Annotated in this window: 25 protein-coding genes and 2 tRNA genes (2 of these 27 cut by a window edge); 17 read left to right on the top strand and 10 right to left on the bottom strand. The window is 60.8% G+C overall.

All coding sequences use genetic code 11. From position 1 onward, the window contains the following. Positions 1 to 789, top strand: the 3' portion of a protein-coding gene (locus B9Z33_RS08405) for an acetyl/propionyl/methylcrotonyl-CoA carboxylase subunit alpha (protein WP_108286565.1). It extends 1,260 nt beyond the left edge of the window; the window shows 789 of its 2,049 coding nt (coding positions 1,261-2,049); its start codon lies off the left edge, out of view; it ends in the stop codon at positions 787 to 789. Beyond that, entirely contained in the window at positions 790 to 1,278 is a 489-nt protein-coding gene (locus B9Z33_RS08410) for a VOC family protein (RefSeq protein WP_108286566.1), read from the top strand. It begins immediately after the preceding gene. A 46-nt stretch (positions 1,279 to 1,324) separates the two neighbouring features. Here B9Z33_RS08410 and rsxB read toward each other — a convergent pair whose 3' ends face one another. The 3 genes from rsxB to B9Z33_RS08425 form a co-directional block, all read right to left on the bottom strand. Beyond that, positions 1,325 to 2,014, bottom strand: a complete 690-nt coding sequence (gene rsxB, locus B9Z33_RS08415; protein ID WP_108286567.1) for an electron transport complex subunit RsxB — start codon at positions 2,012 to 2,014, stop codon at positions 1,325 to 1,327. Between the two features lie 5 nt (positions 2,015 to 2,019). Further along, entirely contained in the window at positions 2,020 to 3,507 is a 1,488-nt protein-coding gene (locus B9Z33_RS08420; protein ID WP_108286568.1) for a polyhydroxyalkanoate depolymerase, read from the bottom strand. Positions 3,508 to 3,669: 162 nt separating this feature from the next. Further along, positions 3,670 to 4,866: an amino acid aminotransferase gene (locus tag B9Z33_RS08425; protein WP_108286569.1), complete on the bottom strand. Its 1,197-nt coding sequence runs from the start codon at positions 4,864 to 4,866 to the stop codon at positions 3,670 to 3,672. 120 nt (positions 4,867 to 4,986) lie between these two features. On the opposite strand from B9Z33_RS08425, the gene uvrB reads away from it, so the two are divergent. The 14 genes from uvrB to B9Z33_RS08495 all read left to right on the top strand — a co-directional run bounded on the left by uvrB (position 4,987) and on the right by B9Z33_RS08495 (position 16,934). Continuing rightward, positions 4,987 to 7,113, top strand: coding sequence for an excinuclease ABC subunit UvrB (gene uvrB, locus B9Z33_RS08430; protein WP_108286570.1), 2,127 nt, complete (start codon positions 4,987 to 4,989; stop codon positions 7,111 to 7,113). Positions 7,114 to 7,237: 124 nt separating this feature from the next. Continuing rightward, positions 7,238 to 7,774 (top strand): Fe-S cluster assembly transcriptional regulator IscR, encoded by a 537-nt coding sequence (gene iscR / locus B9Z33_RS08435; protein ID WP_108286571.1) that lies wholly within the window; start codon positions 7,238 to 7,240, stop codon positions 7,772 to 7,774. 22 nt (positions 7,775 to 7,796) lie between these two features. Beyond that, positions 7,797 to 9,014, top strand: a complete 1,218-nt coding sequence (locus B9Z33_RS08440; protein WP_108287061.1) for an IscS subfamily cysteine desulfurase — start codon at positions 7,797 to 7,799, stop codon at positions 9,012 to 9,014. A gap of 46 nt (positions 9,015 to 9,060) precedes the next feature. Further along, positions 9,061 to 9,447, top strand: coding sequence for a Fe-S cluster assembly scaffold IscU (gene iscU / locus B9Z33_RS08445; protein WP_062405706.1), 387 nt, complete (start codon positions 9,061 to 9,063; stop codon positions 9,445 to 9,447). 1 nt (position 9,448) lies between these two features. Further along, a complete protein-coding gene (gene iscA / locus B9Z33_RS08450) occupies positions 9,449 to 9,772 on the top strand; it encodes an iron-sulfur cluster assembly protein IscA (protein ID WP_019425275.1) in 324 nt (107 codons plus the stop codon). A gap of 85 nt (positions 9,773 to 9,857) precedes the next feature. Beyond that, on the top strand, positions 9,858 to 10,373 hold the full coding sequence (gene hscB, locus B9Z33_RS08455) for a Fe-S protein assembly co-chaperone HscB (protein ID WP_199220331.1): 516 nt from the start codon (positions 9,858 to 9,860) through the stop codon (positions 10,371 to 10,373). Between the two features lie 58 nt (positions 10,374 to 10,431). Further along, complete coding sequence (hscA, locus tag B9Z33_RS08460) at positions 10,432 to 12,309, top strand: Fe-S protein assembly chaperone HscA (protein WP_108286573.1); 1,878 nt, start codon at positions 10,432 to 10,434, stop codon at positions 12,307 to 12,309. Positions 12,310 to 12,340: 31 nt separating this feature from the next. Then, positions 12,341 to 12,679, top strand: coding sequence for an ISC system 2Fe-2S type ferredoxin (gene fdx, locus B9Z33_RS08465; protein WP_108286574.1), 339 nt, complete (start codon positions 12,341 to 12,343; stop codon positions 12,677 to 12,679). 8 nt (positions 12,680 to 12,687) lie between these two features. Further along, on the top strand, positions 12,688 to 13,398 hold the full coding sequence (gene dnaQ, locus B9Z33_RS08470; RefSeq protein ID WP_108286575.1) for a DNA polymerase III subunit epsilon: 711 nt from the start codon (positions 12,688 to 12,690) through the stop codon (positions 13,396 to 13,398). 96 nt (positions 13,399 to 13,494) lie between these two features. After that, positions 13,495 to 13,569: transfer RNA gene (locus B9Z33_RS08475), tRNA-Val, on the top strand. Positions 13,570 to 13,725: 156 nt separating this feature from the next. Further along, positions 13,726 to 14,175, top strand: a complete 450-nt coding sequence (locus B9Z33_RS08480) for a MerR family transcriptional regulator (protein ID WP_108286576.1) — start codon at positions 13,726 to 13,728, stop codon at positions 14,173 to 14,175. A gap of 33 nt (positions 14,176 to 14,208) precedes the next feature. Beyond that, a tRNA-Pro gene (locus B9Z33_RS08485) sits at positions 14,209 to 14,285 on the top strand. 550 nt (positions 14,286 to 14,835) lie between these two features. Further along, on the top strand, positions 14,836 to 15,141 hold the full coding sequence (locus B9Z33_RS08490) for a hypothetical protein (RefSeq protein ID WP_108286577.1): 306 nt from the start codon (positions 14,836 to 14,838) through the stop codon (positions 15,139 to 15,141). Between the two features lie 92 nt (positions 15,142 to 15,233). Further along, positions 15,234 to 16,934: a ShlB/FhaC/HecB family hemolysin secretion/activation protein gene (locus tag B9Z33_RS08495; protein ID WP_108286578.1), complete on the top strand. Its 1,701-nt coding sequence runs from the start codon at positions 15,234 to 15,236 to the stop codon at positions 16,932 to 16,934. A 127-nt stretch (positions 16,935 to 17,061) separates the two neighbouring features. On the opposite strand, the gene B9Z33_RS15530 is transcribed toward B9Z33_RS08495, so the two are convergent. The 4 genes from B9Z33_RS15530 to B9Z33_RS15430 all read right to left on the bottom strand — a co-directional run bounded on the left by B9Z33_RS15530 (position 17,062) and on the right by B9Z33_RS15430 (position 21,578). Continuing rightward, positions 17,062 to 17,376: a hypothetical protein gene (locus B9Z33_RS15530; protein ID WP_108286579.1), complete on the bottom strand. Its 315-nt coding sequence runs from the start codon at positions 17,374 to 17,376 to the stop codon at positions 17,062 to 17,064. Between the two features lie 93 nt (positions 17,377 to 17,469). Next, a complete protein-coding gene (locus B9Z33_RS15425) occupies positions 17,470 to 18,426 on the bottom strand; it encodes a hypothetical protein (protein ID WP_146183842.1) in 957 nt (318 codons plus the stop codon). A gap of 227 nt (positions 18,427 to 18,653) precedes the next feature. After that, a complete protein-coding gene (locus tag B9Z33_RS08515) occupies positions 18,654 to 18,890 on the bottom strand; it encodes a hypothetical protein (protein WP_158270195.1) in 237 nt (78 codons plus the stop codon). 2,253 nt (positions 18,891 to 21,143) lie between these two features. Next, positions 21,144 to 21,578, bottom strand: a complete 435-nt coding sequence (locus B9Z33_RS15430) for a hypothetical protein (RefSeq protein WP_146183843.1) — start codon at positions 21,576 to 21,578, stop codon at positions 21,144 to 21,146. A gap of 100 nt (positions 21,579 to 21,678) precedes the next feature. On the opposite strand from B9Z33_RS15430, the gene B9Z33_RS08520 reads away from it, so the two are divergent. Next, positions 21,679 to 27,591, top strand: a complete 5,913-nt coding sequence (locus B9Z33_RS08520) for a YDG domain-containing protein (RefSeq protein ID WP_146183844.1) — start codon at positions 21,679 to 21,681, stop codon at positions 27,589 to 27,591. Between the two features lie 22 nt (positions 27,592 to 27,613). Here the strand turns inward: B9Z33_RS08520 and B9Z33_RS08525 are convergent, their stop codons facing one another. The 3 genes in view from B9Z33_RS08525 to B9Z33_RS08535 are tightly spaced (at most 1 nt apart) and all read right to left on the bottom strand, a layout consistent with a single transcriptional unit that may run on beyond the window. Next, a complete protein-coding gene (locus B9Z33_RS08525; protein WP_108286584.1) occupies positions 27,614 to 29,716 on the bottom strand; it encodes an HlyD family secretion protein in 2,103 nt (700 codons plus the stop codon). Between the two features lies 1 nt (position 29,717). Next, the gene (locus B9Z33_RS08530; RefSeq protein WP_108286585.1) at positions 29,718 to 31,118 is read right to left on the bottom strand and encodes an efflux RND transporter periplasmic adaptor subunit; all 1,401 of its coding nucleotides are present in this window, start codon (positions 31,116 to 31,118) and stop codon (positions 29,718 to 29,720) included. Continuing rightward, on the bottom strand, positions 31,111 to 57,671 hold the 3' portion of the coding sequence (locus B9Z33_RS08535; RefSeq protein ID WP_158270196.1) for an Ig-like domain-containing protein. Its footprint extends 21,673 nt past the window's final position; the window shows 26,561 of its 48,234 coding nt (coding positions 21,674-48,234); its start codon lies beyond the right edge, outside the window — the gene reads right to left on this strand; it ends in the stop codon at positions 31,111 to 31,113. Before B9Z33_RS08535 ends, B9Z33_RS08530 begins: the two co-directional genes overlap by 8 nt.

Below are 57,671 nucleotides of genomic sequence, written 5' to 3' on the forward strand. Positions count from 1 at the left end.
GTCATTCGCGGCATCAGCTCAAACATCCCTTTCCAGGCCGCTTTGTTGGCGCACCCCCGCTTTGTGTCGGGTGACTTCAACACGGGCTTCATTGCCGAGCAGTACAGCAAGGGCTTCCGCGCCGAAGACGTGCCGCACGACGACCACGACTTTTTGGCCGCATTGGCCGCCTTTGTGCGCCGCAAGTCTCGCGAACGCGCAGCCAACCTGAGCGGTCAGCTGCCCGGTTACGACGTCAAAATTGGCCAGGACTATGCCGTGGTCGAGTTGGGGCAGGGCGGCAACAACCGCTATGTGTCCGTGCATGTGGCTGAGTTCGCAGGCAAGCATGGCGTGGCGCAAATCACGGTGGAAGGCAAAACCTACGCCATCGAAAGCAACTCGCGCCTGAACGACATCCGCATCGAAGGCACTTGCAATGGCAAGCCCTTCACAGCGCAAATCGAACGTGGCACCCTGAAGAACCCGCTGGCCCTGCAAGTGCAACACAACGGCACCCGCATTGAGGCTTTGGTCATGTCGCCCCGCATGGCCGAGCTGCACAAGCTGATGCCTTACAAGGCACCGCCAGACCTGAGCCGCTTTGTGCTGTCGCCCATGCCCGGTTTGTTGGTCGAAGTTTCGGTCACGCCCGGTCAGAAGGTACAAGCCGGTGAACGCGTCGCTGTGATCGAAGCCATGAAGATGGAAAACGTGCTGTTTGCTTCGCAAGACGGCGTGGTCAAGCAAGTGGTGGCTGCCAAAGGCGAATCGCTGACGGTGGACCAGATGATTGTGGAGTTCGAATAAATGAGCATCCAACGCCCCTTCAAGGTGCTGGGCGTCCAGCAGATCGCCATTGGTGGGCCTGACAAAGGCCGCCTGCAAAAGCTCTGGGTCGACATGTTCGGCCTGGAGGTGACCGGCACCTTCAAAAGCGAACGCGAGAACGTGGACGAAGACATCTGCGCCATCGGCACCGGCCCCTTCAAGGTCGAGGTCGATCTGATGCAGCCGCTGGACCCCGAGAAAAAACCAGCGGTGCACACCACGCCGTTGAACCACATCGGTCTGTGGATCGACGACCTGCCGGTGGCCGTCGACTGGCTCACATCACAAGGCGTACGCTTTGCCCCGGGCGGTATCCGCAAGGGCGCGGCCGGTTTCGACATCACGTTTTTGCACCCCAAGGCGAACGAAGAGTTCCCGATTGGCGGCGAGGGCGTGTTGATCGAGCTGGTGCAAGCCCCTTTCGAGGTGGTTAACGCGTTTGCGGCTTTGGCAGCCAACAGCCATTGATTTGTTGTCGGTGCTTTCAGCCCCGACATCACCTTTAAAAAGCCCGTCAGGCTCCAGCTTGGCGGGCTTTTGCTTTGGCGAGTGCCGCTTCAATGATGGCGCGCTTGCGGTCCACTTCAGGGGCGTTTTCCGTGCCTTTGGTGTGCGCAGCCAGATCGGCCAGCTTGTGCTCGGCCTTGGCTTGCAATTGCTTTTGGTGCTCGGCTTCTTCGCGCACCAGGCGTTGCTGGCGCGAAGCATAGCGTTCGCGTGCGGTGTGGGCTTGGTCAACAGACCAGGCGGCCCAGCCGGTTTGCTCGCCGGTCACGTTCTCCAGCGCAATGCAGTCCACCGGGCACACCGGGATGCACAGTTCACACCCCGTGCACCAGGGCTCGATCACGGTGTGCATCAGCTTGTTGGCACCCAAAATCGCATCGGTCGGGCAAGCCTTGATGCACAGCGTGCAGCCGATGCACCAAGCCTCGTCAATGATGGCCACATGGCGTGGGCCTTCTGTGCCGTGCTCGGGGTTGAGTGGCACCACCGGCTGGCCCGTCAGGGTGGCCAAGCGCTCGATGCCTGCTTGGCCGCCGGGTGGGCATTGGTTGATGGGGGCTTGCCCCTCGGCCATGGCGCGTGCGTAACTGGCGCAATCCGGAAAGCCGCAGCGGGTGCACTGCGTCTGTGGCAGGGCATCGTTCAGCCATAGAAAAAGCGCCTGGGTCTCAGGCGCTGTTTTGGACGAAGCGGGCATGGGCCTCAGGCTTTTTGCTTCGGTTGGACCCAGCTGGTCTTCACCGCTGCGCCAGTTTTGCTGGCCGCTGCAGATTTGCGGGGCGCTTTGGCGACCACCTTGGCTGCGGGCTTGGCGACGGCTTTCACAGCCGCTTTGGCGGGTGCTTTCTCTGCAGACTTGACCACTGCCAGCTTGACTGCCGCAGGTGCAGCTTTCGGCGCAGCAGCAGATGCCGTTTTGGTCGCAGTTTTTGCATGGCTCAAAATGAACTTGACCACTTGCGGGTAAACCACCGAGCGCCAGCGGCTGCCGCTGAAAATGCCGTAGTGACCAGCACCAGGCACTTCCAGGTGCAAGCGGTCATGGGACGCAACACCGGTGCACATGTCTTGGGCGGCACGGGTCTGGCCCGAGCCCGAGATGTCGTCCAACTCGCCTTCAACAGTCATCAAGGCGGTGCCTTTGATGTCTTGCGGGCGCACGCGTTCCACCTTGCCATCCACGCCCTTGACGTCCCAAGTGCCGTTGACCAGTTTGAAGTCTTGGAAAACTGTGGCGATGGTTTCCAGGTAGTAGTCGGCGTCCATGTCGAGCACGGCGTTGTACTCGTCGTAGAACTTGCGGTGGGCTTCGGCGCTGGCGTCGTCACCCTTGATCAGGTCCTTGAAGTAGTCGTAATGGCTGGTGGCGTGACGGTCGGGGTTCATGGCCACGAAGCCGGTGTATTGCAAAAAGCCAGGGTATACGCGACGGCCTGCACCCGGGAAGTTGGCCGGGACGCGGTAGATCACATTGTTCTCGAACCACTCAAAGCTCTTGTTGGTGGCCAGGTTGTTCACCGATGTGGGCGACTTGCGGGCATCGATCGGGCCGCCCATCATGGTCATGGTCAGCGGAGTCTTCTCGCCACGGCTGGCCATGAGCGACACGGCGGCCAAGACCGGCACGGTGGGTTGGCAAACGCTCACCACATGGCAGTTGCCATAGATGGATTGCAGGTGGCGGATGAATTCCTGCACGTAGTTGATGTAGTCGTCGAGGTGGAATTCACCTTCGGACAGGGGCACCAAGCGGGCGTTTTTCCAGTCGGTGATGTAGACCTTGTGGTCTTGCAGCATGGTGCGCACGGTGTCGCGCAGCAAGGTGGCGTAGTGGCCCGACAAGGGCGCCACGATCAGCACAACGGGCTGCGTTTTCAATTGCGTCAAAGTGGCAGGATCGTCCGAAAAACGCTTGAAACGGCGCAATTCGCAAAAAGGCTTGTCAATCTCGATGCGCTCATGGATGGCCACATCGGTCTTGTTGACCTTGACGGTCTTGATGCCGAACTCTGGCTTTTCGTAGTCCTTGCCCAGGCGGTGCATCAGGGCATAGCCTGCAGACGTGCGCTGGGCCAGAGGTGTTTGAGACATGGGGTTCAGCGGGTTGCTGTACAGCTTGGCTGCCGCCTGTGCCAGATCGGAAAAGGGTTCCATGATCGAGCGTTGTGTTTCGAAGATCTGGTAGAGCATGTGACAGTTTCCCTGGGGGTGCAACAAATGGTGCGGTGCAGCAATACTACAGGACGCTGCCGGGTATTTTTGGAGTAATGACCCTAATCGACAGTCACATTCCGGACCGTCCAAAAAGAAACCGCCCCGTCAGGGGCGGTTGAAAGCTTGACGTCAGCCGATTTAAATCACTTTGGCGATCGCTGCGCAAACGTAGTCGATGTTTTTGCTGTTCAGCGCAGCCACGCACATGCGGCCAGTGTCGGTGCCGTACACACCAAACTCGTTGCGCAGGCGGACCATTTGGTCTTTGGTCAGGCCCGAGTAGCTGAACATGCCGATCTGGCTGGTGATGAAGCTCATGTCTTGCTTCACGCCAGCCGCTTTGAGGCTGTCCACCAGTTTTTGGCGCATGGCTTTGATGCGCACACGCATTTCGGCCAATTCGCTTTCCCACTGTGCACGCAGCTCGGGGTTGTTCAACACAGCCGCCACCACCGCGCCACCGTGGATGGGCGGGTTGGAGTAATTGGTGCGGATCGCGATTTTCAGTTGCGACAGCACGCGAGACGCTTCTTCTTTGTCCGAAGCGACGACCGACAGGGCACCCACGCGCTCACCGTAGAGGCTAAAGCTCTTGGAGAACGAGGTGGACACGAAGATGTTCAGGCCAGCGGCCACGAACTTGCCGATCACCGCGCCGTCTTCGGCGATGCCGTGGCCAAAGCCCTGGTAAGCCATGTCCAGGAATGCGGTCAGGCCCTTGGCTTTGACCACCGCAATGACTTGGTCCCACTGGGCGTTGGTGATGTCGTAGCCGGTCGGGTTGTGGCAGCAAGCGTGCAACACCACGATGGTGCCCGCGGCCGCAGCGTTCAGGCTGGCCAACATGCCTTCGAAGTTGACGCCGCGCTTTTCGGCGTCGTAATAAGCGTAAGAGCCCACTTCAAAACCAGCGTTCACAAAAATGGCGCGGTGGTTTTCCCAGCTGGGGTCTGAAATCAGGACTTTGGCGTTGGGGCTGACTTTCTTCAAGAAGTCGGCACCGATTTTCAGGCCGCCCGTGCCGCCAATGGCCTGCACGGTGGACACGCGGCCGGACTTGACCACGTCGGAGTCGGCACCAAACACCAGCGCCTTGACTGCGTTGTCGTAGGCCACGATGCCGTCAATCGGCAGGTAGCCACGGGCGGTGGGGGTGGCCATCATGGTTTTTTCAGCGGCCTGCACGCACTGCAGCAGTGGCAGTTTGCCGTTGTCGTCGAAGTACACGCCCACGCCCAGGTTCACTTTGTTGGGGTTGGTGTCGGCATTGAATTGCTCGTTCAGACCCAGGATCGGGTCGCGGGGGGCCATTTCGACGGCGGAAAACAGAGACATGGAAAGTCCTTGGATTGTGTTCAGTGGTGGCAGGAAACCCGTTCCTCGGTTAGGCTTTCGGGTTGTCCCTGATTTTAACGGCCCTGGCCGCCTGGTTTTGCCAGAGCCTGTTTCCCAAAGATGTCCACCTTGACCGAAGTCTCCGTTGTTGAAGCTGTCCCCGGTGCTGATAAACCTGCCGAAGGCCAGTTTGTCAGCTACCCCGGCTCGCCCTTTGAGTTGTTCCAGCCTTACCCGCCAGCAGGCGACCAGCCTGTGGCCATTGAGCAGCTGGTCGAGGGTGTGCACGACGGCGAGGTGTTCCAGACCCTGTTGGGCGTGACGGGTTCGGGCAAGACCTTCACCATGGCCAATGTGATCGCCCAGCTGGGGCGGCCGGCCATTGTGTTTGCGCCCAACAAGACGCTGGCGGCGCAGCTGTACAGCGAGTTTCGCGAGTTTTTCCCCAAGAACGCGGTGGAGTATTTCGTCAGCTACTACGACTATTACCAGCCCGAGGCCTATGTGCCGCAGCGCGACTTGTTCATCGAAAAAGACTCGGCGATCAACGAGCACATCGAGCAGATGCGCCTGTCGTGTACCAAAAGCATCATGGAGCGGCGCGATGTGGTGATCGTGGCGACCGTCTCAGCCATCTATGGCATTGGTGAGCCCGAGAGCTACCACCGCATGATCATGACGCTGCGCACCGGCGACAAGCTGGGCCAGCGCGATGTGATCGCCCAGCTGATCCGCATGCAGTACCAGCGCAACGACATGGAGTTCAGCCGGGGCAAGTTCCGCGTTCGGGGCGACACGATTGACGTGTTTCCGGCCGAGCACTCCGAGCTGGCCATCCGCATTGAGTTGTTCGACGACGAGATCGAGAGCCTGCAGCTGTTTGACCCACTGACAGGGCGCATTCGGCAAAAGATCCCGCGTTTCACGGTTTATCCGTCCAGCCACTATGTGACGCCGCGCGACAAAGTGTTGGCCGCGGTGGAGACCATCAAGGTGGAGCTGGCTCAGCGCCTCAAAGAATTGGTCGGCATGGGCAAGCTTGTCGAAGCTCAGCGGCTGGAGCAGCGCACCCGGTTCGATCTGGAAATGCTGTCCGAAGTCGGTCATTGCAAGGGCATTGAAAACTACACCCGGCATCTGTCAGGCGCGGCCCCTGGCGATCCGCCCAGCACGCTGACCGACTACATGCCTGCCGACGCCATCATGTTTTTGGACGAGAGCCACCAGATGATCGGCCAGCTGAACGCCATGTACAACGGCGACAAGGCGCGCAAGACCACGCTGGTGGAGTACGGCTTTCGCCTGCTCAGCGCGCTGGACAACCGGCCGCTCAAGTTCGAAGAATTTGAAAAACGCATGCGCCAGTGCATTTTTGTGTCGGCCACACCGGCTGACTATGAAAAGACGCACTCGGGCAAAGTGGTCGAGCAGGTGGTGCGGCCCACCGGATTGGTCGACCCGCAGGTTGAAGTGCGTCCCGCCACCCACCAAGTCGACGATGTGCTGCAAGAAATCCGCATCCGTGTCGACAAGCACGAGCGCGTGCTGATCACCACGCTGACCAAGCGCATGGCCGAGCAACTGACCGATTATTTGAGTGACAACGGTGTGAAAGTGCGCTACCTGCACAGCGATGTGGACACCGTGGAGCGGGTGGAAATCCTGCGCGATCTGCGTCTGGGTGCATTCGATGTGCTGGTGGGCATCAACTTGCTGCGCGAGGGGCTGGACATTCCCGAGGTGTCGCTGGTGGCCATTCTGGACGCCGACAAAGAGGGCTTTTTGCGTGCCGAGCGAAGCTTGATCCAGACCATTGGCCGTGCGGCGCGTAACCTGAATGGTCGGGCCATTTTGTACGCCGATCGCATCACCGAGTCGATGAAAAAAGCCATGGGTGAGACCGAGCGGCGGCGCATCAAGCAGCTCGCACACAACGAGGCCATGGGCATCACGCCCAAGAGCATTGTCAAAAAGGTCAAGGACCTGATCGATGGCGTTTACAGCGAAAAGTCGGGCAAAGAGGCCGATCGCCTGGAGCAGGCCGCGCTGCAAAAAGCCAAGGTCGAGGACATGAGCGAGAAAGACATCGCTCGGGCGATCAAGCAGCTCGAAAAGCAGATGATGGAACACGCCCGCAACTTGGAGTTTGAAAAAGCGGCGCAGGTGCGTGACCAGCTGACGATTCTGAAAGAGCAGGCCTTCGGTGCCACGGGTGGCGACAACATCGTGCCCCTGATCCGGGCTTAAGAAGTCAGTGAATGACCCTATAACCCGAGCGATTTGATCGGGATTGCGTTATACTTGACTCGTTTAGTCGGGAACCCGTTTCAGCGGGTCAAGACTGAGTTTCCACCCACTTCAGGAGCCTGCCATGCGTTTAACCACCAAAGGCCGTTTTGCCGTCACCGCCATGATCGATCTGGCTTTGCGTCAAGACGCAGGCCCCGTCACTTTGGCCGCGATCAGCCAGCGCCAACAAATTTCACTGTCTTATTTAGAGCAGTTGTTTGGCAAGTTGCGCCGCCACAACCTGGTCGAGTCCACCCGTGGCCCCGGCGGCGGCTACACCCTGGGCCGCAAATCCACCGACATCACTGTGGCCGACATCATTTTGTCGGTCGACGAGCCCATCGACGCCACCCACTGCGGCGGCAAGGAAAACTGCAATGGCGGCGATGGCCGCTGCATGACGCACGACTTGTGGGCCTCGCTGAACTCCAAAATGGTCGAATTCCTCGACTCTGTTTCGCTGCAAAAACTGGTGGATGACCAATTGGCCAAGGGTCTGGTGGTCGAGTCCAAGCCCAACATCAAACGGGCTATTTCACCCATGCCGGTGGTCAAGCCCATCCGCGTGACGGGCCCTAACTCGGTTTTTGAGTTGGGCACTGTGTTTGCCAAATCCTGATCATTTCAAAGAAGTCTTCACCATGACCACGCCACATTTCCCCATTTACCTTGACTACGGTGCAACCAACCCCTGCGACCCCCGCGTGGTGGACGCCATCATTCCCTGGTTGCGTGAGCACTTTGGCAACCCCGCATCGCGCACCCACGCCTGGGGCTGGGAAGCCGAAGCTGCCGTCGAAAAAGCCCGCGAGCAAGTGGCCGATCTGATCGGTGCCGACTCGCGCGAAATCGTCTGGACCAGCGGTGCCACCGAGTCCAACAACCTGGCCATCAAAGGCGCAGCGCACTTTTACAAGTCTCGCGGCAAGCACTTAATCACCGTCAAGACCGAACACAAGGCCGTGCTCGACACCATGCGCGAGTTGGAGCGTCAGGGCTTTGAAGTGACTTACCTCGATGTGCAGGACGATGGTTTGCTGAGCATGGACGCGCTCAAGGCCGCGATTCGCCCCGACACCATTTTGATCAGCGTGATGTTCGTGAACAACGAAATCGGCGTGATCCAGGACGTGACCGCCATTGGTAATCTGAGCCGCGAAAAAGGCATCATCTTCCACGTCGATGCGGCCCAGGCCACCGGCAAGGTCGAGATCGACATGACCCAGTTGCCCATCGACCTGATGAGCCTGGCCTCGCATAAGACCTATGGCCCCAAGGGCATTGGCGCTTTGTATGTGCGCCGCAAGCCCCGCATTCGCCTGGAAGCGCAAATGCACGGCGGTGGCCACGAGCGCGGCATGCGCTCGGGCACTCTGCCCACTCACCAGTGCGTGGGCATGGGCGAGGCGTTCCGCATCGCCAAGCTGGAGATGGCCCAGGACAACGCCAAAGCGCGTGCCCTGCACGACCGCCTGATTAATGGCCTGAGTGACATGGAACAGGTGTTTTTGAACGGCCACGCCACCCAGCGCGTGCCGCACAACATCAATATGAGCTTCAACTTCGTCGAAGGCGAGTCGCTGATCATGGGCATCAAGGGTCTGGCGGTGTCGTCCGGTTCGGCCTGCACCTCGGCCAGCTTGGAGCCCAGCTATGTGTTGCGTGCCTTGGGCCGCAGCGACGAGTTGGCGCACAGCAGCCTTCGCTTGACGATTGGCCGCTGGACCACCGAAGAAGACATCGACTACGCGATCAAAACCATCCGCGAGAACGTGGCCAAGTTGCGCGAACTCAGCCCACTTTGGGAAATGCACCAAGACGGCATCGACTTGAGCACCATCCAATGGGCCGCTCACTGAGTCGAACACCTTCAATCGCACATTGCCTGAATACGGAGAAAACACCATGGCTTATTCTGAAAAAGTGGTTGACCACTACGAAAACCCCCGCAACGTGGGCTCTTTTGACAAGGGCGACGACAGCGTGGGCACCGGCATGGTCGGCGCGCCCGCTTGCGGCGACGTGATGAAGCTGCAGATCAAGGTCAACCCCACAACGGGCGTGATCGAAGACGCACGCTTCAAGACCTACGGTTGCGGCTCGGCCATTGCGTCCAGCTCACTCGTCACCGAGTGGGTCAAGGGCAAGACGCTTGACGAAGCAGCGGCTCTGAAGAACAGCCAGATCGCCGAAGAGCTGGCGCTGCCGCCCGTCAAGATTCACTGCTCCATCCTGGCCGAAGACGCCATCAAGGCCGCCGTGGACGACTACAAAAAGAAACACCTGAACTGACATGGCCATCTCACTGTCTGCTGCCGCAGCTCGGCATGTGACCCGGTATCTCGCCAAACGCGGCTCGGGTGTTGGTGTGCGCCTGGGGGTCAAGACCACAGGCTGTTCCGGCTTGGCCTACAAGCTCGAATACGTGGACGAGATCGCCCCGGAAGACGTGGTCTTTGAAGGCCACGGCGTCAAGGTGTTGGTGGACCCGAAAAGCCTGGCCTACATCGACGGCACCGAGTTGGACTTTGTGCGCGAAGGCCTGAACGAAGGTTTCCGCTTCAACAACCCCAACGAGCGTGACCGCTGCGGTTGCGGCGAGTCGTTCCGCGTATGAGCGTTTCGTCATCGCGAGGAGCGAAGCGACGCGGCGATCCATGCCGGGATGACCACGCCTTGCTCGCCATGACAGTGACTTCATGATCAACCTTCAAGCCAACGACTTCGAGCTGTTTGACGTGCCTGCGCAGTTTGCGCAAGACCGCGCACAACTCGACGCCCGCTGGAAGGCCTTGCAGCGCGAAGCCCACCCCGACCGTTTTGCCGCCGAAGGCGCTGCAGCCCAGCGCGTGGCCATGCAGTGGTCGGTGCGCATCAATGAGGCGTATCAGCGCCTGAAAGACCCGCTCAAACGCGCCGCCTATTTGTGCGAGATGCAAGGCGCGCCCGTGCAGGCCGAGAACAACACGGCCATGCCCGCCGCATTCCTCATGCAGCAAATGGAATGGCGCGAAAACCTCGAAGACACTGACAGCACGCAAGGCCTAGAAGCCCTGGCCGATGAGGTGGCTGCAGAGCAGCGCCGAGTGCAGCAAGAGTTGGCCCGCCTGTTGGACGAGGTCAAAGACCCGGCGCAGGCCGTGGGGCAGGTGAGGGCGCTCATGTTCATTGAGCGCTTCACGCAAGAAGTGAACGCTAAACTCGACCGATTGACCTGACCCTCGGGTCGCAGCGCCTCATGCAGGTGGGCGACTTGAACACCACCCTTGATTGACCATGGCGTTACTGCAGATTTCTGAACCGGGCCAGTCGCCCGACCCCCACCAGCGACGCATTGCCGTGGGCATTGACCTGGGCACCACCCATTCGCTGGTGGCTTCTGTGCGCAATGGCGTGGCCGAGTGCTTGCCCGACGACGATGGCCGGGTGATCTTGCCCTCGGTCGTGCGCTTCATGCCTGGCCAAGGCCGACAGATTGGTTTTGACGCAGTGCAGTCTGCGGCCACCGACCCGGTCAACACCATCGCCTCGGTCAAGCGTTTCATGGGCCGCGGCCTGCAAGACATTGCCGACCGCAGCAAGTTGCCTTACGAGTTCATTGCCAGCGAAGGCACAGCCAAGGGTGGCATGCTCAGCATCCAGACGGTGCAAGGCCCCAAGTCCCCCGTCGAGGTGAGCGCCGAGATTTTGGCCACCCTGCGTTACCGCGCCGAAGACACCTTCAATGACGACTTGTATGGCGCGGTCATCACCGTGCCCGCCTACTTTGACGACGCCCAGCGCCAGGCCACCAAAGACGCCGCGCAACTGGCTGGCCTGAATGTGCTGCGCCTGATCAACGAACCCACCGCAGCGGCCATTGCTTATGGCCTGGACAACGCCAGCGAAGGTGTTTATGCCGTGTTCGATTTGGGCGGCGGCACCTTCGATATTTCCATCTTGCGCCTGACGCAAGGCGTGTTCGAAGTGCTGTCCACCGGCGGCGACTCTGCACTGGGGGGCGACGATTACGACCAGGCTCTGGCCGATGCCGCCATGGCGCGCCAACCCGCCTTGCAGGCCACCACGGCCGAGGACAAAACCGTGCTCAAGGCCTCTGCCCGTGCTGCCAAAGAGGCGCTCACGGCTGCCGATGCAGTCACTTTGAATGCCGCTTTGTCTACCGGCAGCTTGTCAGCGCCCATTAGCCGAGCAGATTTCGAGCAAGCCACCCAAGCCCTGACAGCCCGTTGCATCACCGCCGTCCGCAAAGCCCTGCGCGATGCCCAGCTGGCCAAAGATGACGTGCAAGGCGTGGTCATGGTGGGCGGCTCCACCCGCATGCCGCAAATCCAGCACGCCGTGGCCGAGTTTTTTGGCCAAGCCCCGCTCAACAACCTCAACCCCGACGAAGTCGTCGCTTTAGGTGCGGCCATTCAGGCCAACCAGCTGGCGGGCAACAACGCCGCAGGCGAGTTGCTGCTGCTTGACGTGATTCCGCTGTCGCTGGGCATCGAGACCATGGGCGGCCTGGTCGAGCGCATCATCCCGCGCAACCAGACCATCCCCACCGCCATGGCGCAAGACTTCACCACCTACCAAGATGGTCAGACCGCGCTGGCCTTGCATGTGGTGCAGGGCGAACGCGATCTGGTGCAAGACTGCCGCAGCCTGGCCCGTTTTGAACTGCGCGGCATCCCGCCCATGGCCGCGGGTGCCGCCCGCATCCGCGTCACCTTCACGGTGGACGCCGATGGCTTGCTCAGCGTCGGGGCTAAAGAACAAATCAGCGGCGTGGAGGCACGCATTGACGTCAAGCCTTCTTATGGCCTGAGCGACGATCAGATCGCCACCATGCTGCAAGAAAGCTTCACCACCGCCCAGGCCGACATGAAAGCCCGTGCGCTGGTGGAAGCCCGCGTGGACGCCGACCGCATGCTGCTGGCCACGCGCAGTGCCCTGGCAGCCGATGGCCAATTGCTGAGCGATGCTGAGCGTGACAGCATCGACGCCCAGATGGCCACTTTGCAAGCGGCCATCCAGACCGAGCAAGACGCCAAGGCGCTGGAAGACTGCACCCAGGCGCTGGCCAAAGGCACCGAAGCCTTTGCGGCCGAGCGCATGAACCACAGCATCCAGAAGGCCTTGTCTGGCCAAAACATCCAGTCCTTGTAAAGTCCGATCTGCACCGAATTCAAAGACACCTATGCCCGTCATCAAAATCCTGCCCCACCCCGAGTACTGCCCCAACGGCGCAGAAATCACCGCGCCTGCGGGCACCAGCATCTGCGAAGCGCTGCTCGACAACAAAATCAACATCGAACACGCCTGCGACATGAGCGCGGCCTGCACCACCTGCCATGTGGTGGTGCGCGAAGGCTTCAAAAGCCTCAATGAGATGGAAGAAACCGAGGAAGACCTGCTGGACCGCGCTTGGGGCCTGGAGCCCAACTCGCGCCTGAGCTGCCAGGCCTTTGTGGCCAAAAGTGATTTGGTGATCGAGATCCCCCGCTACACCATCAACCACGCCAAAGAAAACCACTGAGGCAAGACATGCGCCAAATCGTTCTGGACACCGAAACCACCGGCCTCTCGGCCGAAGGTGGCGACCGCATCATTGAACTGGGTTGCGTGGAGCTGTATGCCCGCAAGCTCACAGGTAAGAACCTGCATTTTTATTTCAACCCGGAGCGCGACAGTCACGAAGACGCGCTCAAGGTGCACGGCATCAGCAACGAGTTTTTGCGCGACAAGCCCAAGTTTGCCCAGCTGGCCGATGAAATTCTGGCGTATCTGAGCGATGCAGAACTGATCATCCACAACGCTGCATTCGACATCGGTTTCCTGAACAAAGAGCTTGAGCGTGTGGGCAAGAAACCGCTCAAAACCTATGTCAGTGGTGTGATTGACACCTTGGCCATGGCCAAGGAGATGTTCCCGGGCAAGCGCAACAGCTTGGACTCCCTGTGTGACCGTTTGGAAGTCGATAACTCCGGACGCACCCTGCACGGCGCTTTGCTGGACGCCGAGCTGTTGGCTGACGTTTACATCAACATGACACGTGGCCAGGAGGCCTTGTTGATCGACGCGGGCGATGCGCCTACCGATACCCAAACGGTTGTGGTGCAGGTGGACCTGAGCACCTATGTGCTGCCGGTCTTGCCTGCCAATGCGCAAGAGTTGGCCGCGCACGAAGATGTTTTGATGCAACTCGACAAGTCCAGCGGCGGCAAAACCGTTTGGCGGCAAGCCCCCCCCGCGTGATCTTGGGCAGTCTGAAGCAACAACGTTGATTTTGCACAAGCGCTTCAAAAACCACCATTTTTTGTGCGATAATTTAAGTCTTCGCTGCAAAGCGTAGGGCGGTTAGCTCAGGGGTAGAGCACTGCATTCACACTGCAGGGGTCACAAGTTCGAAACTTGTACTGCCCACCAAAAATACCTAATCAAAAAGCACTTGAGAGAAATCTCAAGTGCTTTTTTGTTTTTTCATTCGCATGTCGATGATTCTTTTCGTGAACGAATTCGTCTGGACGTTTTCTCGCAAGTTGCAGTAAGCTACAAGGTTTTCCACGTAACTTGTTGTCGTTCATGGACAGTCCGCTTCCATCCATCCCTGCCAAACGCTATTTCACCATCGGTGAAGTGGGCGAATTGTGTGGTGTCAAGCCGCATGTTTTGCGCTATTGGGAGCAGGAGTTCACCCAGCTTCGGCCGGTCAAGCGGCGGGGAAATCGCCGTTATTACCAGCACCATGAGGTGTTGATGATTCGGCGCATTCGTGACTTGCTTTATGACCAAGGCTTCACCATCAGTGGTGCACGCAACCGGTTGCAAGAGTTGGTGCAAGCGGACCGGCAACTCCAGCGCGGTGCATCCGACGCTGGTGACGCGACCGACGCGGCATCCGCGGTGGGCGAGCTGAATGGCTTGTCATTCCAACCCTTTGCTGCAACCGACATTGAATTTGCCGATGCAGGAGCGAACAGCACCTCGCTTCACAAAGAGTTGATCGAAATTCGTGCCTTGCTCACCCTTTGAGGGTGATTTATCTGGTTATAATTCAAAGCTTGTCGGCGTGTAGCGCAGCCTGGTAGCGCACTTGCATGGGGTGCAAGGGGTCGCGAGTTCGAATCCCGCCACGCCGACCATTTGATTGTAAAGAAGCCTCCAACTGGAAACAGTTGGAGGCTTTTTGCATTGGTGCGCGCAACTTTGCATCAATGACACATGCGCTATGGACACTTGCGCGGTCGCCATCCTTGCGGCCTGAGTTTTGAGCCCATTCACGGTCCATCTAACACCTCCCCCACGCCTCACTTCTCGACAACCTTGTCCGTCGATATCGGCACGCATGCGTGATTTGTCGGATTTGCAACGTTTACATATTATATTTATTGATAAAACTAAATTTGCTAATAAAAAATATACAAAGGTTCCCTAATTGGGTATATGTCGACGGGCTCTATTCAATAACAATTCTGAACTTATTGATGATTTTTGTGATTTCAATCACAAAAATTGATCATAAAAGCTATATGTGTCGAATATCTCCAGATAGGAGTACTTGCCACGCATGGTGAGCTTGCAGCGCTTTTATGTCAAACCGGTTGGGTTACCGACTCGGTTTGAGGGTTTGCAGCTTTGGGCAGCAGGTCCGCACATCAATAGCCCATTTCACAACTTTGAAAGTAAACCGTCATGACCCAAGCTACGTCAACCCAACCATCCACCACATTCCCACACGGCGTCCGCCTGTCCGTCGTTGTGCGCGACGGTGACGACATCGAAAACGCCGGCATCCACTTGGGTGCAGCCGAAGTGGTTTCTGTGCACGAAAACGGCGATGTCGAATTCAAGCAAGACGTCATTCCTTTCATCAGCTTCAGCAATTACGACGTGGCGATTCAAGACTTGGAGCGCTGCCTTCAGTTTGTCAAAGAAGCACGCGCCCAAAAAATCGTCAAGCAAATGGTGGATGCCGAGCTGGCCAAAGTCAACGCCTGAGAAATCCAGCTTTCCCCCGCATTGAACCCCTCACTCAAGACCGTCGAACAACAGCCGATGGCCCGCGCTGAACACCAGCTTGGATACTGCACATGAAAAAGAACCTCATTTTTATCGCCACACTCTCCTTGATGGCAGGCGCGACCAGCGCGCAAACGGTGCCCAATGCCGGTGTTTTGTTGAACCAACACAAACAAGGCGCACCTAAAAATGATGAACCCATCGTGTCTGCCAGCGGCGGCCAGCAAGTGGTTTTCAAGGGCTTCAGCTACGAGGGCTTGACCCCAGAGCAAATGGCGCAGGCCAATGCCATCACGGCCGAATATCTGAACAAAGAGGTCTTTGCCGGTCAACTCATCAAACACCTGGAGTTTCAGTTGGAGCGGCTGCATGGCGTTTCAGTGGTTTTCCAGGAAATGCCCGACGGCACCCTCAAAGCGATCCGCCCCATCTTGGGGGCCATCCACATCGACAACCAGTCTTCGTTGAAAGAGGCTGTTTTGCGCCACACGCTGCAGCGCGGTGTCGAGTTGGGCAAGACGCTCAACCGAAGCGCTCTCGAAGCGCGCTCCATGCTGGCCAATGAAATTCCGGGTGTCGTCAATCAATACCGCATGGCCCCCGGCGAGGCCCTGGGCTCAACCGATCTCCATGTGACCACCACCGACGGCAAGCGCTCAGACGGTTATGTGGGCCTGGACAACAACGGCACCTCTGCTGTGGGCATCTGGGAACTCTTGGGCGGCATCAGCGGCAACAACTTGCTGGGCATCGGCGACCGGATCACGCTCAATGGCCTCAAAAGCCAAAACGGCCAATACGTCGGCATTTTGGCCGATGCCCCCGTGGGCATGAACGATTGGCGCATGGGCTTCAACGCTTCGTCCTACCAATACGCGTATCACACAAACTGGCTCGACGGAGGTTCGGAGATGGAGTCCAAATACGCTGGCAATGCCAAAGATTTGGGCGTCAACGCCACCTACGCTTTGGCACGCTCCGAGTTTGAGCGAACCAACCTCAGCTTTGCCTACAACCACAAAGTCAGCCGCTCTAACGTGGATGTTCGCGCCAAGGCCGCAGACGGGTCCGTTTCTACAGGCGCATTCGATTTGTCGCACTGGGTCATTGACGCGGTCACCCTTGGCTTCAATGGCCTGCATGCCATGTCTGACCGCGCCATGGGCTCATACAACCTGAGCATGAGCGCGGGCCACGCTAAGCAAGAGAACAAAATCGCAGCCCGTGAAGATGGCGCAGGCGCCAAGCAACAAGGCAACTACGCAAAAATCAATTTACAAGGCTCCTACAACCGACCGTTCCAGGTGGGGGAGGGCCACTACATTTTCACAGCCAATGCCGCAGCGCAGCTGAGCCACAAAAACCTGCCCAACAGCGAAAAGATGTACGTGGGTGGCCAAAACATGATGAAGGCCTGGAGCCCGCAAACCACCGGGGGCGACAACGCCCTTTGGCTGGAGGTGAAGGCAGAAAAACACCTGACCGACAAATTGAAGGTCGGCGTGTTTGCCGAAATCGCGTATGTCGCGATCAATTACCAACCCTACGTCGCCATGTCGCCCAATCGTTCATTCGTGCTGTTCGATGACAAAAACACCTTGTCCGACGTGGGCGTGTCACTGAACTATTTGCCGGTGCAGAACTTTGAAATCTCGGGTTCGGTGGCCGTGCAGACCTCCAAGCAAGCAGTCTCTTATGGCATGCCCATTGCCAGCACCAACGATCAGAAAAAAGACGTGATGGTTTTTGTGAAAGCGATGTATCGGTTTTGACCCAGTGGCTTGAAGCCATCGTCACCAAGCTACCGAACGCCACCCATCCGCAACACATTCATTTTCTCTTGCAGCCATGAACAAAATCTACAAGCACGTCACAAACGCCAAAAACGGTCAATTGGTTTCAGCCGTTGCTGCCGAGACCGCCCGCACCACGGGTGGCTCCAGCACCGTTGACGCCACATCGGGTCAAGGCGCAGCCACCGCAACCAACTGGCTGCATGCTGCCGCCGGACGGGGCCTCAAGTCGCTCACGGCGGGCATCTTGGGCATGATGGGTGTTTTGTCGTATGCCGCTGCGCCCGTGGGCGTTGTGGTGCACGGCCAAGCCAGTTTGGTGACTCAGGGCTCGGTGTTGCACATTAACCAAACCTCCCAAGCCGCCACCGTCAACTTTCAGCAGCTGAACCTGGCCAAAGGCGAAGGCGTGGCGGTGCAAGCCCAAAAAACCAGCGACATCACCTTGCTGCGCGTTGCTAGCGGCATGAACGTCAATGGTGGTTTTGTGACCGCCAACAACAACCTCTTGATCTCATCGCCCGGGGGCATTCTCGTCAGCAATGGCGGCAAAATTTCGGCGCAAGGCGAGGTCTTTATGACCACGCAAGACATGGCCGTGGGCCAATACAACAAACCCACCGCAAAAGCCAGCACTGGCAGCCTGAGCATTTCGGGGCAATCGGTCATCAGTGGCTCCAACATCGTGCTCGATGCCGGCTCCGTCAACCTGAACCAGGCCAAAGTCATCGCTGCACCGGCCACCGCGACAGACGGTATCCGTGTGCAAGGCGCCAACGTCAGCATTCAAAGCTCCCATTTGTCGGCACCTGGCGGCAAGATTGAAGTCACGGCCGATGCCCAAGGCAGCGGCATCAACGTGCAAAACTCCACCTTGTCTGCCGAAGGCGGCAAGTTGATCATTGGTGTCGATGCGCTGGGCGCTTACGCCGCAGCCACCACCGTGCAAGGCAGTGCCCTTTCTGGTCAGTCGGTCAAGCTGGCAGGCCGGGTTTTGAACCTGGACAGCACCAACTCGGTGGCTGCAGCGCACACCCAAATTCAAACGGTCGACTTGCTCGTGAATGCCGACATGGGCAAGCTGCTCAGCTCGGTATTGCAAGCGGGCTCGGATGTGGTTTTGCAAGGCGACAACAGCGTCAGCATGGACCGCGACGCCACCATTGCGGCCAATACGTCGCACAACACCAGCCTGAGCATCGCCAACACCGGCTCGCAGCAAAACAACCCCAATGCACCGAGCTCGCCCACAACGCCCAAACCGAATCAAGTGGCGATCTTGGGCACGATCAACCTGAACGGAGGCCGCAAATCCCTGTTGGTTCACTCTGCTGGCGACTTGACGCTGGACGGCACCCGAAGCGACGTGTCGGGCGACACCACCTTCCAGGCCGTTGGCACCATCGTGGTCAATGCCGCACAGCTGTCGACCGTGGGCGACTTGACGATCGGTCGCGACGCGTTTGGCCAAGGCGCTTTGAGCAGGCAAACGGTCGTGTTTGATTCCACCTTGAACGGCTATAACATCGAAACCTCGGGCGACACCCTGACCACTCAGGGCGTGACCGCCAGAACCACGGGCGGTGCATGGCTGCTGGACCCGACAAACATCACCATCTCCTCAGCGGCATCCACTGGTGGGTCTTTGGCCGCAGCACAAGGTCAAGCAGGTGCCACAACCATCAGCACGACGGACATTCAGAATGCTATCAATGCGGGTACCAGCGTGGACGTGGTGGGCTCCGGCACGATTACTTTGTCAAATAATTTGAGTTTTGCCAACAGCACAGCCAATGCAACGCTGACGTTGGACAACACCAGTGGATCGAAGCAGGGCATCACCTTGACGGGCGGTATTGCTGCAACTGGTACCAGTTTGACCAGTATTTTCGTCAAATCTGCCGGAGGAACCATCACAGTCGGCGGGGCGATCAACGTGACTGGCTCAATAAACCTTGATAATAGTTTTGGCTGCTCAGTAGCCGGTTGTACAAAAGATAGTGGATTTTTATTAAATCTCCGCAATCAAACGACAGCAAATACAAATGCAAGTGGTGGTGTCTTGGTCAACCAAGCGCTAACAGCTTCAGGAAGCATTACACTGAAAGGTGCTACCTTAGGTAACGGTGTTCCAGCAGGTATAGGCGTCTCGATTGGGAGTTTAATTACAGCAGGAAATGGAATTTCCATTTCAGGTGCAGGTGGACTTCTGTCCGACTCAACAGGTCTTGGGATTTACGTCAATGCAGGCCTGACCGCTACCGGTGGTGACATTGTCATTAAAGGCCAAAGCTATAACTACGGCATCATTATGCGCACTGCGCAGACCATTACGGCTGCAAACGGCAGTGTCTATATTGCTGGCAGCTCTATCGTGCCAGCTTCTTCTATTTATACAAATCATGGTATTGAATTTGACGCTGGATATAGGATTATTGCAAATAACAATATTGATTTAGTTGGGTTTGTTGGGGCAAATGCAACAACAGCCTATGGTGCTATGAATGCAATTGGTAACAACGGCGCCTACAACAATCTACTGGTTGCTAAAACTGGTTACATCACACTTTCAGGTGGAACCTACCAGGGTTCAGTTACAACCACCAAGACTGCTGGAGGTATTGCAATAAGCGGCCTTGCAGCCAAATCTGCTGGGGCATTTACTATTCAAGGCGCTATACTTGATTCAGACTTGTGGGCCGTTCCTGCATCAGGCACTTCCGCTAACACAATTGGGAATATGCCTGCAGTCAATATTGGAAACTACGCAGTAACTGTCACGGGCACAACTTATAACGGTACATATGACGGCATTCAAGCTGGAGCCGGTATCAATATTGCAGGCTCTGGTTTGAATGCTTCTACCATTGTTAATTTGAATGCAACAAAACTAACCAATGCAACTGGTGATATTAACGTTAGCGCCTACAATACTGCTGGTGGTTCAAATATCGGCATCACCACTACAGGTGCTATTACTCAGAATTCGAATGGTGGAGATGTAATATTTACCAGTAACAACAGCATTTCGCAAACTGGCATCATCACGCTTGCCGCCAATAATAGTGGTTTTACTTCCGATGTTAGGTATGATACCCGCCCTGGTAACAAGTTTTCTAAAATTACTACTGGAACACTCAACTTAACAGGTGGTGTGGCTGGTTCAGCTAACCCCATTAATTATTCAATCCTAACCGCTGGAGCGCCTATTCTATCTGCTGGCGCTATCGTTGTTAATGGGGCAGTGACTATAGATAATTCATACGCCACTAATGGCGTTGTTAGTGGGTTTATTAATGAAACCAATGGTGCTATTTATGCAGGTCCTGGCGTTACCCCCGCAACCCCCACCGCCCCTCCAGCGGCTGTTTATATTGCAGGCAATGTCACTGGCAGTACCATTTCCATTGTTGGCGCTGGTGGCACGCCAAATCAAGATGGCTTAACATTTGATGGTGCACTCAGCGCTACAGGTGACATTAACATTACCGGAACGAATAATTTTTCTGGCGCTTTGGCGGCCGCGAATAATACTTATGGAATTTACACAAACAAAGTATTTTCTGTTTTAAGTACAAATGGCAATGTTAATATTAACGGTGCTACTGGCGGATCCAGTGCTTCAATTGGGAGTATTTATGGTGGTATCTATTTCAACAACGTCAATGCCACTGCAAACGCATCACAGGTTGCAAGCATCACTGGCAATAAAATAACGATCAACGGCTATGCAGCCAATACGGCAAATGACACCAGTGGTAAATCCATGGGTGTGGGGTCATATGGCGTTGACTACACAATTAATCCGGGTGTAGCCACTGCATCAGGTCAAATAGCCTTATCCATTACAGGAACCACTGTTAATCAAAGCAATCAAGGTATTAATCTGTTCACGACATCTGGTGGTGCTACAGGTGGTTTGGGGACCATCACCAGCAATTTGAACGGCGGAAATATTGCGTTTACCAGTAATGGACAAATTGTTGCAATTGAAACAATTGATATTGCAAAAAATACATCTGGATTTGATTCTCAAATCATTTACAACACCACGTCTGGTAGTAACAGGGGAGTCATTGCAAACTATGGTATTGTAACCGTTGCATCCGGTTCTACATCTGCGGTTAATTTTCAGCAAATATCCAATGGTGCCCGAATAGTTAATAACGGAGAAATTAATGTTTCCGGTTATGTTAATATTGACAATACGAATGGGTCGAGTACTACAGCTACGCTTGCCAATAGCAATGGCGCCACAATCACAGGCTCCATCACATCAGGCAGCTTGGCAGGGGCCAATGGTGTAACGATCAACACCATCGCATCGGGAACCGGCATTGGTATCAGTGATACAGCCCCTATTACAGCCACTACCGGCACAGTTCGATTGACAGCCAAAAGCGAAACTGCTTCATCCATTGATTTAACTTCCTCAAGCACGATCACTTCTGCCGGTGGTATCAGCGTTATAGGCTCTGGCTTAGCTTCAACAGATGGTACTGCTGGAGCAGTATCCACCCTTGGTGCCATATCCAATACGGGCGCAAACGGTGTATTGATATCTTCAACGGGTAACACTGCAACTGCCAACGTTTCCGATTCAGGAACAGGTGGCATTTCCATCACAGGCGGTTATGGAATTGCTGCGGGTACCTTAACAAACGGAACTATTACTGCCGTTGGTGCATTAAGCAATACCAACGGCGGCGTGATTTCTTTATCCATGGCTGAGCCAACCTCCACTGCTGGCGTTAGCGGTATTGAGTATGCGGCCGGTATAACGACCGCTAATGCGACGGTGGCCAGCAACGTGTCTTACGGAAATGTGGGCGGCGTCATGGGCGCTGTGAATGCGGCCACGGTCAACACCGTGAACTACCGCAACACGCCCACTGGCACCTCGATCACGCTGCAGGTGGAGAACTATTCGCAGGTGTATGGCACTTCTTACAGCGGCACCATTGCCAATGGGTGGTTGAGCAACAGCAGCAACGTGACCGTAAGCTCTGTGACTGGCTCTACATCGGGTTTCGGTATTGTGGGGGGCACACCGACCACAGCCGATGTGTTGTCGTCTCTTCGCTTTGCAGGCAATTTAGGCGGTAACTCCAATTTGGTGCAGTCGCTGACCAATTTGTCTGTGCTGGGAGCCATCACGTCTTCTTACGGTACGGTGAACGTGACGCCTGTCTCAGGCAAAAACACCTACACGATCACGCCCAAGGCATTGACCATCACGGGCTCCACCGCCTTGTCGGTCTATGACGGCGTGCGCAGTTATGCCGACGTGTCTGCAGCAGGTACCTCCTATGTTGGTTTGGTGAGTTCGATTGGTGGCGTGTTGACGGGTGATTCCGTGACCAGCCTGACTCGGGTCATCACGACAGCTGCCGATACCGCCACGCCCATCAGCGGCTCGGCTGTGGTGGGTTCTTATGTGGACACCTTGTCCAGTGCCGTGGGTTCTGGCCTGTCCAACTACACCATCACGTATGCACCGGGTGCATTTACCGTCACGCCTGCGGCATTGACCATCACGGGCGGCAACCGAACAACAACTTACAACGCCACCCTGCAAAACAACGCGACCTACAGCGTCGGTGGTTTGTTGGGCACCGATTCGGTGAGCAGTGTGACAGGGGTTGCCTCGGCAATGAACGCTGGCACCTACAACGACAGTTTGAGTGGTGCGTTGGGCACGGGTTTGTCTAACTACACCATCAACTATGTCAATGGCGCATTGACGATCAACAAAGCGGCCTTGAACATTGCCTCGGTGGCAGCCAGTTCCGTTTATACGGCCAGCGCCCAAACCGGCACTTACACTGTGACGGGCTTGCAGGGCACGGTGGATGCGGTGACCGGCGTCACCGGCCTGGCTTCGGGCACCAACGCGGGCACTTACACCAGCACGCTCGGCGGCGCAACGGGCACGGGGCTGGACAACTACAACATCACCTACACCAACACCGCGCCATTCACAATCACCAAAGCCAATGCCACATTGGTGGGTGTCTTGAACAACACGGCTGTTTATAGCGGTTCGGCTCAAACCAACACCGGCGCAGTGTTCACCGGCTTGCTGGGCGACGATGCAACCACGATCAGTGCGACAGGCTATGCCCAAGCCACCAACGTGGCACAGGGCACCGTGACCGACAACCTGAGCGCGACGGGTGTCGATTCGGGCAACTACAACTTCACTGTGACCAACGGCAGCTTGCGCATCACACCCAAAGCCTTGAGCGTGGTGGGGGCGCAAACCACCTCGGTTTACAACGCCAACACCCAGACCAACACTTACACCACCACTGGTTTGGTGGGCACAGATGCCATTGCAGTCACAGGATCGGCCTCGGCCAGAAACGTCAGCACCACCAACGACGCATTGGGTGTGGCCTTCACCAGCGGCGCGGCCAGCAACTACACCACCACCATCACCGATGGCTTCCTGAAAATCACGCCCGCGACCATCACCCTCAGCGGCATCACCGCAGCCGACAAGGTTTATGACAGCAACACGACGGCCAGCTTGAGTTTGGGCAGCGTGACCACGGGCGGCGTATTGTCCACCGACTCGGTGACCGTGAACACGGGAACTTTGACTGGCGCGTTCAGTGACAAAAATGTGGGCAGCCAAACCGTGGTCATTTCAGGCATCAGCCTCAGTGGCCCCGATGCCGCCAATTACCAGTTGTCGGGTGGCACCACGGCCACCACCACAGCCGCCATCACGCCCAAGACATTGAATGTGACGGGCACATCACTGACCACCACCTACAACGGCGGCGTTCAGTCTTTGGCCGCGCCTGTGGTCACAGGCTTGGTCACAGGTGACAACGTGACGATCGGTGGCAATGCCAGTGGCACCAACGCCGGGGCTTACAACGCCACGTACACTGCGGGTGGCACGGACGCAGGCAACTACAACCTGGTCAGTACCGCGCCCGCCACATTGACGATCAACAAAGCCGCTTTGGTGGTCACGGCCAATAACAGCGGCAAAATTGTGACGCAAGCCGACCCGACCTTGACCGCTCAGTTGAGTGGTCTGCAGGGCTCGGATACCGCTTCAGGCCTTGGCTACACCTACACCACCAGCCGTGCCTCGGGTGAAAACGCGGGCTCGTATGCCATCACCCCAACGGGCGCTGCCAGCCTGACCAACTACACGGTCTCTTATGTGCCAGGGCAGTTCACCATCACGCCTGCCGGTACGGTGCTGATCAAGATGAATCCCACCACCAGCACATACGGCACGGTGGTAGGCGGCACCATTGCATCAGTGGAGTATGTGGCCAGTTCAGGCGGCTCCTTGCGCACCTTGACCTTGAAGGCAGGTACCACCAACGTCTACACCGATGGCATCACAGGTGGTGGTGAAATCACGATCACTCCCACCACCAGCGTCACCAGCACCACCAATGCAGGCACATATGTGGGTGCGATCAGCAACTCCAACAGCGATGTCAGTCAATCCAATGGCAACTTCACAGGCGTTCAAACGATTGTGAACACCGCCGTGGTGAACCAGGCCAGCCTGACCTTGGCACTGGCCCCAGTGACCAAAACCTACGATGGCACCGCCTTCGCCGCCGTCACCGGGTCAAGCGTCTCTGTAACGCCTACCGGTTTGATGAACGGTCAGACGCTGGCGGGCTTGGGTGGTTTGACCTATTCGGGTGCAGCCATTGGTGCCATCAGTGCCAGCAGCACCCCCTACAGCTTGGTGGGTTCAGTCGGTTCGGGCTTTGCCAACTACAACGTGACCATTGCGCCCAGCACCGTCACGATCAACAAAGCCCCCTTGCAAATCACGGGCGGCACCAACACCTACACCTTTGACAACACCTCCCGCACCAACACGTATTCTGTGACGAGCGGTCAATTGTTTGCCAGCGACAGCATCACCGGCTTGACGGGGCGGGCCACGCGCTTGCACGCAGGCGCGACGGCCGATACCTTGTCGGCTGCGACGGGCACAGGTTTGTCCAACTACGACATCAGTTATGTCAACGGTGGCCTGACCATCAACCCAGCGCAGTTGTTGGCGGTGGCCACGCCCACCAGAACGCCGGCTTACAACGGCAGCACTGCAGTGCCCAACACCACGGTGTTGTCGGGCGTGATAGCGGGCACTTCGGTCAGTGGCACCACCAGCTTGGCACTCTCGGGTGCGGACGTGGGCACGCAGACCATCATCAACAACGGCACGCTGTTGTCGGGCCCCAACGCGGGCGACTATGTGGTGCTGAGCTCCAATTTGGCAAACACCGTCACCAACCAGGTCACGCCAAACCTGGTGTCATCGGGCAACGGCGGCGGCACGGTGGTGATCACGCCAGCACCGCTGACCATCACCGGTGGCAACGCCAGCTATGTGTTCAACAACACCACGCGCAGCAACACCTATTCGGTGACCAGCGGCACTTTGTATGGCAGTGACAGCGTGACGGGCGTGACGGGATTGGGCTCCGGTTTGCGCGCCAACACCAGTGCCAACCCGGTCTATGCGGATAACTTGTCTGCCGCCAGCGGTAGTGGTTTGAGCAACTACGCCATCACTTACGTCAATGGCGGTTTGACCATCACGCCAGCGCCGCTGACGGCCTTGGCGACTCCGGTGGCTACCACTTATTCGGGCGGCACCAGTGTGGCCAACATCACGGCCTTGAGCGGCGTGATTGCCGGAACCACGGTGTCGGGCACCACCAGTTTGGTGATGGGCTCGCCCAACGCGGGCACACAAACCATCACCAACAACGGAACCACGCTGTCGGGTGACTTTGCGAGCGACTACTATGTGGTGAGCTCCAATTTGGTGGGCACCACGCCCAATCGTGTCTCACCGAGCCTGGTTGCGACAGGCAATGGCGGCGGCACCATCGTGGTGGCCAAAGCGCCGTTGACCATCACAGGCGCAACGACTGAGGCGGTGTACAACGGTACGCAGCAAACCAACACGGCCACAGTGACCGGCGCTGTCAATGGCGAGGTGATCACCACCTCTGGCAGTGCCGTGGCGACCAATGTCAGTCAAGGCAAAGTGAACGATCAACTGGTCGCTGTGGCCGGAAGTGGCGTGGACTTGAACAACTATGCGGTCACAACCTTGCAAGGTTCTTTGACGATCACGCCGGCGACCTTGACGGTCTCGGGCATCACCGCCAACACCAAGCAATATGACGGAACCGATGCGGCCACTCTCAGCGTGTCCACGGTTTCGTACAACGGTGTTGTTCAGGCGGATATTCCCAATGTTTCGGTGAACACGGCATCTCTGCAAGGCTTGTTCTCGGACGCTAATGCGGGGTCGAACAAGGATGTTCTCGTGAGCGGAATTTCCATCACGGGACCGGCATCTTCCAACTACCAGCTGTCGGGTGGTAACTCCTTGGTGGTTGCAGGCACGATCACGCCAGCACCGCTGACCATCACCGGTGGCCATGCCAGCCATGTGTTCAACAACACCACACGCACCAACACCTATTCGGTGAGTGGCACTTTGTATGGCACAGACAGCGTGACAGGGGTGGCGGGCTTGGGGACGGGCGTGCATGCCGGGACCCATGCGGACAATTTGTCCGCAGCCGACGGCTACGGCATCAGCAACTACAACGTCACCTACGTCAATGGTGCTTTGACCATCTCCCGTGCGCAGCTCACCGCCCTGGCAACGCCTTTGGCCACCACCTATACGGGTGGCACTACCGTGGCCAACACCACGGCATTGAGTGGCGTGATTGCCGGAACCGATGTGTCGGGCATCACCAGTTTGGTGTTGGGTTCGCCCAATGCAGGTCTGCGAAACATCATCAACAACGGGACCACGCTGTCGGGCTTGAATGGCGGCGACTATGAGGTGGTGAGTTCCAATTTGGTGGGCACCACGCCCAACCAGGTCACACCGACCTTGGTTTCTTCGGGTAATGGCGGCGGCACCATCATGGTGGCCAAAGCACCTTTGAGCATCGCCGGTGCGACAAGCCAGGCCGCTTATACCGGTTCGGCGCAAACCAATACAGCCACGGTGACGGGTGCTGTCAATGGCGAGGTGATCACCACGTCCGGCAACGCCGTTGCACGCAATGTGGGCGATGTGGTGGCTGATTCACTGCTGGCGGTTGCTGGCAGTGGTGTGGACTTGAACAACTACGCGATCGCTATCATGCCGGGTTCTTTGGAGATCACTCCTGCCTCGTTTGTTGCTGCACCAGCGGCACCATCTGCACCAGCTGCGGCATTGGTGATTGAAAAGCCTGCCGATGTGTTCATCTTGCCACCCACACCGCCCGTGTTTTCTGCACCGCTTGATCGCATCAGCGATGTGCTGGCCAACGTCAACGGCATCCGTTTGTCACCTGCCGATGAGCCAGCGGCCCAGCCAGGTGCATGCAGTGCAGATTCAGCCGTCTTGTTTGGGGCTGACAGCGATATGCTGACCGATGAGGCCAAAGAGAAGCTGCGCCAGTGCTGTGCAGCAAACCAAGCCATCACCCTGTCGGGCTTGCGCGGCGCTGAGGGTGCGGGTCAGTACAACATCGATCTGGGCAAGCGCCGCGCTCAGGCGGTGCGCAAGTTCATGGAGAACGCCTGTCAAATGCCTCAGGCGGGTCATCCAGGCAAGCCTCAATAAGTGGCTTGCCCCATCCGAGAGCTCAGGGCTTGAGCTCTCGGATCACCACTGCCAGCGCGTGCCGCAGGTATTGCCCAGCCAGTGAGTGCGCTTGCGCATCGACCGACAGCATGCCGCGTTGCACCGCCATGAGTTCGTGTGTGTAGGCTTCGTTCAGGCTCAGGCTGACCCTGTAAACCCCTTGGTCGGGGAGCCATTTGCCTTGTTGCTCCCGCACCAAAATGTGCCCGCCTTGGGGTGCCGTGAGCTGCCCGTCGGGCAGTACCCGCGTGGTGTCTTTGTCGATGCTGACCACTTGGGCCTTCAGTGTGTGTGGTAAGCCCGGCGCGATGAATTGGCCAGACGCGCCGATCGTGATGCGGCGTGCCTGTTCTTCGTCGACCCAGGTCTCGATGCGCCAAGGCGCATGGCCGATCACCGTGCCCACTTTTTCGTTTTTGTCCAGCCACTGACCGGCTTGCATGTCCGGGTCATGCAGCAAGAAGCGCCCCGCAAAAGGCGCATGCGGTTGGTAGCGTTTCTGCATTTGTTGCGCACGGTCGAACTCGGCTTGGGCCGATTTAAGTTGCGTTTGAGACAGCGCCAGCGGCGTGCCTTGTTGCCCCTCGGGCATGCCCGAAGTGCTGGCTTGCCAGTTCAGACGTTGCCATCGCGATTGCGAGATGTTCATTTGCAGCAACACATCGGGCGCACGCAAGTTGACCAGAGCCTGGCCTGCCTTCACTTCTTGCCCGTGGTGGGCGTGCAGCACATCCACCACGGCCGGGCCGGGGGCGTGCACGGGCCACATTTCGGAGGGCTTGAACAGGGCCGAGACCGATATATGAGTTGGCAGTGGGATGGCAAACAGCAGAAACAGCAAGCCGGCCACGCCGCCGGTGACTTTGGCGCGCGGGCTTTGCACGATGGCCGCTTTGCGTGTGAGCCATTCGCGCAATTCACTGCGCAGCGGGAACCAGATGAACCAATAAATTTCGATGGCAAACAGCACCACGCCCAGCAGTTTGGTGAACAGGTGGTAAACCATCAAGGCGATGCCAATGAACAAGACCAGGCGGTAAAGCCAGGTGGCCCAGGCAAACAGAATGAGGCCGGTTTTTTTCCAGGCCGGAAAGACTTCGGGTTCGGGCTCGTTCAGCTTGAAGAGCCACTCGCGCAAGCGCCAGCGCGCCAAGGCAAAGCTGCGTTGGTGCAGGTTGGGCATCTCCAACAGATCGCAAACGATGAAGTAGCCGTCGAAGCGCATGAAGGGGCTGGCGTTCAGGGCGATGGTGATGCCCAGGCTGACAGACGCCACAAAAAACATGGCCGAGCGCAAGGCCCCGTCGGGCAACAAGGACCAGGCCAGCAAGGCCCAGGCGGCCAGCATGGCTTCGGTGGCGATGCCTGCACCAGAGATTTGCAGGCGCTTGCGGCGGTCGGGGATTTTCCAGGCTTCGTTGGTGTCTGTGTAGGCCATGGGCCACATGACCAGAAAAGCTACACCCATGGTGGGCACACGCCCACCGTGGCGTTTGACGGCATAGGCGTGGCCCAACTCGTGCAAAACCTTGACGATGAAGAGTGCCACTCCATACGAGGCCAGGCCTTGCAGGGTGAAGGTGTCGAGCAAGAAGGCGTGAAAGACGTCCCATTGCTGCACCACCTGCGTCATGCCCAGCACAAAGGCCCCCAGCGTGAACCAGCGGAATTTGGCCGAAAAGAAGACTTCGGCGATGCCCAGCGTTTTTTCGAGCCAGGGGTCAGGCCGCACCAGTGGGAATCTGAAAAACAGGTAGTGGTGAATCAGCCATTGCCACCAGGTGTTTTGCGCGGCCAGTTTGCGCTCGGCCATTTTCTGGATGCCTTCGGCGCTGTCCACGCGCAAGAGCTGTTGCTCGGTCAGAAATTTCAGGGTTTGCTCGAGGTCGTCCAGACTGACTTCCAGCGGGGTATCACGTTCGATGGCGTTCACAATCGCCGGGCCGTCGTCCAGGTGCCATCGGCTGAGGATTTCAAAGGTGAGCCAGTCGATCCTGAAGAACTGTTGGCGCACCGGGTCTTGCAAGACCCAGCTGGGCTGGCCGTTGGCCAGTTTGGGGCCTTCGAACAGGTCGAGTTCTTCGCGCAGGGAGGGCAGTGCCATGTCAGATGCCCAGTGTGGTGCGGATCACGGCCAGGGGTCTGCGCAAAATCCAATAGCTCAGGACTGTCCAGCGGCCGGTGATTTTGGCGGTGCCTTTGAGACCGACACGGGGTGATTGCTCGGGGTCGATGGTGCCGCGGACGCGGTAGGCATAGACGCCATCAGGGCGCTGCACGGCTTCGTGCGAAAAAAAGTTCAGTTGGGCGCTGACCGGTGACAGCGGGTCGGATTGCAGGTACAGAACGATACTGTCGCCCAGCTTCAAGTCCACCGCATCGGCGATGGGCAGCCAGGCTTCGACTTCCGCGTCGCCGGTTTTGGCGATGCGCAGGATTCGCTCGCCGATGGCGACCGGTTTGCCGACCCACGAAGAAGGGTCATCGAACAGCGCCACGCCTTCGGCTGGGGCCTTGACGGCAGAGCGCTGTTTTTGGTCTTTGAGGTACTCGAACTCGGCCCGTTTTTCTTCGATGCTGCCAGCCTGGCTGGCCAGTTCAATTTTGTATTTGGGATCGGTCAGGGCCATCTGGCTGGTTTGCCGGTACTGGGCCAGTGCCGTTTCGAGCGATTGGCGTGCCACGTTGACGCGGGTTTCGATCAGCACCGGGTCAAATTCAAAAAGCGACTGGCCTTTTTTGACGGTGCTGTTGGGTTGCACGTCAAAACGCTCAATCACCCCTTCGATGGGGGCGCGCACCACCACCGGTTGCGCAGGCACCACTTCACCGGATGCGAGCACAGTGGTGCGCACAGGGGCAAACAAAAACAACAGCACGGCACCGACCACCCAGCTGACTTTGCGGCGGTACCACACGCGGTCTGCGTCGCGGAAGTTCAGCCACTGCCGCCATTGCCGCCAGGACCGGCTGCCCAGCCCTGCGGTGCGGGCACGCCAGGCGTGCAGCCAGATTTGGCTCCACTCCTGCAGCAGCGCCAGTTCAGCGTCGCTCCATTCCTCGTCGCGGGCCATCAGCAGTGCACCGGTGGGGTTTCCGGCAGGGTTGCCAGTCAAAGGCACGATCAGCCCGTGGGCGGGCAACCAATCGGCCCAAGTGCTGCGCACGTCTTCGGGCAAATCGGCCAACGCCACCCGGGTGGGCAGCCCGTCGCCGAGGGGCTGGCACATGAACAAGGCCTTGAGCCAATCGACATAGGGTGCGTTGTGGTCGGGCTGCACCACGCCAGACAAGGCTTGCACGCCGCTGTCCGTCCACCACAGGGCGGCTTGTCTGTAGGGCGTAAGGCTGTGCGTGCCATTGACCAGCATGAAAGCCAACTCGTCAGTCGTGCTCGCCATGCGCGCTCGCCTGCCCATTTCGAGCAAACTGAGCAGCGCCTGCGGCACGTTGCCACCTGCAGGTGTGGGTGGACGCTCTGGCGCGGTGGTTTGAGTTTTAGCCATGGCGAAGAATTGCTCCCAATTGTTGCAGTGGTGCGGCCAGTGTCACGCTTTTGGAGGCCCGCAGTTTTTCACTGAAGCTCATGCGGCCGCTCGGCGGGGTCTGGTTTTTGCTGATGCTGAGACGGAACACGGTGGACACCGCTTCGCCATCCTGGTCCATGGCGGTCAGGCGCAACACCAGTTGTTCAGGCGCATCCGCTGGCGCTTGCACCAGCAGTTGCCCCGTTTTGCCGTTGAAGCGTACCCAGGTGGGCAAAGCCTTTCCGTCGTCCAGGGTCAGCGCGAGGCGCACTTCGGCGTCGGGGCTGATGTGCGCAAAGGCATCGGGGGCGATCAGGATCAACGTTGTCTCGCCACCTGGCACCAGCTGGTCAGCCTGTCCACGCAACACCGCGATGCGTCCATCGCCCACGCGGGTGACCACCACCTGGAAACCGTCCGCACGGGTCACCGGCGCGTCTGCCGAATACCAGTCGGTCGACTGCGGTGCCTGGCCCCAGTCCTGGCCTGCATTCATCCAGTTTTGTGTCGTGGATGGGCCGTCGTTCCACGAGCGCTTGCCGCTTTGGTTGTGGAGCCATTCGGTGCTCGGGCTTAGCCGCGAAGGCACAGGTTTGGGCAACTCGCCTTTGAGCGAAGTCCACAGCGAATCGGGTTGGTCCAGACTGCGGGCGTCGAAGCCGAAGGCGCTGAAGTCGATGCCTGATGGGGTGCCCTCTTTGCTGAAAAGGCTTTGCCCTTTATCCGCCAACGCGTTGGCAGGAGGGCTTCCGCTGTCGGTTGGATTTGGGGTGCTCGGTGCCACCGCTGGTTGCGACCGATCCAGGTTGAACGAATCGCTGCTTGTCGCTGTCGCGCCGTAGATGTTGGTCACTTCCAGGCTCACCTGAACGGTGCCATCGGCGAGTTGGCTCCAGTCCAGACCTTGGTAGGACCAGTTGCCCTGTGCATCCGTCGTGGTTGTGACCGTGATGCTGTGCTGCGCGTTGTCTGTCAGTGTCAGTGCGACAGTTTGACCCGCGCCAACGACCGAGGTCGTGCCGCTGATCAAGGCCGTGGCCAGTTCTTGTGCATTGATCACTTTGTCAGCCGTGAAGCTGGCGCGGTCGAGGTTGATCTCGGGCAGTGCTGCACTCATCGCCACAAAACCCGGATCCAGGATCACGCCGTCGGCCATGCCGTCGTCGTCGCCGCGTCCGCCATCGCGGATGAAGAGGCTGACGGTGTCGGTCAGGCCGTTGCCGTTGCTGTCGCTGAAGACCGCGCCGGTGCCAGAGACGGCATCCCAGGTGAAGGCCCAAACGGTTTGCGCGGCTGCACTGACCTTGAAGTAGGTGTTGTATTGGCCTTCTGGCAAGCGCATGTCAATGCGATGGATCTGGCCCACATACTGGTTGATCACCTGCGCGGCCAGCAAATCGACCTGGCTTTCATCGACCAAGCCCGTGCGTATGATTTGTGGGTAGAGACGGAATTCCAGCACATCGGTCACGTTGGCCACGGTTTGTGTGCCGCCCAGCGAAGCGCTGAGCAACTCAGCCGTGGTGGCCGCCCGGTTTTGGATGCCGTCGATCTGGATTTCGACCTTGAGGTAACCACCCTGGTTGAAGCCCGGATCGTCCAGCAGCTTGCTGAAAGTGGGCGATTGAACGGTGGCATCGATCGCCACGTTCTGGCCACCGGTCATCTGCAGGGTTGCCACATCGCGCTGGTCGGCATCGTCGATGCCGTCGGTGTTCAGATCGAGGAAGGCTTTCTCGTCAGTGAAGACGATGCCGTCGCCGTCTAACTCTTGCAGGTCAAGTTGGTTTTGCGGCGACACGATCCGGATGGCGGCAGACGGGCTGGACATGGAGACGTTGCCCGCGCGGTCTTCGTAGCGGTATTGCACATCCCAGTTCCCTTCAGGCAGCGAGGCCAGCGCCATGATGGTGTTGGTGGCTGCGTGGTAGAGGCTTGGGATGACCCGGCCATCGACCATCAGCGCCACGCGTGCCGCACCTGGAGGTGGAGCCACCGTGAGGCTGATCATGCCGCTGGGCGATGGGTTGGGGCCAATCAACACCGGGGGCTCTGTGGGAGCCGCAGGGGCTGTGGTGATCAGCTCGTAAGCCTGTTCCAGGCGATCCCCCGAAACGTTGCCATTGCGCACGATTTGCAGCTGAACCGTCTTGCCCGCACCGGTTTCCAGTTGCGCGTTGGCCCAATACAGCGTGGTGCCTTGCACCATGCCCGTCAGGTCAACCCAACCTGTGCTGCCCGCGGCAGAAACCACACCGTCCAGACGTCCGTACAGGCGGTCGTTGCTGCCCAGAGGGGCGCTCAGGCTGGCGTTGAGCGTTTGCAGGGCCTGGCTGGTGATGAAGTCGTTGGCCAGCATGCCCGTGTCACTGGACAGTTGCAGACCCGAGACGCTGGGCAGCCGGTTCATGACGGCGTAGATCAGGGCCTGCAGATCGCTGGCTTGGGCGACGGCGCTGCCATTGTCGGCCGTGGCCGCGATGCTGACTTTCAGGGCTTCCAGCTCGCTGGCGCCCATGCCCGATGTGTTCAGCCCCAAGGTTTGCAGATCGGCCAGGCTCAGGGCTTGGGTGTTGACCGCTGCTGCAGCCATGACCCGTTGCGCTGCAGAGGCCAAAGCTTCGATTTTGGCGACTGTGTCGACCTTGTCGGTGCTGAGGTTGCCGATGCTGCTGTTGAGCAGTTGCAAGCCTTCAGGCGACAGGCTGGCGGCGGCGTTCGCGCCAATGGCGCTGAAGGTGGCCGCCGTCGGGTCCTGGCCTGGTGTCAGGTCGGCCAAGGCACCGTTGGCTTCGCCCAAGATCAGCTTGTAGGCGTTGACGATGGCCTGGACTTCCGCACGGCTGTCGGCCAGCGCGCCGGTGACAGAGGCAGAGGCCAGTGCGCTTTGCACGGCCGCCAGGTTCTGGCTGTTGACCCCCGTGATGCCCGCGAAGCTGAAGTCCGCCGAGGTGGGCAGGGTGCCGGTGTTGTTTTCGGCGTATTGGGTGATGACGCTCAGCGCGTTTTGCTCAGCGGAGGTTTGCAGCAAGGTGCGCAGTTCAGCCAAGGAGTCAGCATTTGCCGCTGTCACGCCCGGGGTTTGCAGCATGGCCGTGAAAACCTGCAGTTGGCCACTGGTCACACCGGTGATGCCCAGGGCTTGCATGTCTTGCAGGGTCAAGCTGGCCGCCGAGGTTTGGTCATTGGCCAGGGCCATGATCTTGCCGACTGTGTTGGCCAAGGCTTCGATTTCCGAGACCGAGTCCACCGCATAAAACGGCAAGTCTCCGATCACGTCGTTCAAAAGTGCCAAGCCCAGTGCGTCCAATGCGCCCGCGCGGGTGGCCCCGATGTTCAGGTAGTCCTGCGCAGTCGGGTCTTGGGCGGGCGTGGCATCGGCGGTGAGGCCATTGGCTTCGGCCAAGATGGTGCGGAACGAATCAACCACCGTCTGTGCTTTGGCCACGGTGTCCACCGAAGTGCCCGTGACCGCTGCAGAGGCCAGCGCGCTGTTGACCGCGAAGATGTTGACGCTGTCCACACCTGAAATGCCAGCGCGGGCGTAGTCCGCCGCCGTGGGGGCGGTGCCGCTGTTGGCTTGTGCGTATTGCGCAATGACGCCCAGCAGGCGGGCATTGACGCTGTCCACCAGGGCCTGCAGTTGGGCTTGGGTGCGTGCACCCGAGCCGTCATCGGCCGTGGCTTGCAGCGCGGTCAGCACAGCGGCCAGATTGTCGGCATGCACGCCCGCGATGCCCAGCGTGGCGAAGTGGGCTGCTGTGGCCTGCGGGCTGGCGTTGGCCGCCGTGTTCATGACGGCGTTCACGGCCAAGGCCAAAGCTTCGATTTCGGCGACGCTGTCCACTTGCGTGGCGTTGAATTGGCCAATCACGTTGTTCAGCAAGCTCTGGGCGGAGCCGTTGTCGGCCATGGCCGCGGCGGTGCTGGCCCCAATGGCGGCATAAGTGCTGGCCGTGGGGTTGACGTTGGGCGTGGCATCGGCGTTGCTGCCATTGGCTTCGGCCAGGATCAGGCGGTAGGCGTCGACCAGGGCTTGCACGCTGGCCGTGTTGCCCAGCTGTGCGCCGGTGACGGCGGAGGTCGCCAGGGCGCTCTGGATGGCCGCCTGGTTGCTCGCGTCAACGCCGGTGACGCCTGCGGTGGCGAAGTCTGCCAAGGTGGGCGCAGTGCTGCCTGCTGGGGTGGTGCTGTCGCCTGCGTAAGCCTGAATCAGCGCGATGGCCGCTTGTTGGCGCTGCTGCGCCAGCAGGATTTGTGCATGGTCTTGCTGCGCCTGCGTCACCAGGGCTTGTAATTCGGCCAGGGTGTCGATGCCTGTTGCGTCGTTGGCCGATGCCGCTACCAAAGCCAGGAACACCGGCAGGTTGTCCGCATTCAGGCCGGTGATGCCCAAGGCAGCCAGCGAGGCCAGGTCGATGCTGGGCAGCGGTGTGGGCGCGGTCGTCAGTGCGGCCAAGGCTTGCAGCTGGGCCACGGTGGCGGCCAAGGCTTCGATCTTGTCCACGGTGTTGACGTCGCTGGCGTTCAAGTTGCCAATGGCGTCGTTCAGCAGGGCCAGGCCTGAGGCGCCCAAGCCTGCTGCTGTGGTGGCCCCGATAGCGGCGTAAGTGGCCGTTGTCGGGTTGCTGCCGGGTGTGGCATCGGTGGCGCTGCCATTGGCTTCGGCCAGGATGCTGTTGAAGGCATTGACCAACGTTTGCACATCGCTGGCCGTGGCCAAGCTGGAGGCTTGGACCGCTGTGGAGGCCAGCGCACTCTGGATGGAAGCCAGATTGCCTGCGTCTACGCCGGTGACGCCCAGCAACAGGAAGTCGTTGAGCACCGGCGCGTTGCCTGTGAAGGCGTGGGTGGCATCGCCCGCGTAGGTCTGAACCGTGAGCAAGGCCGCAGCAACGGCGTTTGCGGCCGCCTGGGTGACGAAGGCCTGCAGTTCGGCCAAGGTGTCCACCGCGCTGCCGTTGTCGGCGGACGCGGCGATTTGTGCCAGCACAAACGACAGGTTGTAAGGCGTGACGCCCGAGATGCCCAGGGCCGCGAAATCGGCCCCAGTCAGCGCCGGCGTGGGCGCGTTGCCTGCGGCGGTGGCCACGATGGCCTGCGCACGCACGGCCAAAGCCTCGATCTTGGTCACGCTGTCCACACCGCTGGTGGTTTGCGCACCGATGACGGTGTTGAGCAGCGATTGGGCGGCCGAGCCGTTGGCAAAACCTGCGGCGGTGCTGGCGCCGATGGCGCTGTAGTCGGCTGCCGTGGGGTTGGCCGATGCGTTGGCATCGGCAGTTGCACCATTGGCCTCGGTCAGGATGCGGTTGTAGGCATCGACCAAGGTTTGGATGGCGGCAGTGGCCTCTGCTGGCGTACGGTCTTCATCTGTCACAAACGATGAGCCGATCACAGAGACGCTGGCCAGCGCGCTGTTGAGTGCTGAGAGGTTGGCGTTGCTGACGCCGGTTGCCCCTGCGATTTGGTAGTCGCTGAGTGTGGGCATCGCGCTACCCGCCGGGGTGCTGATATCGCCAGCATAGGCTGCGATTTTATTGATCGCAGTTTTATCAGCATCTGTAACGCTATTCGCGAGAACTAGGCTCACCAAAGCTTGCAACTCGGTGATGGAGTCAGACCCGGCGGCTCCTGCGGCAGCAATGGCTGTCAGCACGTCGTTGAAAGTGTTGGCCGTGACACCGGTGATGCCGATTGCCGCGAAATCGTCAGAGGTCAGCGCAGGCGAGGCCGTGCCGCCAGTGGCAGTGGTCATCAGGTCTGCCACGATGATCGCTAAGTCATTGATCTTGACAGTGGTGTCAACATCGTCCACTGCGAGGTTGCCGATGGCGTCGTTCAGCAGGGCCAGGCCCGCGGTGCTCAAGGCTGCTGCGGTGGTGGCCCCGATTGCAGCGTAAGTGGCCGTTGTCGGGTTGCTGCCCGGCGTCGCATCGGTGGCGCTGCCGTTGGCTTCGGCCAGGATGCTGTTGAAGGCATTGACCAGCGATTGAACATCGCTGGCGCTGGCCAAGCCAGAAGCCACAACCGCTGTGCTTTCCAGTGCGCTCTGGATGGAAGCCAGATTGCCTGCGTCTACGCCGGTGATGCCCAGTAACAGGTAGTCGTTGAGCACCGGGGCGGTGCCCGCGAAGGCCTGTGTGGCATCGCCCGCGTAGGTCTGAACGGTAAGCAGTGCCGCAGCCACGGCATCCGTTGCCGCTTGCGTGACCAGGCTTTGCAGTTTGGCCAAGGTGTCGACCGCGCTGCCGTCGTCAGCGGACGCGGCAATCTGAGCCAGCACATACGACAGGTTGTAAGGCGTCACGCCCGAGATGCCCAAGGCGCTGAAGTCGGCCACGGTCAGAGCCTGTGCAGGCGTTGTGCCTGCGGCCGTGTCCAAGATGGCGTCCACGCGCACGGCCAAAGCCTCGATCTTGGCCACGCTGTCCACACCGCTGGTGGTTTGCGCACCGATGACAGTGTTCAGCAGCGATTGGGCGGCCGAACCGTCGGCCAAGCTGGCAGCGGTGCTGGCACCGATGGCGCTGTAGTCTGCAGCTGTGGGGTTGGCCGATGCGTTGGCATCGGCCGTTGCACCGTTGGCTTCGGTCAGGATGCGGTTGTAGGCATCGACCAGGCTCTGAATTTCGGCTGTGCTGTCCACCGCAGTGCCCACCACACCGGCCGTGGCCAAGGCGCTGTTGAGTGCCGACAAGTTGGCGCTGGAGACACCTGTGACGCCCGCGACCTGGTAGTCGCTGAGGGTGGGCAAGGTGCTGCCTGCGGCCGTGGTCGCGTCGCCTGCGTAAGCTGTGATGCGGTTGATCGCGGCATCGCGCAGGGCATTCAGTGCGGTCAGGTCGTTGTAGGCCTCGATCGCGGCGTTGACCACGGACTGGAGTTCCGCCTGGGTGTCGATGGCCGAGCCGGTGTCGGCGGTGCTGGCAATCCCGGCCAGCACGCTGGCCAGGTTGTCGGCGGTGACGCCTGCAATGCCCAAGGCCGCAAAGTCTGCCGCGCTCAGGCTTGGCGCAGGGTTGGGCACCGAGCTTTGTGTCGCCAGGCTGCCGATGGCGGCAGCGGAGGTGGCGAGGGCTTCGATCTTGCTGACCCGGTCCACGCTGCCAGCGCTCAGGTTGGCGATGGTGTCGTTGAGCAAAGCCTGCGCGGCAGAGCCATTGGTCAAGCTGGCGGCGGCGGTGGCACCGATGGCGCTGTAGGTCGCCGCTGTGGGGTTTTGCGTCGGTGTGGCGTCTGTGGCAGAGCCATTGGCTTCGGCCAGAATCAGGCGGTAAGCATCCACTAAGGTTTGCAGTTCGGCCGTGGTGTTGACTTCAGCGTTGGTGATGGCCGTGCTGGCCAGAGCGCTGGCTATTGCCAAGCGGTTGCTGTTGTCCACACCGCTGACACCGGCTGCGCTGAAGTCACTCAGGGCGGGTGCGCTGCTGAGCGCCGCGTTGCTGTCGGCGAAGGCTTCGATCGCCGATAAAGCGTTGAAGCGGCTGACCGCGCTGTCGATGAGCGATTGCAGGGCAGTCAGGCTGTTGGCCTGTGCACCGTTGTCGGCACTGGCCGCAATCGCCCCCAGCACAGCGGCCAGGTTGCCGTCGGTCACGCCGCTCACGCCCAGGCTGGTCAGCGCTGCCGCCGTCAAGGCGGGGTTGGCCGCGCTGCCTGCTGCGGTGGTCAGGATGCCGGTCACGGTGCTGGCCAGTGCGTCGATCTCGGTCACGCTGTCCACCGCGGTGATCACTTGTGCGCCCAGACTGTCGTTCAGCAAGGCCAGTGCATTCGCGCCTTGCGCTGTGCTTTGGGCGGCCAAGCTTATGTTGGCACCGATGGCCAGGTATTGCGCAGCGGTCGGGTCGGCGACCGTCAGGTCGTTGGCCGCACCGTTGGCCTCGGCCAGGATGCGGTTGTAGGCATCGACCAGGGTTTGCAGTTCGGGCAGCGTATCCACTTGAGCGGCCGTGATGCTGCTGGCGGCCAAAGCGCTGTTGAGCGCAGGCAGGTTGGCGCTCGTCACGCCCTGGGCACCCGCGACCACGTAGTCGTTGAGCGTGGGGGTGACGGCGGTTTGCGGGGCATCGGCATAAGCCTGGAGGACGCCAAACGCGGCGTCGGTGGCCGCTTGCGAGCGCACCGCAAACAGCACCAGGGCCTGCAGTTCGTCAAAGCTGTCGATGGCGCTGCCATCGTTGGGCGAACTGGCAATGGCCCCCAGCACCAGCGGCAGGTTGAGCGTGTCCACACCCACCAGACCCAGCAAGGCCAGGTCGGCGGCGGTCAAGGCACCGGCGAGGGTGCCAGTGGCCGCGTTGGGTGTGCTGGCGGCGGTGAGCATCAGGCGTTGCACCACGCTGGCCAGGGCATCGATCTTGGGCACGGTGTCCACATCGGCACGGCCCAGTTGGGCGATGGCGCTGTTGAGCAGCAGCTGGGCACTGGAGCCGTTGTTCAGGCTGGCCGCCACGGTGGCACCGATCAGGCTGTAGTCGGCTGCCGTCGGGTTGGTCGTGGGCGTGCTGTCTGCAGCGGCACCATTGGCTTCACCCAGGATGCTGCCGTAGGCGCTGACGATGGCCTGCACTTCGCCGATGCTGTCGGTTTGCGTGCCCTGCACGCTGGCTGACAGCAGCGCGCTTTGCATGGAGACGAGGTTCGAAGCGGTGACGCCCGAGATGCCCGCCATGGCAAAGGTGCTTTCGGTGGGCACTGTGCCACCGTTGTTTTGCGCGTAGGCCGTGATGACGCCCAAGGCCCCATTCACGTCGTTCACCAAGCCTTGCAGTGCGGACAGGCTGGCGATGGCGCTGCCATTGTCGGCGCTGCTGTCCACGGTTGCCAGGATGCGGGCCAGGTTGCTGCTGTCGACGTTTTGCAGGCCCAGCAAGGTCAGGTCTTGCGCTGTGAGCGCGGGCGTCGGGGTGGCCCCTTGCGCTGTGAGCATTAAGCGGTTGACCACAGAGGCCAGCGCGTTGAGTTCGGCGATGCTGTCGACCGCAGTCGGTGTGGCGGCGAGTACGGCGGTGTTGAACAGGCCAAAAGCCTCGCTGCTCAGGGCGATGCCGCCCAGCGAAACGCCCAGCGCCTGGTAGTCAGCCAACACGGGGCTGGTGTCGTTCAGGATGCGGCCATAGGCGTCTGCCAGGGCTTGCACTTCGGCGGTGCTGTCGGCCGCAGCGCCGTTCACGATGGTGGTGAGCAGGGCGCTGTTGAGGGCCTCCACCACTTGGGCTGGGCTCAGGCCCGCCACGGTGGGCAGCGTCACGCCCGCTGTGCTGTAGGTCGCGGCGCTCGGCACGGCCAAGCCATTGATGGCGGCGTTGGCTTGTGCATAAGACGCGAGGGTGCCCAGCGCATCGGCGCGGGCCATGGCGGTGTCGGCCAAGCTTTGCAGCTGGCTGAGGCTGGCGAGCCCCGAGCCGTCGTCGGCTGTGGCGGCCACCAGTTGCAAGAAAACAGCCATCGCCGAGTCGCTCAGACCGCTCAGGCCCAGTTGCGCCAGATCGGCAGCGGTCAGCACCGGGCTGCCGGTGCCGCCTGCAGCGGTGGTCAGCAGGCTGTTGACGGTGGCGGCCAGGGTGTTGATGTCGCCCACGCTGTCCACGTTGGCGCTGGTTTGTGCGCCCAGACTGTCGTTGAGCAAGGCCAGACCGGAGGCGTTGCTCGCAATGGCCCCCAGGCTCACACCAATGGCTTGGTAGTCGGCCACGGTGGGGTCGTTGGCCGTGCTGTCGGCGGCGCTGCCATTGGCTTCGGCCAGGATGCGGTTGTAGGCATCGACCAGGGTTTGCACCTCGGTCGTGGTGTCAGCCAGCGTGCCGGTGATGGCGGTGCTGGCCAGCGCGCTTTGAATGGCGGCCAGGTTGGTGCTGTCCACGCCGGTCACACCCGCTTGGGCAAAGGTGGTGGTGCTCGGTGCTGTGCCGCCATTGTTTTGTGCGTAGCTGCTGATGGTGCCGAGCGCTGCGGTGTAAGCATTGGTGGCGGCAGTCACAACCGATTGCAATTCACTCAGGCTGTCCACTTGGCCGGTGGTGGCGCTGGCAATGGCCTGCTGCACCACGGCCAGGTTGGCGGCGGTGACGCCGCTCACGCCCAGAGTGCTCAAGTCGGCCAAGCTCGGGGCGTTGTTCAGGTTGTCGCTGCTGGCGGTGCCGATGACGCGGCTGACCTGTGCGGCCAATGCGGCCAGCTCGGTGTAGGTGTCCACCGCAGTGGGGGCCAAACCGCTGATGACGGTGTTGAGCAAGCTGGCTTCTTCGGCGCTGATGGCCGTCAGGCCCAGTGTGACGAATTGGGCTTGGCTCAGGCTGGAAGCGGTGGCGTTGTTGCTGTCGGCAGCGGCCAGCAGGGCGTTGAAGGCATCCGTCACGCCTTGCACCAGCGCTGTAGTGTTGGTGCTGGCCGTGGGCAGTTGCGCCACGAAGGTGTTCAGGTGGGCCAGCTCGGCGCTGGTGACACCGTTGACTTCGGCGTCCAGATAGTCCTGCAGCTGCGGAGCGGTGTTGCTGCCGGTGTAGGCGCTGATCACGCCCAGTGCATTGTTGTAGGTGGCCGCTGCGGCATCGACGATGGCCTGCAGTTTGACCATCGTGTCCACACCCGTGCCATCGTTGGCGGTGGCTTCGATGCGTTCCAGAATGGCCGCCAGATACAGGTCGTTGACGTTGTTCAGGCCCAGGGCCGTTAGGCGCGTGACCGTCAGGGGCGCGGCCGGTGCACTGCCCAAGGCCGTGAGCATGAGGTCGCTCACGCTGTTGGCCAGGGCGGTCAGATCGGCATAGCTGCTGACCTCTGCGCTGGAGCGACCGTCCAGCACGTCATTGAGCAGGCTGGCTTCTGCCGCGGTGTCCATGGCGTTCAGGCCCAGGGCGCTGAGTTGCGCGCTGCTGAGCGCCATGTTGTTGTTGCTGCCATCGCCGTCCAGGCTGCTGCGCAGGGCGTTGACGGCACTGACCAGGGTCTGGATTTCTGCGGTGGTGTCCACATCCACGCCGACCAGTGCGGCACTGGCCAGGGCTTGCTGGACGAAGGCCAGGTTGGCGCTGTCCACGCCGCTCACGTTGGCTTGTGTGAATGTGCTCAGCACAGGCAGGGTGGCGGTGTTGCTTTGTGCGTAATCGCGGATTACGGCCAGTGCCGTGGTGTAGGCGTTCAGGCCTGCGGTCACGGCAACGCTCAGATCGGCCACGCTGTTGATGGGCGCGTAGCTGGCGCTGCCGTCGGCAATTGCCGCCCGGATGTTGGCCAGGGTTTCGTCGGTGGCTTGGCTCATGCCCAGCAATGCCAGGTCTTGCAGCGTCAGGGTCTGCGGGGCACTGGTCAGGCGGTTGATGGCGGCGGCCAGGGCGTCAAGGTCTGCGATCGAGTCGACATCGGCCACGGCTTTGTCGCCAATGACGTCGTTGAGCAAGGCCAGGGCGTCGGGGTTGGTGGCGATGCCGCCCAAGTTCACGCCCAGGGTCTGGTAAGTGGCGGCCGTGGGGTCGCTGCCGGTGGTATCGGCCAAAGCGCCATTGGCTTCGGCCAGCACCAGGGCGTAGGCATCGACCACGGCTTGCACTTCGGCCGTGGTGTTGACCAAGGTGCCGGTGACGGCAGAGCTGGCCAGCGCGCTGTTGACAGCGGCCAGCAGCACCGTGTTGGGCGTGCCATTGGACAAGCTCAGGCCGGTGACGCCTGCCGTTGTGTAAGTGGCCAAGTCGGGTGCAGTGCCGGTGTTGGTGTCGGCGTAGGTGCTGATGGTGGTCAGCGCTGCGCCATAGGATGTGATGCCGGAGGCGACCACGGTCTGCAAGCTGGCGAGGCTGTTGATGCCACTGCCGTTGTCGGTGGAGGCGGCAATGGCCTGCAGCACCGAAGCCAGGTTTTCGGGCGTGACGGTGCTGATGCCCAGCAGGTTGTTGAGTTCGGCTGCGGTCAATGCAGGCGTGGGTGTGCCACCAGCGGCCACCACCAAGAGGCGGTTGACCGCGTCGGCCAGGGTGTTGAGTTCGTCGACCGAATCGACGGCCGAGGCGCTGCGTTCGCCGACCAGGTCGTTGAGCAAGCTCAGGCCGTTGGCGTTGGTCGCCATGGCGCCCAAGGTGACGCCCACGGTCTGGTAGGTCGCTGCAGACGGATCTGTGCCTGTGGCATCGGCGGTGCTGCCATTGGCCTCGGCCAGGATGGCGGCATAGGCGTCGACGATGGCCTGCACTTCAGCGGTGGTGTCGACCAAAGTGCTGGTGATGGCGGTGCTGGCGAGGGCCGTGTTGATGGCGGCCAGCAGCGTGGGGTTGCCTTGCAAGCCGGTGACGCCTGCGGTGGTGTAGACCGATTCGGCAGGTGCTGCACCGGTGTTGCTGTCGGCGTAGCCGATCAGCGCGTTCAAGGCGTTGGCTTGCGCGTTGACCGCAGCGGTCACCAAGGTCTGGAGGGCGTCGAGTGAAGCGATGTCTGCCGGATTGGCGTCGGCAATCGCTTGCAAGACCACGGCCAGTTGGGCCTCGCTGACGCCGGTGATGCCCAATGCACTCAGCTCGGCGCTGGTCAGTGTGGCGGCCGATGCGCCGCTGCTGGCCACGGCCATGACTTCGCTCACGATACCGGCCAAGGTGGCCAACTCGCTGGGGGCGTCCACATCAGCGGCGGTTTTCAGGTCGATCACGCTGTTGAGCAGGCCGATTTCTGGTGCCGTGTCGATGCTGGTCGCACCCAAAAGCTGGAACTGTGCCTGCGTCAGCGCCGCGTTGTTGTTGTCGCTGCCGTCAGCTGCCAGCAACAGGGCGTTGACGGCATCGGCCACGGCCTGCAGCTCGCTGGTGCTGTCGCTGTTGCCTGTGACCACCGGTGCCAGGTAGGCATTGGCGGTTGCAACGTTGGCGGCTGTCACGCCTTCCACCCCGGCCAGATTCCAGGTGTCGGTGGTGGGGGCGCTCTGGTTGCCGTCGTACACGCTCAGTTGCGTGACGGCGTTGGTCCATGCTGTGTCGGCGGTGGCGATCACGGTTTGCAGTTTGGCCAAGGTGTCGCTGCCGCTGCCGTTGTCAGCTTGCGTGGCCAAGGTGGCCAGCACCGCGTTCAGGTTGTCGGCGGTCACACCGGTCAGGCCGATGAGCGTGAAATCGCTGGCGCTCAAGGCCGGGCTGGCGGTGCCGCCTGCGGCCGTGAACTGGATGGCATCGACCACGCGGGCCAATGCGGCCAGTTCGGCGTGCGTGTCGACTTCTGTGGTGCTGGCTTGCTCCAGCACATCGTTCATCAAGCCCGCCTTGGCGGCGGTGTTGATGGCGGGCAGGGCCATGGCCTGGTATTGGGAAGCGCTGAGCACCAAATCGTCGTCGTTGCTGTTGTCGGCAGCCGCCAGGATGGCCAGGTAGCTGTCGACCACGCCTTGCACTTCGGCCAGGGTGTCGCTGTCGGCAGCAGCAATGGCGGCAAAGGCCGAGTTGACCGAGGCCAGGTTGCCAGCGTTCACACCGGTGACGCCCGCATCGCTGTAAGACAGCAGGGACGGAATGGCCGCGCCGGTGCTGCTGGTGGTGTGGTCGCGGATCACGCCCAAGGCCGTGCTTTGGGTGTTGATGGTGATCGCGCTCGTGTCGGCAGACAAGGGGCCCACGTTGCCAGCGGCATCGATGGCCAGCGCCTTGAAGCTGTAAATCGCATCGGGCAGGGGGGCGAGCGTGGCAGACCAAGCGCCGCTGCCATCGGCCATCACCGTTTTGAGCAGGGTGTTGCCGCTGTAGATTTCGACTTTGGCGTTCGCCTCGGCCGTGCCATTCAGGGTGGGCGTGTTGCGCAGGGGCGTGACCACGGGCGTGCTCGGGGCCGCAGGTGCAACGCTGTCCACGGTGAAGGCCAGCGCGGAGGTGTCGCCGCTGATGTTGCCCGCCGCATCGCTGGCCCGGAAAGTCAGGCTGTGCCCGCCTTCTGCCAGTGGGGTGACGGCTTGCCATTGCCATTGGCCTTGTGCATTGACCTGCACCGTGGCGATGGCGTTGCCGTTGTCACGGATAGTCAGGGTGCTGAGGGCTTCGGCCGTGCCGGTGAACACCGGCTGGGCGTCGCGGGTCAGGGCCGATCCGCTCAGTGCGGTGACGGCGGGGTTGCCGCCCACGCTGGTGACCACGGCGCTGACCAGGGCAGGCGTGCCCGGTGCCACGGTGTCAATCACCAATTCGGCGCTGGACAGGTCGGTCTTGGTGTCTTGTGCCGCTGTGGCGCTCACTTGAACGTTGTAGGTGCCGTCGGCCAAGGCTGTCGGGACGTTCAAGGTCCAGACACCGGTGGAAGTGCTGTAAGTCAGCGGGTTCGCCACAGCCGACCCGATGGTCAGGGTGTAGTTGGTACCGCCGAGGGCGACGAGGATCTGGTCGCCAGCTTCTAGCTTGATGTATTCATTGGGGTCATAGGCAGGATCAGCTGGATCGTTGTTGTAGGCCGGATTGACCTTCAACGCATTGCCGTTCACCGTGGGCGTGTTGTCGTTGGTGAGCTGGCTCACCACGGTGGGCACGTCGGGTGGGGCGATGTCCACTTTCAGGCTGCTGGCGGTGTCGGTGCTGCTGTTGCCAGCGGCGTCGCTCACGCTGGCAGTCACCGTGTAGGTGTTGCCGTGGTTCAGCGCGATGCTGTCGGCATCGGGCAGGGTCACGCTCCAGTTGCCCGCACTCACCGTGGTGGTGTAGCTCTTGCCGTTGAGGCTGACGGAGACGGTTTGGCCATCTTCGGCCGTACTGGTGCCTGCGATGACGATGTCGGTGGCCACGCTGCTCAGGTTGCTCAGAGCACCCCGTTCCGCCGCGTTGAACAAGCCTGTGCGGCTGCCGCTGCTGACGGCATCGCCTGCGATCTGGGTCACGGTCAGTGTGGGCGCTGTGCTGTCGACCTTCAGGGTGTGGGTCTGGCTGCCACTGTTGTTGTAGCTGTTGGTGCCACTGACTTCCACCGTGTAAGTTTTGTCCGTCAGGGTGGCCATGACGTTGGCAGGCAAGCTGGCGGACCAGAGGCCATTGGCCACGTTGGCCGTGACCGAGGTGAGGGTGCTCGAACCGTCCTTGAGCGTGATCGTGACGCTGTTGCCGTTGAGGAAAGTGGCTTGGCCACTGACCGTGATCGCGCCTGATTTTTCAGCTGCGTTGACGACGTCATCGCCTGCGATGGTGCCGATGGTGATGACCGGCATTTGCGTGGCATACGAAATGCCCACGTCCACGCGGTTTTGCAGTTCGCTGAGCGAGTCGATGCTGCCGGTGTCCAGCAGTTCGCCAATGGCCAGCAACACGCCAGCCAGATTGGCAGAGCTCACGCCCGTGATGCCCAAGGCCGCAAAGTCGGCAGCGCTCAAGGCGGGTGAGGCCTGTCCACCCAAGGCGGTGGTCATGAGGCGGCTGACGATGTCGGCCAGTGCCTGCAGTTCGCTGGACTCGTCCACGGCGGTGGCGGCCTTGGCATCGACCACGTCGCTCAGCAAGCTCGCTTCTGCGGCTGTGTCGATGTTGGACAGGCCCAGCAACTGGTATTGCGCGGCGCTCAGCGGCACATTGTTGTTGGTGCCGTTGCCGTCGGCACCCGTCAGCAGCTGCTGGTAGGTGTTGACGATCGCTTGCACTTCGGCGGCCGTGTCGGTGGCGGCGGTGGACAGCGGGGCGATGAAGCTGTTGAGGCCTGCCACGTTGCTGGCGTTGACGCCGGTGATACCTGCGGCCAGGTAGGTGCTGTCGGTGGGAGCGGTGTTGCTGCCGGTGTAGGCGCTGATCACGCCCATGGCCGTGTTGAAGTCGGTCACCGACGCGGTGACCGCAGTCTGCAGCGCAGACAGGCTGGCGATGCCACTGCCGTTGTTGGCCGTGGCGGCAATGCCCGCCAGCACGGCGGCCAGGTTGTCGGTGGTGACACCGGTCACCCCGATCAGGGCCAGCTCGGCGGCTGTCAGTGCGGGCGAGGGGCTTTGACCGGCGGCGGTTTGCAGCAAGCGGCTGACCACGCTGGCAATGGCATCGAGTTCGGCGATGGTGTCGACCTGGCCGGTGCTCATGGTGCCGATCACGTCGTTGTACAAAGCCAAGCCGTTGGCACCAAAGTCCAGGGTGTTGCTGATGGAGCCCAGGGTCACGCCCAGGGTCTGATAGACCGACTGTGCCGGGTCATTGGCGGTGGCATCGACCAAAGCGCCATTGGCTTCGGCCAGCACCAAGGCGTAGGCATCGACCACCGCTTGCACGGCGGCGGTGGTGCTCACATCGGTGTTGTCCACCGGTGTGCTGGCCAGCGCGCTGTTGACAGCCGCCAGCAGCACGGTGTTGGGCGTGCCGTTGGACAAGATCAGGCCCATCACACCTGCGGTGGTGTAGGTGGTCAAGTCGGGCACGGTGCCGCCGTTGTTCAGGGCGTAGTCGCCGATCACATTGAGCGCTGCGCCATAGGCCGAGACGCCGGAGGCGACCACGTTCTGCAAGCTGGCGAGGCTGTTGATGCCGCTGCCGTTGTCGGTGCTGGCGGCGATGGCAGCCAAAACCGAGGACAGGTTTTCGGGGGTGACGGTGCTGGTGCCCAGCAAAGCGTTGAGCTCGGCTGCGGTAAAAGCAGGCGTGGGTGTGCCACCAGCAGCCACCACCAAGAGGCGGTTGACGGCGTCGGCCAGGGTGTTGAGGTCAGAGACCGAGTCCACGTCAGAGGCGCTGCGCTGGCCGACCAGGTCGTTGAGCAGGCTCAGGCCGTTGGCGTTGGTCGCAATGGCACCCAAGGTGACGCCCACGGTCTGGTAAGTCGCTGCAGACGGATCTGTCCCTGTCGCGTCCGCTGTGCTGCCATTGGCCTCGGCCAAGATGGCGGCGTAGGCATCGACGATGGTCTGCACTTCGGCGGTGGTGTCCACCAAAGTGCCGGTGATGGCGGTGCTGGCCAAGGCGGTATTGACCGCGGCCAGCAAGCTGGCGTTGCCTTGCAAGCCGGTGACGCCTGCTGAGGTGTAGACCGACTCGGCCGGGGCTGTGCCGGTGTTGCTGTTGGCGTAGCCCACCAGCGTGCTCAGAGCCGCAGCTTGCGCGGCCAGGGCGTTGTTCACGATGGCTTGCAGATCGGCCAAGGAATCGATATTGCCCAGGCTGGCCGAGGCGATCGCGTTCAGTATGGCCGACAGGTTGGTGCTGTTCACACCCGTCAAGCCCAGTGCGCTGAGGTCCTGCACGCTCAGCGCGGCAGGTGTTCCGCTGGTCGACGAGTCGATCAGTGCGGTGACGGTGTTGGCGAGCGTTTGCAGTTCGCCATAGGTGTCGACGGCCGTAGAAGGCAGTGCGCCAATCACGCTGATGAGCAAGGCCGATTCGGCGTTGTCCGCAGCAGTCGGGGTGGGTGATGCCACGCTGATCAGCTGTAGGGCGGTCAGGTCGGCGGTGTTCAGGTCGGGCGTGGTCGTGGCGTTGCCGTCGGCTGCGCTCAGCACGCGCGTGTAGGCATCGACCACGGTCTGGATTTCCAGGCCCGCATCGGTGGCACTGGTGGGCAAAGCGGCGATGGCGCTGTTGATGGCGGCCAGGTTGCTGCTGTCCACGCCGCTGATGCCTGCCGCCGTGTAGGTGCTGGTGCTTGGCGTTGCGTTGCTGCCGGTGTAGCCACCGATGGTGCTCACGGCACTGTTGTAAGCCGAGATGGCGTTGGCGATCAGGGTTTGCAATTCGGCCAAGGTGTTCACGCTCGAGCCATCGTCTGCGCTGGCCGCGATCGCCGCCAAGACGGCGGCGAGGTTGTCTGGCGTCAGGTTCGGGATACCCAAGGCGCTCAGGCTGCTGACGCTCAAGGCAGGGTTGGGTGTACGACCCGCTGCAGTGTCGAGCACGCCGCTGACCGTTTGGGCCAGATCGGCCAATTCGCCGGGGGTGTCTACGCCCGTGGCGCTTTGAGTGTCCACCACGTCATTGAGCAGGCTCACTTCCGCGGCGCTATCGATGCCTGTGGCACCCAGGGTCTGGTACTGGCTGGCCGTCAGGCTCAGGTTGTCGTTGTTGTTGGCATCTGCACCTGCCAGCAGGGCGGTCACCGCGTCGGCCAAGGCCTGCAGCTCGCTCGTGCTGTTGGATGCACTGGTGCCCAGCGCTGCCAGATAGGCGTTCGCCACACTCAGGTTGCCGCTGGTGATGCCTTCCACGCCCGCCACGTTCCAGGTGTCGGTAGTCGGAACAGGTGCACTGCCGCTGTAGTTGCTCAAAGCCGTCACTGCTTGGGTGTAGCTCTGGTTGGCCGCGGTGACGATGGCTTGCAACTCGGACAAGCTGTCCACTTCACTGCCGTTGTTGGCGGTTGCGGTGATGGCCGCCAGGATGGCATTGAGGTTGTTCTCGTTCACGCCCGTCAGCCCCAGCAGGGCCAAGTCGGTTGCCGTCAAGGCGGGACTCGGGCTCACGCCATTGGCGGTGTCCATGATGCCTTGCACGATGCGGGCCAGATTGGCCAACTCGGCTTGGGTGTCGACTGAGCCGCTGCCCATCACGTCGATGACCTCGTTGAGCAAATTGGCTTCTGCGGCTGTGTCGACCGTGCTCAGGCCCAGCAATTGGTATTGCGCCGCGCTGAGGGTTGGCTGGCTGTTGTCCACGCCATCTGCGCCGCCCAGCAGCTGGTTGTAGGTGTCAACAATGGCCTGGATTTCAGCTGCTGTGTTGGTGGCGCTTGTATCAACCGCCGCCAGAACGGAGTTGATCGCTGCCAAGTTGCTGCTCGTCACGCCCGTCACGCCCGCTTGCACGTAGGTCTGTGCGTCGGGCACGGCTGCACCGGTTTGGGTGCCGTTGAAGGCGCTGATTTCGGTGATGGCAGCGGCGTAAGCGCTGACCGCTGCAGCCACGATGGCTTGCAGTTCGGCTTGGGTGTCCACGGCTGAGCCGTCATTGGCAGTGGCTGCAATGGCCGCCAAAATCGCCGCCAAGTTGTCTGCGGTGACGCCGGTGATGCCCAGCTTGGCGATCGACGTTTCTGTGATCGCCGGGCTGCCGGTTTGCCCGGCCGCTGTGGCGAGGACGCTCAGGTACAGGTTGGTCAGCTCGCGAACTTCGACCACACTGTCTGTGGCGGCTACAGACAAAGGCGCGACAAAGGTGTTGAAGCCACTCACCTGCGTCGCACTCAGCGTGGTGATGCCGATGTTGGTGTACTCAGTGAGTGTGGGGGCTGGGTTGTTGGCCGATTCGCCATAGTCCCGAATGATGTTCAGCGAAGCGCCGAGCAGCGACTGCGTGACCAGTGCCTGCAAAGCCGCAGGCGAACTGATCTGGCTGCCATCGTCCGAGGTCTCGGCGATCAGGGCCAGGATGATCGCTAGGTTGTTCGCATTGACCCCCGTGACACCCAGCGACTGCAGGTCTTCCACGGTGACGGTGGGGGTGGGCGTGACGCCTGCGGCCACGTCGAGCAGTTCATTGAAGGCATTGACCATGGCCTGAATTTCTTCGCCAGAGTCTTTGCCTGTGGTGGGCAGAGCGCCCAGGAAGTTGTTCAGCGCCGAGATGTTGGTGCTGTTCACATCGGCAATGCCTGCCTCGGCATAGACCGATTCAGCGGGCGCTGAACCGACGCCGTTGTAGGCCGTCAAGATCGACAAGCTGCCCGCACTGACGGTGAGCGTGATGTCGGTGGCTTGTGCCGACACGTTGCCTGCAAGGTCGGTGGCCACAGCGGTGAACTGGTAGCGGCCAACGGGCAGGGGGTTTTCTATGGGCGCGCTGGTGGTGGCGTCCAGCAGCAAGTCGCCATTCAGGTCGCGCTGGTAGCGCAGGTCAAGCGACCAAGTGCCGCTGGCACTGACGTTGACCACGCCCACGAGTTGACCGTCTTGGTAGATCTGCAGTTGGCTGTTGGCCTCTGCGGTGCCCTGCAAAATTTGTTGCGCCAGTGCATTGATGGTCAAGCCAGTGGCTGAGCTGGCGGATTCGGCGAACCCGACCAAAACAGGCGCCGCCGGGGCCAAGGTGTCGATGCGCACATTCAAAGTCTCTGACAAGCTCGACAGGTTGCCAGCAAGGTCTTCGACTTCGGCCCGCAACGCGTAGCTGCCATCGGCCAGTGCGCTGGTGGGACGCCAGCTGAACAGGCCGTTGGCATCGGCGCGCACGGTGCCCAGCACGGTGCTGCCGTTGTAAATGCGCACGTCGGCATCGGCTTCGGCAATGCCGTTGAAGCTCGGGCGTGGGTTGTTGGTCAGCGTCGGGCCTTGCAGGCTGGTGGTCTCGGGTGCGATCGGATCGATCACCACATAGAACGGTTCGCCCAGTGCGCTGCGGTCGCCCACAGCGCTGATGGCCACGGCCACAAAGCTGTGGGTGCCGGTTTGCAGACTTTGTGGCACATCGAAGCTGAAGGTGCCACTGCTGACGGTGGCCGTGCCTTGCAGCTGACCCGCGCGGTAGATTTCGACAAAGGCCGCGCCGGTGGCGCTGCCGGTCAACGTGGGTTTGACGCTGCGCGTGATGCCGTCGCTGGTACTGCGACCCGTGTCTGTGGCGAGGGTCAAGGCCGACAACACCGGTGCATCAGGGACCACGGTGCTCAGGCTGAAGTCGCGTGTCGCGAGGGTTTCGTTGCCTGCCGCGTCGGTGGCGGTCACCCGTACTTGTTTGGCACCATCGGTGCCCAACAGGGCGAGGGTGCCGGTGTCCATCGGGATGCGCCAGCGGCCCGCGGCGTCGGCGACGGTCTGCAAAGTGCCCACCACGGTGCCACCCACGCTGCTGAGCAATTGCACGCGCAGGGTGAGGTTGGCTTCGGCCAGACCGTCCAGCGTGATGCCGGCGGCTTTTTCGGTGGCGTTGACCACGTCGTCCAAAGCCACGGCTGCGATGCCCAAGGACGGACCTTGGGTGTCGATCTCCAGGCTCAAGAGGGGGCTGGCTGTGCTGGTGTTGCCCGCCACATCGGTGGCGATGGCGCTCAGGGTGTGTGTGCCATCGGGCAGGGCCTGGCTCAGCGTCAGTTGCCAAAGACCTGCGGCGTTGGCCACCGCGGTGCCGAGCACCGTGTTGCCCGAACGCAGGCTCACGGTGGCACCGGCTTCGGCCGTGCCACTGAATGTGGGCTGGTTGTTTTTGCTCAGGTTGTCGCTGCTGCTGTCGCCGGTGTCAGGGCTGAAGCCGCTGATGCGCGGTGCAAACGGCGCGGTCTTGTCAACGGTCACGCTCAGGCTGGTGCCTGTGGCGCTGGTGTTGCCCGCCACATCGATCAGGCGCGCACTCAGGCTGGTGCTGCCTGCAGACAACGCTGTCGTGGGGGTGAGGGTCACGCTGGCGGCCGTGATCATGCTGTCGGTCAGCACCACGCTGGTCACCTGGTTGCTGCCTGCGAACAGGCGCAGTTCGTCCCCGGCCACGGCGTTGGTGCCGGTCAGGGCCACGCTGAAGCTGGCACTCGCGTTGCGGGTGGTGTTGTCGCTGTTGCTGCTGCCGGTGTCGTCGGCCGCGATCAGGTCAGGTGTGACCGCGGTTGGAGCGACGTTGTCCACCACCAAGCTGAGGGCTGGTGAGTTGGGGCTGAAGGTGCTGCCACCGCGCACAGCGCGGGCCACCAGGGTGTAGTTGCCTGCGGCCAGGTCTGCGCTGGCCTGGACTGTGACGCTGACACCAAAGCCTGCGGCCAGCGTGAGCGAACCCACCACGGCGTTGGAGGTGGTGTCAAAGAGCTGGATCACATCGCCCACGGCCAGAGCGCTGCCGCTGAAGCTGGTGCCGCTCAGGCTGACGCTGAAGCCGGGCCGCAGCACGTTGGTGCGGTTGTCCGTGTTGCTGGTGCCGCTGTCTTGGGCGGCGGTCAGATCGGGTGCGCCGGGTGCCCCGGCAGCGCGCGTGTCAATGTTCAGTGCCAAGGCCGTCGTAGGCCCGCTGGCGGCATTGAGCACGGAGTTGCCCCAGTTGTCGCTCAGGCGGGCGTTGAGCGTGTACAGGCCATCGGCGAGGTTGCTCAGCGCAAAGGTGTAGCTCCCTGCGGTGATGTCGCCCGCTTGCAAGGTGCGCGAAGCCAGCACTGTGCCTGCAGCGTCGGTCAGCGCCAAGGTGTTGCCGGCCAAGGCCGCGCGACCGGCACCGGCAGACAAAGCCACCGTGATGCGGGGCGAAGTGTTGCTGGTCTGGTTGTCGGTGCTCGAGGCACCGTTGTCATCGGCTGCCATCAAGTCGGGCAGGCCCGGTGCGGCCAGTGCGGTGGTGAAGATGGCGATGCTGCGGGTCACAGCGGTGCTGTTGCCCGCAGCGTCGGTGGCGGTCAGGCTCAGGGTTTTGCCGGCCCCTTCGCCCAAAGCGGCATAGTCATCGGCCGTCAGTGTGTAAGACCAGCTGGTGCCGTTGAGTGTGGGGGTGACCGAGCGCTGGCTGCTGCCCGTGCCCAGTGTCAGCGACAACTGAACGCCCGCTTCGGTGCTGCCGCTCAGGGTGACGCCCTTGGCTTTGTCTTGCGCGTTGATGGCGTCGTCTTCAGACACGACAGCCATGCTGCTGGTGGGTGCGACGTTGTCGAACACGAAGTTCAGCGCAGCGCCTAGGCTGCTGACGTTGCCCGCCACGTCGGTGGCGTGGCCGCGCACGCTGTAGCTGCCCGCCGTGGTCAAGGCGCTGGCCAGTGTGGCGCTCCAGTTGCCGTCTTGGTCGGCGGTGACCGTGGCAAAAGCGGTGGTGCTGCTGCCCAGGAACAGGCGCACGCTGCTCAGAGGCTCTGCCGTGCCGTTGAACACGGGCAGGGTGTTGCGCGTCAGACGGTCGGTGCTGCTGATGCCGCTGTCGGTGGCCACACTCATGCCGCATACCACCGGCGTCAGGGGCGGCACGGTGTCGACGCTGAAAATTTGCGTACGCAACATGCCCAGGTTGCCCGCAGCGTCTTCGACTTGCAGGCTGAGGTTGTGCGGGCCTTCGGCCAGCACGCTGGTGCCGGTGTAGCTCCAAGCACCGGTGCTGGCGTGTGCCGTCACCATGCTCAAGGCTTGCCCATCCAGGCGCAGCCAGACGTGGCTACCCGGCTCGGCCACACCTGTGAGCGCCAGTGTGGCGCTGTTGGTCAGCTCGGCATCGGGGGTGCCGTTGAGCGTCAGAGCGGTGACCGCATTGGGTGCGGTTTGGTCAATGGTCAAATCAAAAGCGGCGGTCATGCCACTGGCGTTGCCTGCCAGGTCGGCAGCTTTGGCATACAGCGTGTGGCGGCCAGCCGAAATGGCCAAGGCCGACAAGTCCAGCTGCCAATGACCGAAGTCATCGGCCACCACACTGCCAATTTGGGCGGCTCCCGATGTGCCATCGAGGAAGATGCTGACCAAGGCATTGGCTTGTGCGGTGCCTTGCAGCTCCAGCGTGTTGAGCTGGGTCAATGCGTCGCTGTCGCTGAATCCCGTGTCTGGCGTCACCCCCGAGATCACGGGTGTGGGCGGTGCCACGTTGTCCACCACCAGGACAAACGGCAAGGACGGCTTGCTTTCGTTGTCCACCGTGTCAAGCGCCATGGCGGTGAAAACATAGGTGCCATCGTCTAGGTTTACCACTGCTGAATTGGCGGTGTAGCTGAAGCTCCACAAACCATTGCGGTCGGCTCTGACGCTGCCCAGTGAACCTGTGATGCCTTCGCGGTAGATGCGGACGGAGCTGTACGGTTCGGCTTTGCCTTCCAACACCACGGTGCGGGTCTTGGTGTTGGCGTCGGTGGCGCTGCGGCCTGTGTCCGCAAATACCCCGGTGATTTTGGGCGTTTCTGGAACTTTGGTGTCAATGGTCAGGTACAGCGGCGCGGTTTCGGCCGTGATGTTGCCTGCCAGATCGGTGGCGGTAAGAACCACCGAATAACTGCCATCGGCCAGGTTGCAGCCGTTGGTGTCGAATTGCCAGCTGCCGTCGTTGAGCGCGGTGGTGGTGCCCAGAAAAACGTTGTTGGCCACCACGCGAATCACGCTGCCCGGTTCGGCCATGCCTTGCAGCTGGGGCCGACTGGTTTTGGAGTAGAAACTGACAAAACCATTGATGTCGGTCGTGCCTTTGCTGTCCACTGCGCCCCAAGTGGGCAGAGCGGGTGCCACGGTGTCCAGCACCATGTTCAAAACGCCTGACCAGCTGGATGTCAGCGCGGCAGAGCTGCCGCCGACGCTGCCAGACGGCGCTTCCACGCGCGCCTTGATGCCAAAGCTGTAGCCACCGGCGTTGTTCAAGTCAGGATGTGTCACAGCGGGCAGTGTGACGATGGCCAGACCGCTGGCCACTTGCATGGCGCTCAGGGTGAGGCTGGTCAAGGTGGTGCTGTTGGCGTCGTTGAGTGCGATTTTGAGCGTGTCGCCCGCTGCAATGCCTGCGGGCAACGCGATCGACACGCGCATGCAGTTGACGTTGGTGTTGTTGTCAGAGCCAGAACGGCCGCTGTCATCGCCCGCCAACAAATCGGGTGTGCCCGGTGTGGCAGGGGCGTTCAGGTTGTCAACGCGGTCCGATGAGACATAGAAGTTGTCCGCATCGTTGCCTGCATCGTCTTGCAGTGCCACCGCATCGTTGTTGAGGCTCGGGTCGCTGTAGGCCAGGGTGATCTGCTGGCCACGGAACACGGGCTGGGCCAATGTCAGGGTCAAGCGGGTTCTGTCAGTGGGGTCAACGGTCACGCCGCTGACGGTGACCAGTTGGCCATTGACGGCCACGGCAAAGCCCGACGGTGGCAAGCTGGTTTGCACGGGTTCGCTCATGACCAGGGTCATTTGGGTGCCGTTGAACGAAATGCCGCCTACCAGTGTGGGGGCGATCCGGTCGGCGGGCTCCGTGGTCACGCTGGCGTTGTTCACGTTCAGTGTGAGCGTTGCGGCGCTGGCCTTGAGTTCGGCATCGGTGTGCGAGAGATTGCCCGCAGAGTCTACGGCACGCACCACCAGGGTATGGTTGCCTTGCACCAGCTCAGATCCGGTGTAGGTGAAGAACCAAGCACCGCCCTTGACGCTGGCTTTGCCCAAAGAAATCAGTGTTTGGTTGGCATCTGCCAAGCGGTCAAAAATTTCGACATAAACCACACTCAGCGCCGAATCACTTGCTGTGGGTGTGGTGATCGTGCCTTGCAAGGTGAACAGGCGGTTGGCCGTGGTGGTGGCCGTGCGGGCGACCAGGCTGGCCGTGGTCAATGACGATGTGCCATCGGCCGTGACCAAGAAGGGCACGTTGGAGTCGGGTGCCGGCCGTGCATCGACTTGCAGGTTGTAAGCGCCGCCGGTGATGGCCCCCAGTGACATGCTCTTTTCGGCGCTGACGTTACCCATCACATCGGTGATGCGCGTGGACGCCCAAAGTTGCCGGTTGGGCAGTGCGTTGGTCACAGCAAAGTCAACAAATTGGTTGCTGAGGTCGTCTGCGTTCAGGACGCGGCTCATGGCCACAGGAATGCCGCCAGCGGGGTTTTCTGTGGTTGAGGTGTAGCCCGAACTCCATCGCACATACAACTCCACCGTATCGCCCACGCGGACGTCGGCGGGCAGGTTCACCCGGAACGTGGGTGTGGCATCGGTGGTGATGCGGTCGGTGGCGAAGTAACCACTGTCATCGGCATTGCGCATGACCAGCGAACGCGGCGCAGGGGCTGTGCGGTCAACCGTCAGAGGCACCGTGATGGTGTTGAAGTTGCCCGCCTTGTCTTGCTGTACCACGATGTAGTTGCGTGTGCCCACCGCTTGCGTGGCCAGGGTAAAGCTGTACGCCCCGGTGGTGCTGTTGGCGGTGATGACCGTGGTGGTGTTGTCCGATGTCGTCAGCTGTTCGTTGGGCTCAGGAATACCGTTGCCGTTGGCGTCGCGGAATACGCTGATGCGTGCGCCGACTTCGGCGGTGCCGGCGATGGTGGGCTGGGTGTTGCGCGTCAGGTTGTCGCCCATCGTGCCTGTGTCGGTGGCGGCTGTGAGTGCGGCCGTGAAGACGGCCGATGGACTGCTGTCTACGACCAGTGGCAGACGCGTGGCCGAGATGGCGCTGGTGTTGCCAGCGGCGTCGGTGGTGCGGATGCCGATGCTGTGCTCACCATTGGCCAAAGCCGTGCCGCGGTAAGTGAAGTTCCAGACCCGGCTGGCGTTGATGCTGGCGTAACCCAGCGTGGTGGTGTTGCCGTTGAACACGTCCACCACTTCGACTTGCACCACATCTGCAGCCAGCGGGTAGCTGGCGTTGTTGGCAAAACTCAGTTGGGTGCCAAAACGGACAATGTTGTCGGTGGCGCTCACGCCGGTGTCGTCGGCATTGAGCAAGTTGATGAAGGTGGGGGTGGCGGGTGCTGTGGCATCCACCACCAGCGAGGTGCTCATGCTCACGCCGGTGCTGCGGTTGCCTGCACGGTCGGTGTACCAGGCGGTGATGGCGGTGCCACCGGAATAGGTGGCTGCAGCCAAGGTGCTGCTGCTCAGATCGGCATAACCCGCAGTGATGTCTGTGGATGACAGTGTCAGCTGTCCGATCAGGTAAGTCGCGCTGTAGGTGGAATACCGGGTCAACTCAATCAAATCGCCTGCTGCGGCATTGCGCGGCAGCGTCACGCGGAAGCTGGGTGTGGTGTTGGTGGTGAAGCCGTCGTAGGCGCTGA

The organism is Limnohabitans sp. T6-20 (assembly GCF_003063505.1).
Lineage (GTDB): Bacteria > Pseudomonadota > Gammaproteobacteria > Burkholderiales > Burkholderiaceae_C > Limnohabitans_A.

What these genes read in the sequence shown, in the direction of transcription:
- B9Z33_RS08520 (WP_146183844.1), top strand. Translation starts at nt 21,679, where the DNA reads ATGGCTGAGCCAACCTCCACTGCTGGCGTTAGCGGTATTGAGTATGCG.
- dnaQ (WP_108286575.1), top strand. Translation starts at nt 12,688, where the DNA reads ATGCGCCAAATCGTTCTGGACACCGAAACCACCGGCCTCTCGGCCGAA.
- iscR (WP_108286571.1), top strand. Translation starts at nt 7,238, where the DNA reads ATGCGTTTAACCACCAAAGGCCGTTTTGCCGTCACCGCCATGATCGAT.
- B9Z33_RS08420 (WP_108286568.1), bottom strand. Translation starts at nt 3,507, where the DNA reads ATGCTCTACCAGATCTTCGAAACACAACGCTCGATCATGGAACCCTTT.
- iscA (WP_019425275.1), top strand. Translation starts at nt 9,449, where the DNA reads ATGGCCATCTCACTGTCTGCTGCCGCAGCTCGGCATGTGACCCGGTAT.
- B9Z33_RS08495 (WP_108286578.1), top strand. Translation starts at nt 15,234, where the DNA reads ATGAAAAAGAACCTCATTTTTATCGCCACACTCTCCTTGATGGCAGGC.
- B9Z33_RS08480 (WP_108286576.1), top strand. Translation starts at nt 13,726, where the DNA reads ATGGACAGTCCGCTTCCATCCATCCCTGCCAAACGCTATTTCACCATC.
- rsxB (WP_108286567.1), bottom strand. Translation starts at nt 2,014, where the DNA reads ATGCCCGCTTCGTCCAAAACAGCGCCTGAGACCCAGGCGCTTTTTCTA.
- B9Z33_RS08525 (WP_108286584.1), bottom strand. Translation starts at nt 29,716, where the DNA reads ATGGCACTGCCCTCCCTGCGCGAAGAACTCGACCTGTTCGAAGGCCCC.
- B9Z33_RS08530 (WP_108286585.1), bottom strand. Translation starts at nt 31,118, where the DNA reads ATGGCTAAAACTCAAACCACCGCGCCAGAGCGTCCACCCACACCTGCA.
- B9Z33_RS08410 (WP_108286566.1), top strand. Translation starts at nt 790, where the DNA reads ATGAGCATCCAACGCCCCTTCAAGGTGCTGGGCGTCCAGCAGATCGCC.
- fdx (WP_108286574.1), top strand. Translation starts at nt 12,341, where the DNA reads ATGCCCGTCATCAAAATCCTGCCCCACCCCGAGTACTGCCCCAACGGC.
- B9Z33_RS08490 (WP_108286577.1), top strand. Translation starts at nt 14,836, where the DNA reads ATGACCCAAGCTACGTCAACCCAACCATCCACCACATTCCCACACGGC.
- B9Z33_RS08440 (WP_108287061.1), top strand. Translation starts at nt 7,797, where the DNA reads ATGACCACGCCACATTTCCCCATTTACCTTGACTACGGTGCAACCAAC.
- iscU (WP_062405706.1), top strand. Translation starts at nt 9,061, where the DNA reads ATGGCTTATTCTGAAAAAGTGGTTGACCACTACGAAAACCCCCGCAAC.
- uvrB (WP_108286570.1), top strand. Translation starts at nt 4,987, where the DNA reads ATGTCCACCTTGACCGAAGTCTCCGTTGTTGAAGCTGTCCCCGGTGCT.
- B9Z33_RS08425 (WP_108286569.1), bottom strand. Translation starts at nt 4,866, where the DNA reads ATGTCTCTGTTTTCCGCCGTCGAAATGGCCCCCCGCGACCCGATCCTG.
- B9Z33_RS15430 (WP_146183843.1), bottom strand. Translation starts at nt 21,578, where the DNA reads ATGGAAATGCCACCTGTTCCTGAATCGGAAACGTTGGCAGTTGCAGTG.
- hscA (WP_108286573.1), top strand. Translation starts at nt 10,432, where the DNA reads ATGGCGTTACTGCAGATTTCTGAACCGGGCCAGTCGCCCGACCCCCAC.